The following is a 57,671-nucleotide window of genomic DNA, read 5'->3' on the forward strand; positions in this document are numbered from 1 at the left end:
ACCGAATTTTTCAAGGACCGCACCAATACGCGGTGAAAGAATTTTCCAGTCCACTGGAATAGTTTCTTCTATTAACCAGGTTCCGACATTGGCTCCGTGCGACGTACCAGTTGTCCCTAAATAGTCACCGCTGAAATGAATTCGCGCATCGCTTTTTGGCAATCGCTCGTGTTTACCCTGTATAGCTGTGTTTAAGCGATGTGCATCTGCGTTCAGCCATTTAGGTAAATCAGGATTGCCGGTCTTGGGATCAACCAAAGCCCTGCCAAAAAGCCGGTCAGCGGAAATTTTACCATGGTTGATTTTCAGAATTTCAGCTCCGGCATTAAGCGCGCGCAACTGCTCTTCCAACATGGCCACCGAGTTGGCATCAGCCAGATCAGACTTGGTTATCATTCGTACATCGGCGATGGCCGCCTGGCGTTGGGCAACAATTTCATTGATTAGCGTTTTAGAACCGTTGACGGCATCAACTGTTGTAATGACGCCATCGAGCCGCACAAAGGGCCTAATACGCGGATCAATCATGATTTTGTGAAGCAGGTTCGCCGGATCAGCCAGGCCGGTTGTTTCAATGACAATGCGCGTCGGAATTCGCTCTGCGCGGTGTATCAATTGTAGAAGCGTTATAGCTAACTCATCATCGGCAACACAACACATACACCCATTGGCCAAAAGTTTGATGTCTTCGCTACGGGTTGTTTGGGCGAAAATAGCATCGTCTAGCCCAACCGCGCCAAATTCATTCACAATGATCGCGGTGCCATGCATATCAGGGTGTCGCAGTAGGGCAGAAATTAGCGTTGTTTTCCCACTGCCAAGAAATCCGGTGACAAATGACACCGGAATTCTCTGCGCTCTCGTATCCTCAGAAATTGTAAATCACCCGTTAGCCTCTGAAATCAAAACTCGGAAAGACCTTCTGTATAGGGCCGGACTTCCCACGAACCATCTGTTGGAACACCGGCTCTGGCAAATAAATCATCCCGCGCAGCGTCGACTTTGCTGCGAAATGCACCGATATCCAATCCAACCAGTTTGCCGTTGCGTTTCTTGACTTCGCCGGCCACTAAAATTGTGTCAATGTTGCCAACGTTGGCAAATTCAACCACGGCCGCGATCGGATTGTTGACTGGGAACATGTTAAGGTAATTGGTGCTCACCAAAACGATGTCAGCTTCCTTGCCCAGTGTAAGTGATCCTGTTTTATGGTCCAACCCACAGGCAGCAGCGCCGCGTATCGTAGCAAATTCAAGCGTTTCGCGGCACGAAAGCGGCAACGGATCCACAAGCTTCTTATTTTCAAGGGCAACCATATTCACCATCAATCTGGTTCCGGAAAGTAGATGCCGCATCGCATTAAAAAAATCGCTGGGGCATGTGGTCACCACGTCGCTTGAAAGGCTTGGGCGAATACCGGCGCCGAGCATACGCAGGGCTGGCGGGTTGCCGTGCCCCATTTGCATCTCAATCTCGGGCGAAATTGAAACATGGCCGCCACTGTCACCGATAATTTTGAATTCTTCATCGGCCAAAGTGTTGCAATGCACATAGGTAACATCCTCGCCAAGCAATCCGGCGTTTTTCAGGTCAACAAGTGGTTTGCTCATCCCCCACAGACCGTCGCCAACATGAACGCTGATCCGCAGCCCAAGTTCGCGGGCAAGGTCAAAATCTTTTGTTGTGCCTTCAATGTTGGTAAACTGTGGACCACGCGGAGCGGTTGCCATCGTGACCAATGCATCGTCTGACGACAACACATCGCGGCGAACACGGCGAATATCGTCCCAATCGGAAGGCAAATCGCTGGGAACCGCCCATTCATCGTTAGAGTTTCCATAGCCGAAAACGCCTCTGATCCCAGAGGCGCGCAATCCCTCAATGGCGGCGTCGGCGTGATCTGGTGAGTTGTTGCAATGGGACCAGTCAAACAAAGTGGTGATCCCACCGTCCAAAGAATCCAGTGCGCCCAATTCATTGGCAATCTTGATGTCGTTGGGCGTGTAGATACTGCCCATAACGCCCCGCACGCCGGTGAAGTACTGCGCCAGCGACCAATCAGGACCCGCAGTGCGCAACAGCGACTCCCATGTGTGTCGGTGCGTGTCGATAAAGCCGGGAATGGCGATGCAATTCGTTGCGTCTATCACTTCGGCGTCTTGTGCTTCGAGATTCATACCGATCTCGACGATCTTGGTGCCATCAATCAAGATGTCCCCGCCGATGATGTCACCAATATCGGGATCTACAGAAATGATCGTTGCGTTCTTTATGAGCTTCTTATCCATGCGATCTCTCCAATTTTTGCGGCCGTATGGCCAATATTTCGAGTGAGCTTTTCACCAAGACATCAGTATGCTGGCGGTGTCACAGCCACTAGAAACGTCAATTCTTTGTCGCCGATATTGTCCCAACTGTGAGGTATTTCGCCGGAGAAATAGAGGCTGTCACCTTCCTCCACTACAAACTTTTCGTTACCGATTTCGGCTTCTAATTTACCGCTCAGCACAAACACGCATGCTTCGCCATCATGCTCAAATTTGACGTCACCAGAGCTTGTTCTTGGGTCCGCGTTGACAAGCAATATTTGCATCTGGGAATTGAGATCAGGCGTGATCATCTGGTAGCAGATGTTGGAACGCGGCAGTGATATAGACCGTCGCATGTCTTTTTTGATAAGTTTAGTTCGCCGTTTCGCTTTGCCTGCATTATTGTGTTCAGCGGCCAGGGCATCAAGGTGACCTGTACTTGGTTGCGCTGGAGCACCTTGGCTATTTGATGACGCATTACCGTCAGAATCTTTGCGCAATAATTGCCAAACTGTCATGCCCAACGCTTCGGCAATTTTATCGAGAGCGGATAGTGAAGGGCTGGCTTCGCCTCGTTCGACCTGACTAATATAACTATAGGAAAGGCCGCAGGTTTTGGCTAATTCCTTGAGGGTTATTTTCCTCATTAGTCTTTCGTGTCGGACTTTCTCACTAGATATCATGTTCATCGATAAATCGCCTCTCTCTGAATTGGTCTAAGGTATTGTTTACGTTACCATACTGGTAGGATTGTACAGCTTACTTCTCCAGACGCTCTGTCGTTTGATATTTTTACCGATCGCGTGCTGAGAACAATTCTGCACGTCTTAAGTTTCATTGCCAAGAGCAATATTTTATTTCGTTCAATGTCCACGGTTTGAACCTATCGTTCGCTTCAATATAGGTCCGTATTTTTGCCAACCACGCTCAACCATGCCCGCCAATCCATCTGGTAGCAACACGACGAAAAGTACGATAATTGCGCCTAGTCCCATATTTCGATACTCGGTAAAATCCTTTAACTGCTCGTCTGCATACATTAACAATGCCGCACCCAAAATGGGCCCCCAAAGATTTCCCAAACCGCCTACAATCATCATCGAGACCAGGAACGCGAATAGTGGAAATCCTAGCACCGACGGTCCAATTACCTTAAAATGCGCAGCGTAAATGCCACCTGCAATTCCTGTTACAAATGCGGATATCCCAAATACCAATAACTGGTATTTGAAGCGGTTAATTCCGGCACAGACGGCCACTGATTCATTGTCGCGTAGAGCGCGAAATGCGTATCCAAGCGGGCCCCGAACGACAACTATTGACACCAATGTCGCCAAAGTCAGGGCGCCAAGCGCAACGTAGTAATTTCCAGTAATGTAGTTTCGCCCCAATAATTCCCGGAACCCATAATCGCCGAACTGACTAAGCCCCCTTTGACCACCTGTCAGCGTCTTACAGGTTTGACCAGACCCTGTAAAACAAGAGATGTCAGAGCTGATTAGTGAAAACGCCGCCTGTGCAATGGCGAATGTCAGTAGCGCAACATATATCCCGCGCAATCGCAGACAGGCAGCCCCAATAAGGACTCCCACAAATATGGTCGCCACGCCCCCAAGAAATGTTCCAAGAAAAAGATTAATGCCAAAATACTTTGCAAGCATTGCCGTCGTGTAACCGCCGAACCCAAACAGCACGAGCTGGGCTAGCGAGAAGATTCCAGCAAACCCCATGACGATATTCCATTGGCTGACCACAGTTGCCCAGATCAGGAACAACGTAAGCTGTGACATGGAATATCGGCTGTCGATAAACAGCGGTAAAACCAAACCTATCGCTAAAAGCAAAGTGAATATTACGAGATCGCTTTGTTTCCAGGTGCGTTGTTTTTGACGTGTCAGACGTTGAAGCATTTCTCTCACTTTAGATTAAACTCGGGTTACTGGTTTTTTGCCAAATATTCCGTAGGGGCGCCAAATGAGCGCAAAGATCACAAGTAGTAAAAGTATGGGGAAGGCAAACCGAACGCCCAGCGTGAATTGAATATAGGCTTCCAATAAACCTAGGCCGACAGCCACATAAAACGCACCGTAAACATTTCCAAGCCCAGCAAGGGCCACGATAATGAACGCCTTAATCATCGGGGCGTCCCCCATTGTCGGCGACAGCGTTGTGATTGAACTCAGCATGACACCCGAGATTGCGGCAAGAGCACCAGAAATAATTAATACTTGCGCAAATACCCGCCCAACTGGTACGCCCATCAATAAGGCGGCATCTTTGTTTATGGCAGTGGCGCGAATAGCACGCCCCATTCGAGTTTTGCCCAATATCAGCCCAACTGCCGCGACCAGCACGACGGAGGTGGCCAAAATCGTTAAGTTTTGATGTGGCACGTAGATTTCTCCAATTCGAAATCCACCCTCAAAAGACAGCGGTTGCCTGAAAGGATAGGCGCCAAAAAACTTCAAAATAACGTTCTCGGATAAAATCGCTAGTCCGATAGTTGCGATAATAATATTGGTTTCAAAAGATGGATGGCGGAACATGTGTTTGATAACACATATGTACACCAAAAATCCGATCGCGCCTGTTACGGCCATTGCCAAAGGGATCGCAAGAAAGCTTGGTATGTCCAACTGTGTGATAATTGCGAAACAAATATAGCCACCCAGCGCCAACAACGCACCATGGGCCATGTTAAGCATTCCTAAAGCGCCCCATATCAGTGAAAGCCCGATTGCGCTTAAGGCGTACATGCCCCCGAGCGTCAATCCGCTAAGGATAACGACTGTAGCAGTTTCCATTCAACCGGCCTTTCGAGCGAGTGCAAAATTACACGTTGTGAACATTTTATCCGCCAAGGTAAGTTTCCATCAGTACATCGTTGTTCATGAGATCGCTGGCGTCGCCTTCCCAGACGAAATGCCCATCATCCAACAGGCAAATCTTGTCTGATAGGTCCATCAACCTGCTTGCGTTCTCCTCAACGATCAAAATCGTCCGTCCACTTTCTTTTAGGCTGTGGATCACTTCGTAAATCTGGTCGATAATAATTGGTGCCAATCCCAACGATGGCTCGTCGATAAGCAATACCCGGCTGGTGCTCATCAAAGCTCTTCCAACGCCTAACATACGCCTTTCTCCACCCGACAGGCCGCTAGCGATTTGATTGCGTCTGGCACTGAGTATTGGAAATAGCTCGGAGACAAATTCCAACCGTTCCAGCCGCTCGGAGTACGCCTTTGGAAGATATGCACCCATCAAAAGATTTTCGTGAACGCTCAATTCTGTAAATATCATGTCCCCTTGCGGTATATGAATAATGCCTTTCTCGACAATTTTATCGGCCGACAGGCCGCTTATTATCGATCCATCAAGCAAAATTGTACCTTCAATAATCTTGATAAGACCAGAAATAGCGCGCAGCAGTGTAGATTTGCCGTGACCATTCGGCCCAACCAAACCAACAAGCGAGCCCGAGACGATTTCAAGCGAGACACCTTTGACGATGGCCTGACTGCCGTACCCACAAGTTAGATTGCTTATCTCAAATATTGGATCAGTCATGTGTCAATTTTCGTTTCGCCTTAGCATCCTAGCAGCACTTTCCCCAAGATAGATTTCCACAACTTTCTCATTGGTCAAAATTTCGTTTGGCAACCCTTCAAACAATTTCTTGCCGCGATGTAGGATCATGACAGAGTCACAAAGCTGCATCAGAAATCGCATGACGTGTTCAATCAGGATTATGGTGATTTGCTTTGTATTCGAAATCTGGTCGACCAGCGCAATGATCTTTTCGATCTCGACCGGGATCAGGCCACCGACTGGTTCATCCAGCAGCAGCAACTTGGGATCTGTTGCCAAAGCCGATCCAATCATAAGCAATTTTCTTTGAAATATCGGCAAGTTCTTGACTTGAACATCGGCAAAATCTTGAAGGTCAACAAATTCAAGAATTTCATCTACACTTTCATTTGTATCGCGATCAAAACGAAAGCTCGGTACCTTTCTTCGGGATCTGCCAAAGTACCTGCTGGTCCTGATATTTTCAGCAACAGTTAGCGTATCAAATCCAGAATTCAGTTGAAATGTTCTTGATATTCCGAGATGGCAAATTTTGTCCGGCTGGTAAGCATCAATCCGTGTTCCGTTAAAAGTGATTTCGCCTGATGAACATGGGTTAATGCCAGAAATGGCATCAAATAGTACGGTCTTGCCTGCGCCGTTTGAACCGCCGATACCCAAAACTTGGCCAACTTTCACGTCAAAACCAAGCTTGTTGACAGCTACCAAGGCGCCGAACTTTTTTTCAACGCCCTGGCATTTTAGAAGGAAATCGCGGCGCATATTTTGCGTCCCAACATTCATATTAACTTTTCATCCAAGGTGGAGTTTGGTACGAAGCAGTTTCGTACGGTGATGGCGCAATAATGGCTGCGTCCTTTTTCCAATCCTGGATTTGGGCAAACTGATGCGGCATTCCAAGTGACGGGTCATTTGTTGCATTTGGATAGGGAATAGCAACCTGCAATTCCTGGTCAAATCTGGTTGTACCAAGCACACCACGGTAGATTGACCGTTTTATGTTTGCCGCAATTTTCTTGTTTTGATCAAACTCGCCCGGCGCGCCAGTTCCACCTGCCATTGCGGCGGCTGCCGCATAAATGAACACTGCGTCGTATGGGATTGCACCATTTAATGGGCTGGTTCCTTCGTTGCCATGTTTGGCGCGGTATCGTTCCATGAATGCCAATCCCATTTCATCTTGCAATGATTGCGCCACCGACGAATAGATGACACCTTCCGAAGCCGTTTCGGCAATTTCACGAAATGCTGCGATTGATGGCCCATATTGCATATACACTAAACTGTTCGTTGGGTTTGGTGCAAACTGAACCATAAACTGAGCAAGATCCTGAGGCACCCAATGTGTGAACGCAATTACTCCCGGTGGGTTTTTGCGAATGTTGGAAATTACCGGGCCCCATTCTGACGTGCCGTAGGCTACGGATTCTTCCATGCTGATCTCCCAGCCGTGTTCAGCCGCTGTTTCTTTGATTCCAGCGCCAATAACGATACCGTAGCTGCCCGAGCCCAGCACCAAAGCAATTTTCCTGTTTTCAGGCGCAAATTTACCGGAGTCGACCAATCCATTAAGAAATGTAATCAATCCGGGACCATACCAGGCCTCGGCTGGATCGACCATGAACACAGTGTCATATTTTCTTGGGTTGGCAGCAATTGTGTGATTATGCTGAACATCCGTGTTGGCATGCATATATATAATGCCGTCATCGGCAATAAGGTCGTACTCGGCAGTTGCCGTGCTGCTGTTATAACCATTGATAATGGCGTGAACACCCGCGCGGTCGATCAGGCGCTGGACAGCAGGAACAACATTATCGGGTCCCATAACTTTAGTGTCTTCAAAGTGAAATTCAATTGGCCGGCCCAAGATCCCACCCAGTGCATTCACTTCTTCTGCCGCCAATTCTAGGCCACGCCTATACTCAATTCCGTCTGCCGCAGCCCAGCCAGTTAGTGGCACAGCCGCACCCAGTGGAATGGGTTCACCTGATGCTTGCGCACCGGCATTAGTGGCTGAAAGAACGCCAGCCGCAGAAAGTGCACCGACTCCAGTGACACTTGCAGCGGCTTTGCCCAAAAAATCACGTCGTGTGGTTTCCGTCGGACTATTAGTTTTTTTGTCGGTCATTCTTTCCTCCAAGTTGATGTTATGGTTTGAATTTTTTGTTATGCCCCAGCATTTTGCAATCGTTTCAGCCCTATGATTGTGGCAAGTGCCAGAAATCTTGTTGCATTATAATATAATTGTTATTATAGCACAATTATTGTGATGTCAAACTATAAATTTTGCTATGGACCCAAAAAACCTAACGCAGTATGGCCAATGTCCGCAGCTTGAATTCCTCAAAAAATCGGTAGAAAATCGACTGGGTCGCAGAGTAAAAAAGGTCAGATATCTGAATGATTATTTTTTTGGACTGCTACCTGACATTTAATGTTTTGGATGCCGAACGACAGTCAAATACTGCTTGCCCGGAAATTCGAGTTGGGCCGGATTCGCCTTTGGATGTTGGTGATGGCGATGTCTGCATTGGGATGTCAGTCCTTGATCTTTTCGGTGCAGCCCCACCAAGTGCTGACAGATGCGCAGGCCGCTATATTGCTGAACGCAAAGGACAGGGTGCTCTCGAGCGCCCTTCTTTTTGGCCTGCTCACAGGCATGCGCTCAGGCGAGATCTGCGGGCTCATGGCAAAGGATATCACCCACAAAGGTAACCTTGGACGGTTCATCAAGATCCAGCCAAACGCACTCCGGCAACTCAAGTCGAAATCTGCTGAACGGGAAGTGCTGCCCCTGCACTGTCAGCTGGAAACCCTGCTGGATACGTCCCTGCCACGCTAGGGCAGGCTGTTTGCAAACCTGAGTGTGGATCGGATTGTAAAGGCCTATGCAAGACTAGGCAGAAGCCACCCGGAGCTAAAGGGAACGGTGTTCCACTCCACCCGCAAGTGGTTCATCACCCAGTGTGAGCGCACAGGCACCCCTGAGCACTTCACGGCCTCCCTTGTGGGACATCACTCTGCACGCTCAGCCAATAAGCTGACCTACGGGCTGTACTCAGCAGGTATTAGTGATGCACAAAAGCGGGAGATCGTGGATGCAATCAGGCTGCCGGACCTCGGCAAAGAGTGGGAGGGCAACTCATGAGCCGAACCACGATAGCAGACCCGTCCCTCATCCCTGACATCGAGGCCTTTGAAGAACGAGTGGCCATCCACATCCATGAGGGCGGCATTCCTACTGATCAGGCCAAGGACCTTGCCGCGCAGGCCCAGGGCTTCCGCAGTCAGGCCCACTACTGGGCGTGGCTTAGGGTCTATGCGGAGAGGAAAAGGTTAGGGTAGCGGCCCCCAACCCTAAAAAACTAAGCCAGCCTCCCAAAGCGGGGGCTGGGCATGCTCTTTTTTTTGCAAAGGGGTTTCGGGAAGGTGCATCAACTTCAAGCTAGGCCGTGACGCTGCTCTTGCTAAGTGGCGCTCTCTTGTCGCCTCATAGAATGCACGCTTCCAAGGCTTCTGGTGCTTGAGCTGGTTTGATTGACAGCACCTCAATCCAAGTTCAAAGTGGCCCAGTCATTTTCGCATATTCTGGGTCTTTCTATTGAGCCGCTTTGGAGATAGCCTACTGATCGCTCCTGTTGAGATGGAAGAAAAGAAAAAGGTCTGATGAGAAAAAATATCGATCTGTTTCCTTATATGCTCCTTGTCCCGGCGCTCTTTGTCAAGTTTAAGCAAAATGATATAGTGTAGATTTACTACATTCACGGGTATTAAGTGTCTCTTTTTGCCCATACTAGCAGCGATCTTCCTGAGGTTCACCATGGAAAAACCCAATATCCTCCTAATCACGACCGACCAACAACACTTTTCTACGCTGGGCATGGTAAATGAAAAGATTCAAACACCAAATTTAGATCGACTATGCCGGATGGGTATTCGATTTGATAGGGGCTACTGTGCAAGTCCTGTCTGCACCCCGTCGCGTGCGTCGATACTTACAGGAAAGTTGCCGTCAGAACACCAAGCTTGGACAATTGGGGTGCAGCTACCCGAGAAAACTCGAACTGTTGCAGAGTTACTAAGTAACGATGGCTACCAAACTGGATTGATTGGGAAGGCTCACTTTCAACCTTTGGCGGATAGCCCTACAGAGAAGTCTGTGGAGAAGCATCCGAATGTACGCGATTTGGATTTCTGGAGAAAATTTAAAGGGCCGTGGTACGGCTTTGACCACATTGAAATAACGCGAAATCACGCCGATGAATCAATGGTAGGTCAACACTATGGTGCGTGGATGGAAGACAAGGGGCTGGATAATTGGCGAGATTTCTTCCAACCAGCACCGGGTGAGTTGTCAGAGTTTGCGATTGGTGCAAGTACGGGCCAAAAGTACTGGAAACGATCGCAGTCAAGCTGGCCTTTGCAAGAGGAGTTCCACTATACAACTTGGACGGGCGAAAGATCGCAAAGCTTTATTGAGAAAGCAGTTGAAGAGGAACAGCCATTCTTTCTTTGGGCAAGTTTTCACGACCCTCACCCTCCCTATCTGGTATCAGAACCTTGGGCGTCAATGTACGACGCTGACGATATGGAACCCGGGACGGTGGTTGATAACGAACATGATTGCAATCCGCCTCATTTTCAAAAAACTCAGGAGGAAACCCCCGACTTTGGAAACTGGCATAGTCCTTTTGGGACCCCCGGTTGTCACTCCCATTTGCACAGCAGAACAGAGATAAAAAAAGAACAAGCAGCTTACTACGGAATGGTGAGCTTTTTGGACAAGGAGATCGGCCGGATACTCGATTGCCTTGAGGCTCATCAGCAGCTCAAAAACACTCTTATCGTGTTTACGTCAGATCACGGGCACTTCTTGGGTCAACATGGGTTAATCGCAAAAGGGCCGTTTCATTACGAAGACCTGTTGAGAGTACCGTTCATCGTCTCATGGCCAGACAAATTACCAAAGAATCATGTGAGCACAACTCTGCAGACACTTTTGGATCTGGCGCCAACTTTTCTTGAAGCAGCAGGTAATGATGTACCAAACGATATGCAGGGAAATTCGCGCCTATCCGAATGGACAGGAGAGAGCTCTAAAGCCAGAAAATTTGTCCTATGTGAAAACAGGCACAATCCAGTGATGCCATGTGCCGTGACGATGATCGATAGGCGATATAAGATTACTGTCTACCAAGAAGGTGAATTTGGCGAGCTTTTCGATTTATCTGAGGATCCAGGTGAGATGCGAAATTTGTGGAATGACCCAGACTATTTGGAACTCAAGAATGACCTTCTTCACAAATTTATTCAGGCTCGATTGGCCAGCGAGTTAATGAAGATGCCAAGGGTTGCGCATGCTTGAGGCTTTTTATAATTGATGAAACGGCGAAATAGCTTTGGCACTCAAGACGCAATATGCGAATACCTTTAGTTGAAATGGACTAGAGCAGTTGATATATGCAAAAGAGTTCCCCGAGTTCCAAGAACTCGCGGGCGGAACATTTCAGATGGGTTCAAATAGTTTTTATCCGGATGAAGCCCCCAAACGGGACGTATTTGTTGATCCATTCAGCATCTCGATTGGCGCCACCACAAATTCGCAGTTCTCAGATTTCGTTGAAGATACTGGTTATGTGACGACTGCGGAAGTTCCGGTTGAGTTAGAGAATTTCATCGCAGATTCCAAGGAGCGCTACATCACAGGATCTCTCGTGTTCCAGAAGACAAGTGGGCCGGTTGACCTGCGGGATTTCAGAAATTGGTGGAAGTTTGTTCCTGGTGCGAACTGGCGTATTCCTGAGGGGCCAGGGTCAACAATTATGGGGCGCCTTGACCATCCGGTGGTACATGTCTCGCTTATTGACGCGTTGGCGTATGCAACATGGGCGGGACAAAAATTGCCAACGGAAAGGGAGTGGGAGTTTGCCGCTCGGGATGGAGCCGACACCGAATTTCCGTGGGGAGATGAGCTATGTCCTGGTGAGGAAATTCGAGCAAATACTTGGCATGGTAAATTTCCTTACCAGAATGACCGTGTAAAAAAGGGTCCGCTTACAATGCCATCTCTATCCCTCGCACCGAGTCGTTATGGATTGTTCAATATGATTGGAAACGTCTGGGAGTGGACCACTGACAAATACCGAACGGCGTTAGAAGAAATTCCTTCCTGTTGTTCTGGAGAACGGTCAGAAAGTTCTGACATATATGTTGTTAAGGGGGGGTCATTTCTTTGTGAAGCATCGTACTGCCAACGCTATCGACCTGCAGCCCGTTCTCCGCAAGAGATCAGGTCATCAACAAATCATTTAGGGTTCAGATGTGTCAAGCGGACATAAGGTTCGTTGAGCAGAAATCCACAGTGAGATTTTCTCTCGCCGATCCAGATGTGATGAGTGCCCTAGTCTTGCCTAGCCCTATCTGATTGGAGGTTGTGTTTGAAAGTGATGCAGCGCATGTCACCTAAGCAGTAATTTGACGGCTTCAATATGGCCCCAAATGAAACTGTATTTTCGCCACAGCGTGATCCAACAACTCAGACGCGGGACCCTAACGATATTCTATTTTCTGGGTTCGCTAACGCAGTGTTTGTTGGCGACGGCAGCGCACAGTTTCCGGCGATGCAGCGGACTTCTCAAATGCAGACATCCTAAGCGGGTCAGAAGGACAAATTCCAAACGTTAGCGAGCTGATACCTTAACAACTTGATTGAGAATGCTCAATGCAAGTTAAAAGTGGCCCAGTCATTTTCGCATATTCTGGGTCTTTCTATTGAGCCGCTTTGGAAATAGCCTCCTGATCGGTCCTGTTGAAATGGAAGAAAAGAACAAGGTCTGATGAAAAAAAATATCGATTTCTTTCCTTATATGCTCCTTGTCCCGGCGCTCTTTGTCACGTTGTTGGTTGTTGCTTGGCCGCTTGCAGAGACGGTTCGTCTTTCACTTACAGACGCATCGTTGAAGCCCCAGGAAAACTATATCGGCTTTGCAAATTACGAGAAAATTCTGTCTCGTCGGTTTCCTGAAGTCATTGGCCGAACCTTCTTGTGGATGACTTTGGCCGTAACACTCAAGCTCTTAATCGGGCTGCTTGGGGCAATGCTGCTCAACGCGGCTGTGCCAGGTAGAACGCTGTTCCGTATTCTCACGATGCCACCGTGGATCATTCCAGTTGCGATTGGGATGTTCATCTGGGGTTGGTTATACAACGGTCAATTTGGCATGATTTCTGGGCTTATCCAAAGTATTGGTCTTTCAGACGGGCCAATTGAGTTCCTGGCAACCAAAAACGCAGCCTTTCTGGCCACGGTGATCTCGGACGTCTGGATTGGCGTTCCCATGGTTGCAGTTTATTTGCTGGCATCGATGAAGTCGATTTCTAACGAAATGTATGAGGCTGCATGGGTGGATGGTGCCGGGCGACTGTATAGAATCCGCCGGATTACGGTACCTCTTATCATGAAGCCGTTGATTACGATTGGCATCCTATCGGCAATCTGGACGTTCAACGCTTTCGACGCGATCTGGATCCTGACCGAGGGCGGGCCCCGGAACGGCACGACAACCATGATCATCGATACCTATAAGACAGCAATTAATCGGTTCCGTTACGGAGAAGGTGCCGCGCGAGCAGTCTTGATCGTCATGATCATGATGGGCTTTTCAACAGCTTACTACCTGGTTCTTCGTAAGCTTGGAAATCGGAATTGATGCCATGATTAATAGATATAAATGGTGGGAATACATCGCGATCTACACCGGTATCGCGCTCTTCCTGAGCTTCACTCTGGCACCCTTCGTCGAGGCCTTTGTTGTATCGCTGCGCCCTTTGGATAGCATCTTTTCGATCCCATATCGCTTCCTTTCTGAGGGCATGTCATTCAAAGCTTACTTCAGCATGTGGGAGAGTGTGCCTCTGCTTGGACTGTACATTCTGAACTCATTCTTCATCGCAAGCTCTGTGACTTTGCTCAGTTTGGTTGCGGTTATTCCGGCAGCCTATGCGTTCGCGCGCTTTGAGTTCAAGGGTGACAACATCATGCTAGGTGCTTTTCTTGCCATCAATATGGTGTCGGGAGCGGTTTTGATTATTCCGCTTTATCGCGTGATGATGCAGCTTGGCGTTCTGAACACCTATCTGGCTATGATCGTCCCTGGCACGGCCTTTGTTATACCAACTGGTATTTGGCTACTCCGCTCTTACCTGATGAAGATTCCTCAAGAGCTGGAACAAGCCGCTTGGGTGGATGGTGCGGGTCGTCTTTATACTTTGCGGCGTGTGATCATACCGATCGCTATGCCGGGCATCATCGTCGTGTCGATCACCACTTTTATTACGGCCTATGCGCAGCAGTTCCTGTTCGCAGTGACATTCAACAACAAAAACGAACTGAACCCGCTTCCAACAGGTCTTTATCAGTTCTTCGGACGCACAGAAGTGGTCTGGAACGAGCTAATGGCCGCCTCGCTCATAGGCATCCTGCCGGTCATGATCCTCTACCTCGTGCTTCAGCGATACATCATTGCAGGGCTGACGGCCGGTGCGATCAAACAATAGGAAAAACAATAACAACCATACATCAACAAGGAGAAAACGATGTTTAAACACACAACCATATTAACTGCTTTGGCCCTCGGACTATCGGCGCCCGCCGCCATGGCAGACGACCAACGCCTTCACTTCACAATCTGTGGTGATGAATCCTGGGCTGGTGATGTTACCGCAAAGTACGTTGCAGAATGGGAAGGCAGCAACCCAGGTTACTTCGTGGACATCGAATACATCCCTTGGGGGCAGTGCCAGGAGAAAGCGACGACACTGGCTGCTGCAGGCAACGCACCTGCGCTGTCCTATCTTGGTTCCCGAACACTGGCACAGCTCTCCCAAGCTGACCTGATCAAAAGCTTTGAGCTGACTGACGAAGAGAAGGCAAGCTACGCAGGTCCAGTTCTTGGCACCGTGACCTATGATGGCAAGATTTGGGGTGTACCAAGAGCCTTCTCCAGCCGCGCGATGTACTACAACCGCAGTCTGTTCGCAGAAGCCGGCCTCGACCCGAATTCTCCGCCCGAGACCTGGGAAGAATTCCTGGCGGCTGCCAAAGCGATCTCTGAAAAAACGGATAGCGATGGTGTCGGTATCCCTGGCAATAGCAGCGATACGCCGATGCAGATTTTCCTGGGTATGGTGTACTCAAACGGAGGTGCAGTGCTGGATGACGAAGGCAATGTCGTTCTGGACAGCCCGGAAACACTGGCCACGATGAACATGTGGATCGAAGCTGCAAAATATGCACAACCTGGCATCGCGGCATACGGCGCAAAACAACTGATTCCTTTGTTTGCCGAAGGAAAGCTAGGCATGATTTTTGACGGACCGTGGGTCCGTAATAAGTTGCCGAAGAAAGTTGACTACGCAACGGCGTTCTTCCCACACGGACCTTCTGGCACCCACAGCTCTTTCCTTGTGACTGACAGCTACGCAGTCTTCAAAGGTACCGGGGTTGAAGAGCAGGCAGAAAGCCTCGCAAAGTTACTGACCGCTCCTGAAGCACAGCTGCAATTTGATTTGGGCGCTGGTCTTGTGCCACTGCGCAACATCGCTGGCGTTGAGAAACTCATCGAAGAGGACGCTACTTGGGCACCGTTCATTAACGTGATCCCAACTGGTGGTCCTGAGCCCGTGATCCCTGATCACGCAGGTCTGAACGACATTCTGGTTAGTGCCATCCAAGGTGTTCTGCTAGGTGAAGTTAGCGCAGAAGATGCGATTTCTGAAGCTGTAGAACTGATCGAAGAACTAAACTAAACCAAAGGCTGGATTGGCGCTGTCAATCCAGCCATAATGACTCCCAGAAGAACTAAACTAAACCAAAGGCTGGATTGGCACTGTCAATCCGGCCATTATGAATACCACTGGTAAGTAGGACGCAAATGGCTCAGCTACAACTCAAGAACGTCACTAAGTCTTTTGGTGAAGTTAACGTCATCAAAGACGTCAGCTTTGACTGTAAAGATGGCGAGTTTATCGTATTTGTTGGTCCTTCAGGCTGCGGCAAATCAACCATGCTTAAAATGATTGCTGGGCTTGAAGACACGACATCTGGCGACATCCTGATCGGCAATAAAAACGTCAATAATTTGGCGCCGTCAGATCGCGGTATCGCAATGGTGTTTCAGTCCTACGCGCTGTACCCACATATGACTGTGTTCGAGAACATTGCCTTTCCGTTGCGCGTTCAGAAGTTGGCGAACGAACAGGTTAAAAAGCACGTTCACGAAGCCGCAGCTATTTTGAAACTGGAAGACAGACTACATCATAAACCAGGTGAGCTTTCCGGTGGACAACGTCAGCGTGTGGCGATTGGTCGAGCAATTGTCCGGAAACCTGAAATCTTTCTGTTTGACGAACCCCTGTCAAACCTTGACGCAGCATTGCGCGCGGAAATGCGCGTGGAACTATCCGCTTTGCACTCACAGCTTGGCGCGACGATGGTCTATGTAACTCATGATCAGGTCGAAGCCATGACAATGGCGGAACGTATTCTTGTTCTAGATGGGGGCACAATCAGCCAGATGGGGTCTCCCCTTGAGCTTTACCACAAACCGCGGAACAAATTCGTCGGTGCATTTATCGGCAACCCAAAGATGAACATGATCGAGGTCACAGGCGCGGATCACGACGAAGGTGGCGCGCAGGTCATTTTGCCGAATGGTGAGGTCGTTACGGTTGCCGTCGAATGCACACAAGACATTCAGGGTAAAAAACTGACATTGGGCATACGTCCTGAACATGTGCGTCTGGAAGGCGAGGGTGCGCGGATGAAGATGACGCCGTTCTTGGCAGAGCATCTTGGCATTCACACAGTGTCTTACGCAAATGTGGATGGCTGTGAAGAACGATTTTGCACCGTGTTATCAGGCCGCCCAATTCAAGAGAATATTGAAATTGACATCGTGATCGATGGTGCAAACTGTCATTTGTTCGATGAGAACGACATAGCTTTCGAACGTGTTGTGAATATGATTGATCTTGATCCAACCTATCTGAACCTAGAGACAGACGGCTAATGCAATATGATCACCGGCTATTCTGACCGCCTGTCCGCAAGGCCACGCGAGACCATTCGATTTATGGTGAGCACCAATACCAACTCATTTGAGTTGGTATTGGTGCAATTACATCGTGGCGCGCCTGATTTGCTTGAAACAGCGTTGGGCGGGAACACAATGGTAACCATCCCCGGACGCGAACAACCTCTATGTCCGGGATCCTACGGTCTGGTTGAGGATTGGAATTTTCCCGTTGGCGAAGACAGCCCATTCACAATTAGTGTTTGGGCTTTTCCGACTCTTCTCAAACCTGAACCGCAAGCTATTCTGGCTACAGAAGACGGTCTGGAACTTGGCTTTGTTGATCATGGGGTTGTGTATTTCAGGGTTGGGGACACTGAACTCAGGTTACTAGAGGGCCTGCCCACGCATCGCTGGTATCACATCACCGTACGCCAGAACGAAAGTGGTCTGCAGCTTTGGGTGCGGACCCATGCCACGGACTTAAGCGGCATTGATGTCGATGTTCAGGCGGCGGCAAAGGTCTCTTTGACGAGCCATAAAACAGCTTTGGTAATTGCGAGTTGCGGGGACAAGAAAAACCACTTCAACGGCAAACTCAGCGATCCCTGTATTTTTGACCGCTGGCTAGACGATACCGACTGTGAAAGTTTGGCGAACGATGTGTCCGGAGGCAAAATTCTAAAATCTGCCTTGGCGGCCTGGGATTTCAGCAAGGATCGATCCGGCAAAACGCTGATTAGCATTGGCACAGGTTTCGAAGATGGTATCCTCGTGCAACTCCCGGTGTGTAATGTGACCGGCCCGCATTGGCGTGGCCAATGCAACAATCCGTCAGAGCAACCACGTCTTTACGCGGCGATACATTTTCACGAAGACAGTCTTTCGGATGCAGGTTGGGAACCGAGCTTTGAATGGACCGTACCTGATGATCTTTCCTCCGGCATATACGCTGCAAAGTTAACTGCCGGAGACGAAACAGACTATCTTCCCTTTGCAGTGTTGCCACCGAAGGGAACCAGCACGGCTGAGATTGCAGTTTTAATGCCCACGTTCACATATCAGGCTTACGGCAATGAATTGTGGGACGTAAACGGGCTAAACTGCCTTTATGACCATTATACAGATGGCTCTAGCGTATCTCTTGCATCGCATTTACTTCCCATGCTGAACCTTCTGCCCCGCGAAAGTCTGTACCGGAATACAAACGGTGACGCTTTCAGTCGCCATTTGAACGCCGATTTATCTTTGTTGTATTGGCTGACAAGAATGAATGTTGCGTTTGACGTGCTGTCGGACCACCACCTTCACAACGAAGGTGCCAAACTTTTGTCACCCTACAAGGTCGTTGTTACGGGCTCTCACCCGGAATATGTTTCTGGTCAAATTTTAGACAGTATTGAAGACTTCCTACAAACCTCTGGGAGCCTGATGTATCTGGGCGGAAATGGTTTCTATTGGGTGACCGACATGTCCGACGACGGATCGGTCCTTGAGGTGCGCCGTCCCAATGGTACCCGACCTTCGACATCTGAACCGGGGGAGAGTTTTCAGCAATTGACTGGCGAACTTGGCGGTCTTTGGCAAGATCGTGGTCGCTCGCCTCAGAGGCTTACTGGCGTTGGGTTTATCGCGCAGGGCTGGACTACAGAAGACCGTTGCGGCCTGGCACAGCCCTATACCGTGTCAGACCTTGCCGCAGACCCCTCCTATTCGGATTTGTTTGCTAGTCTGCAGTCCGGAGACTCTATTGGGGCTTTCCCATCTGCTGGACTAGGTTACGGGGCTGCCGGCGACGAAATCGATCGCGTCGATCCCAAACAGGGGTCACCGGCGCAAACGAAGATTCTGGCCATGGCCACCGGATTTGAGAAAGAATACCGGCCTGCGATTGAAACTCAGACCCAAATTGATAACAGATCTCTGGACCTGGATGAAGAGTTGATCCGCGCGGATTTGGCATGGATCGACTTACCGTCTGGCGGCGCTGTCTTTTCCACGGGATCGATCAATTGGATTTCGAGTCTCTGCCACAACGAGTGTGAAAACTCTGTGTCCGCCATAACGCTTAACGCCATCAAGCGCATCACGCGCCCCAAATAGATTTTGCAAGAAACAAAACTGAGACAATCTCATGTACGAAAAACCTTTTGTTTTGTTTGATTTTGACGGGACGCTAATGGATAGCGTTTACGCTGATGTGCTGGCTTGGCAAGAAGCCTATATTGCGCATGGATACAGCGTGCCATCTTGGCGTATTCATCGTTTGAATGGCGCTCAGGGCTCTCTCGTTCGCACTGTTCTGCGACGCGACCTTGGAATTGACACGAGCGATGACGAATTCGCTGCGATTGTTGATCACGCCATCAAAGCCTACCACCGGTTTTCGCATCTGGTACAGCCTGCACCGGGGGCGCAAAAAATATTACACAAGCTCAACGAGTTGGATATTCCTTGGGCAATCGCAACGAGTGGGAACGGTCCGACACTTACTCATTTGTTGGGAAAAATCGGTGTCGACCCGCACACAGCAACCGTTGTGACACGCGATAACACCAAATATGCAAAGCCAAGCCCCGAAATCTTCCTTCAGGCGGCAGATGTGCTGGGCTTTCCTATGCAGCGTGGCTACATCATCGGGGACAGTGTTTGGGATATGCTCGCTGCCAAACGTGCGGGTGGAACTGCGATCGGAGTAAGAACGGGTGGATATGGTGATGAAGAGCTTTTCCAAAAGTCCGCCATCGCGGTTTATGACGACCTTAATGATCTGTGTGCGCACCTGCCCGACGTTGGCATTCTGCCCTGAAACATGAACTAGACGTTAAGTGCGTCCCCTGTCAGCAACAGTCTTCTATGATTTTCCGCAGCGTTTTAACGGCAGCCGGAAACTGGCTGTCTTCAGTGGTGGCATAGCCGATCATAAGGCCCGAAACAGGAAGGGAATCATAAAAATGGATGGACAGAGGGGTAGGGCCAATGCCCTTTTCAAGCGCTCGACGGGCGACCTCTTTATCATCCACCGATACATTGAATTTCCAAACTGTCTGTAGGCCGCTACCATCGTCCAGTTGGGTGACCTTATCGCCCAGCTCGTTTAGGATGATTTCAATCAGCTTCTGACGTTTTTGGTCATAGATACGTTTGGTGGATTTCACATGTCGGGTGAAGTGTCCTTCATGAATGAACCGAGCCACGCCTCTTTGGATGGAAAGCGGTGGGTGCGTCGCAAGCAGGAAACTTGCTTTTCTTAGGTTTTTGACCACCTTTCCTGGGAAAATTACAAAGCCGACGCGCAGATCGGGGATCATCGTTTTGGAAAAGGAGCCGACATAGATTGTGCGCCCTGTTGTGTCGTTTTGCTGCAAGGTCGACAAGCGATTTTTTAAGAAGCTGAATTCGCTGTCAAAGTCGTCTTCGATCACCCAGGCATTTGCATCGCGAGCTTTTTTCAAAAGCGACAGTCTTTGCTCGATCCGCATGATTTGCCCCAAGGGGAACTGGCAAGACGGTGTCACATAGATAAACTTTGGTTTGACGGTTCCAATACCGTCGAGGTCCCAGGATTTGTCGTCCACCTTAAGTGGCTCAATCTGTGCCCCTGCGGCCAGAAATGCTCCACGTGCCCCGGTATATCCTGGATCTTCCATCATGATTTTGTCACCGGGATCGATCAATAGCTGAGACAGAAGATTGAACGCACCTTGTGCCCCGGTTGTAATCATAACTTGTTCGGGTTGGCATTTGAGACCCCGTGAGGCCCGCATATAGTCAGAAACAATTCGTCTCAGGCCGGAGTCGCCACCGTGGCTATGGTAGCCCGACGCTTTTCCAGCTTCTCCAGGCCATTGATGTGACATGGCGCGCCGCCAGTTTGCAGAGGGAAAGTCACGATTGTCAGGCAATCCCGGTTGCAACCTCAGTGGTTGCTCAAAGCCCGTTTGGTGCTCAAGATCGACGAGTGTCTTTCCTCTTTTTGATAAAAAAGAGCTGAGATCAGGAAGAGGCGTTATGCTCTCCGCCTGTTGAAGATCGGGGAGTTCCGCAACCCGTGCTCGTGCCCCTCGGGCAGTTGTCACATAACCTTCAGTTTCCAACTGCCCATAGGCGATCATCACCGTGTTTCGGGCAACGCGAAGGTCCTTTGCCAGAGCCCTGGTGGAGGGCAACGCCATGTTTGCTTGAAGACTCTTGTCGACAATTAGATCTCTGATTTGTTCGTATACTTGTTGGAACAACGGCTTTTCTGACCCGCGGTCTAACACGAGTGTTTCAGCCACTAGATCACTTGCGCGATTGAGAAGACTGGCTCTCTCATTTCCATCCATTCTGGATCTCCCTTGGTAGCCAGTTCAGTAGTACAACATCATCTAAGGAAGTTAAACGCCAATTTCCGGGCACCCAAAAAGCCAACAAAAGTGACGAAAAACATGACACACGGCCTTGATCATTCGATTTTCCCACTCGTTCCTTTGAAGGAAATTCAAGAATCTGGCCCCAATGTTCTGATGTCAGGCGACGGTCTCAATGTGACGGATCATCGTGGTAATACGCTTCTGGACATGATGAGCATCACAACGCGCTCGGGTTCTCTCGGATATGGTAACAAGGAAGTTGCGCAGGCGATGTACGATCAGGCACTGTCGATGCCTTATTCGGGCGCCGGGAAAAACTATAACCAAGCCGCGATTGACCTTGCAGACAAGCTGGCCGAAATTACTCCTGGCACACTGAACAAAGTTGCCTTTACAAGTGGCGGGTCCGAAGCGACTGAAACCGCAATCAAGCTTGCCAAGCATTATCAGGTGCAATCCGGTAAGAAGCCTGCCGCCTACAAGGTGATTTCCCGTTGGAGCGCGTATCACGGAGCCTCGTTAGGTGCCTTGTCCTGCACGGACTGGCTTTCTGTTCGTGACGATCCGGCGGTGCGTGTCCCTGGTCACAGTTTTGTCGCGAATCCAATGTGTTACCGAAACCCATATGATCTGGACGAAAAAACATACACGGAAATCTGTATAAAGCATCTGGAGCGTCAGATTCTTCTTGAAGATCCACAGTTGATCGCGGCCTTTATTGGTGAGCCGTTCCAGCAAGCAAATGGCGTGCAAATTCCAATGCCGCATTATTGGAAAGAGGTCCGCAAGCTGTGCGACAAATACGGTATCGTATTGATCATTGACGAAGTGATCACTGGCTTCGGGCGCACAGGAACTTGGTTTGCAACGGAACAGTTGGGCATTCAGCCTGATATTCTGAATATGGCCAAATCGATGAGTGGCGGATATGCGCCAATCGGCGCCGTCATCACCACCGATGAGATTGCCAATAACATCGATCATTTCCGTCACGTACACACCTATTCTGGCCATGCTGTCTGTTGTGCAGCTGCATTGAAGGTCATCGAAATCAAGAAACGTGAAGGGTTGGTCGAACGTTCCGCCGCGCTTGGAGAAGAATGGCAGGCCGATATGAAGACGCAGCTGCTTGACCTCCCCGGGGTTGGAGACATTCGTGGGCGCGGGTTTTGGCAAGCTATCGATTTTACTTCTGATAAAGCAACCCACGCCAAGCCAGATCTTCAGATGGTCGTAGACATCGAAAGGCATTGCCGCGAGCTGGGCGTGATTGTGGGTCCGATCGGTACCGCGATCGAACTTGCACCTGGTCTGATAGCGACAGCTGAACAATTGCAGCAATGCACAAGTGCCTTGGCTCAGGCAATCTCCGAAGTCGCCCCAAGATACAGCTTGAACTGAGGTCTGACCCAATGATGAATTCTGTAAACTCCTTTACCATGAACTATTCAAATGTCGTAAATCTGCCTTTCGTGGAAAAACTGCGGGCGACGCGGCTGGCAGGTTATTCAACGATGTCTCTCATGCCTGCGGATATTCAGGGAATGGAGCAGACAGGCCGCACTCTTGCTGACATCCGTTCTCAAGCCGCAGATCAGGGCGTGCAAATCAATCGCATGGATCCTCTCAACACATGGTCCCGTCGTTGGGTGTCGGACAATATGCCAGACGCCTACACGCTGAAGACAGCAACCACAGCTTACGAGTTCTTCCGGATCTGTGAAGGACTTGGCTGCACACATGCCTCGTTGAATGCGATGTTCCCACTGGGCAGCATGAGTCATGATGAAATCACTGAAGATTACATTGCAACGTGCAAATTGGGCGCGGAGCATGGCGTAAACATCGATTTGGAGTTTGTGCCTCTGTGGGGTCTACCGTCCTTGGAGATGGGCTGGAATGTTGTGCGAGACGCTGATCAGCACAACGGGTTACTCTGCTATGATATCTGGCACCACGTTCGTAGCAAATCGGATATTGAAACTCTCAGATCCATTCCGGGTCACAAAATCGGTTGCGTGCAGCTTAGTGACGGACCACTCGAGTTGCCGGAAGGCCAGTCTGTTGTCGACAATTGCTATGACCGCAAATGGCCGGGTGACGGAGACTTCCCGAATATCGAGGTTGTTAAAATCCTCTCTGAAAGCAATGCTCTGACCGATGTTGGTGCGGAAATTTTCTCACCTATTCTCGACGGATTGAGCGCCGAAGACGTCGCAGAGAAGAGCCGCAGTACGGTTGACCAGATTCTGCTTCAAGCCGGCGTTCCAGTTTCTGTATCCCAATAAGATTTCCGGTTCCAGCCTCGGGGCCGTACCCACCAAAGATTAACCTGAAGAGCGTGATCAGGCGCTGAAGAAGACTAAGATGACTAAAAGGAGACTTAGATGACTAAGATGACAGGTAGCGAGGTCGTCGCTCAGGCCCTCACGGAATACGGCGTCGAATATATCGCTGGTATCCCAGGCCATGGGAACTGGGCGTTGGCGGATGCGTTCTTGCAAGACGACTGCAAGGTAAAGTTCATCCAAGTGATGCACGAGCAGTCAGCGATCCATATGGCGGATGGTTACTACCGTGCAAGCGGCAAGCCGATGGCCGCAACCACATCTGTGGGTCCTGGTGCGACCAATACCGTGATTGGTCTGGCAACGGCTTATGCCGACTCCACATCTGTTTTCTACATAAATGGTTCGCCGTCGACCCACATGAAGGGTCACGGTGTAATGCAAGAGATCGAGCGTCAGCAAGAGAACGCTTTCCCACGCATTATGGAAGAGGTGACCAAACGGTCTTATTCTGCGATCCGCGTGGAGGAAGTGCCATTCATCATGCACCGCATGTTCAACACAATGACGACCGGCCGTCCGGGTCCTGTACACATGGAACTGCCGATGGACCTGCAGTGTGAAGTGGCAGATGTAAACATCCATGATCTTGCTAAGCGTGTTCCAATGGGTGTTGCACATCCAGATCCAAAAGCGATCACGCGCGCGGTAGAGCTGCTGCTGAACGCAGAACGCCCAGTTATTGTTGCTGGTGGTGGTGCGATCACTGCGAATGCATCCCAGGCGCTAACCAAGCTGGCAGAGCGCGTAGGTGCAGCTGTTTCCTTCACCTGGAACGGCAAAGGCTCTATCAACGAAGAGCACGAGCTCTGCGTGGGCGCCATCGGTCAGACGGGGACATCTTCAGGCAATGAAATCACCGCCGGTGCGGATGTTGTGATTTCCGTTGGCTGCCGTTTCACCGATTGGTCCGCGTCGTCCTATGCGGAGGGTGTGACCTTCTCTTTCCCGCCAGCCAAGTTGATTCATATCGATCTGGACCCCCATGAAATCGGCAAAAACTACCCGACCGAAGTGGGGATCGTTGCGGATGCGAAGGTGACTCTGGAAGCGATGCTGGAACGTATCACTGATCCGCAGTCCATCAACGTTCAGAAGAAACACCAGCCATTCTTGGCGGACGTTCAGACTGCGAAGGACAAATGGGAAGCCATGCTGGCGCCACGCCGCGATTCCACTGAAACACCTTTCACCTCTCAGCACCCGTTGAAGATCCTGCGTGAAGTTCTGGACCGGGACGGCATCGTGACCGTTGGGTCTGGGAACACTCAAGGCGCTGTGAAACAGTCTTTCCCGGTTTATCAGCCACGTACCCACTTGACGTCTGGCTCTTTCTCTCCCATGGGCTGGGCCTATCCGGCGGCTCTGGGGGCAAAACTGGCCTGTCCTGACCAGCAGGTTGTTGCGATCCTGGGCGATGGTGATTTCATGATGTGCGCGCCTGAAATGGGCGTGGCCGTGATGCACAACATCCCGGTTGTGGCGATGGTGCAAAACAACTCGGGCTACATGTCGATCCGCGGTGGTCAGCGCAAATTCATGGGCCGTCATGTTGGCTCTGAATTCAACACTGATGGCGGCAATGGCGAGCCTTACACCGCCGAAATCACCGAAATGGCCAAAAGCTTTGGCATGCATGCTGTGAGGGTAACGGAAAGCAAAAACCTGCGTGCCGCCCTAGAAGAGGCCCTCGCCCTTGGTAAACCGGCTTTGATCGAGGTTATCACTTCGCGCGATGCAGCTGGTCCGTTCACGCCTGGCTGGTGGGACTTCCCATCGCCTGCTTACTACGAAAAAGAGCAGGAAGCCTATGCCGAGATGCGCGCCAAAGAACAACATATGTAACCTCCCCTGAGCTTGATGGTCGCGTAGGTGGGCCTTTCCCTCACCTACGCGGCCTCTTTTTTCTAAGGACTTGCGACGATGGCATGGAAGCTAAAAGAACCTGAAAAATCCGCTGCCCTGGAGGCTGCCAGCGAAGATCTTCGCAAAACAGTGTCCGATATCCTTCTAGATGTTGAGAAACGTGGCGACGCCGCTGTTCGTGAATACTCAGTCAAATTTGATGGTGTGGATCGCGCTTCCTATCGCCTGTCTAATCAGGAAATTCAGGTGGCCATTGACAGCCTGACTGATCAAGAACGTCACGACATTGAATTTGCTAGCGCGCAGGTGGCGAACTTCGCCAAGCTGCAGCGCGGCTCAATGAAAGAGATCGAAGTCGAAACCCTGCCAGGTGTTATGTTGGGCCACAAACACGTTCCGATCGAGAACGTGGGTTGCTATGTGCCGGGCGGTAAATACCCTATGCTGGCCTCTGCCCACATGTCAGTTCTGACAGCGAAAGTGGCAGGCTGTGACCGCGTGATCACCTGCGCACCGCCGTTCAAAGGCGAGCCTGCACGTCTGATCGTGGCAACCCAAGCCCTGAATGGCGCGGATGAAATCTATTCCTTCGGTGGCGTTCAGGCGGTTGCCGCCATGGCACTAGGTACGGAAAGCATCAAACCAACCGACATGATCGTCGGCCCGGGCAACGCATTTGTTGCGGAAGCCAAGCGCCAGCTGTTTGGCCGTGTGGGCATTGACCTTTTTGCTGGCCCAACCGAAACGCTGATCGTCGTTGACGAAACCGTGGACGCGGAAATCTGTGCAACCGACCTTATCGGTCAGGCAGAACACGGCTACAACAGCCCATGCGTGATGATCACAAACTCTGAAAATCTGGGTCGTGAAACCCTGGCAGAGATTGATCGTCTGCTGGAGATTCTGCCATCCGCTGCCATAGCTCGCGCAAGCTGGCGTGACTATGGCGAGATCATCGTCTGTGAAGACCATAAAGAGATGAAGGAAGTCGCTGACTTCGTTGCTTCCGAGCACGTGCAGTTGATGACATCTGACGATGATTACTTCCTGGCGAACATGAAGAACTACGGTGCGTTCTTCATTGGCCCACGCACCAACGTGGCCTTTGGCGACAAGGTCATCGGCACAAACCACACGCTGCCGACCAACAAAGCTGCACGTTACACAGGTGGTCTCTGGGCAGGTAAGTTCATGAAAACATGTACATACCAACGCGTTCTGACAGACGAAGCCTCTGCGTTGATCGGGTCATATGCCTCTCGTCTGTGCTTAATGGAAGGCTTTCCAGGTCACGCGGAACAAGCCAACGTACGCGTTCGCAAATACGGTCGTATCAACGTTCCTTATGCGGAAACGGCCCCGGTTTATCGGCAAACTGAACCAGTGCCGGGTGCTGTATTAGGTGCTCAGCCGACGTCTATAACCACTTTCAAAGGTAAGGCCACTCGTAAGTAATTCTGATCTTTCTTACTCGGTTAGGCGGCGCAGGGCACTGTCAGAATAAACCGCCTTGCTCACAATAGGCGCGGCAATTAACTATTTTGCTATATCTAATCAAGTTTCATTCCGCTATTTCAAGACCAGTTTATGGATCATCCAGCTTGCAGTAATGCTGTATGTGAGATTTCCGCCATCACTGAGGAACGTAGAAGACCTGCTTCATGAACCAGGAGAGGATTTCAGCGATGAATCTGTGCGGTATTGGTGGCACCGGTTTGGCCCTGAGTTAGCAAGAGAGATTAACAACCTCTTTTTTACAGCTAAGGATCGCTCTCGGGACCACTTTTTTCGAAAGGCACCTCATAAAGGTATTGTCTAGCCCCATTTCTCAGTACCACTAATTTTTGTTTTCTCTAATAAGGTGTCTGGGACTTGTGGTTTCATGTTTAGGGCGTGGTGAGGCCTGACACGATTGTACTGCCTAAGCCAAACATTGATTGCGACCTGAGCTTGTCTTGTGGTGTGGAACCATTCCGCGTTGAGCACTTCTTTTCGCAGGGTCCCGTTAAAGCGTTCGTTGTATCCATTTTCCCAAGGAGAGCCCGGATAGACTTGCATCGGTTTGATCCCAACCTTTTTCAGCCACTACTACTAGGCGGATTAGCAACCCCCTCTTCAACGGTGACAGTGGCAAGAGATGATACGCCAAACATAGTACCGTGTTTGGTTGCAGCCTTGGCGACAGCACGTTCTCTATTGTGATGGAAGAGTCGCTGCAGGGCTGTTTGCGCGCAGTAAATTGGCATATCGAGCTTTTGGCCCATGACCTGCACGCTCATGTCGACGTTTTGCACACCGGCAAGCACATTTGGGACAAGGTCAACATCGTCAAAACTACTTGTATTTCTTCGATATGTACCTTCGTCATCGGCGGCGCTGTCGATGTAATGAAAAATTGGCCCAGGTAAGCGGCGTTTGGCTAAAGTTCTAAAATCTTGAAAATTGTGACAATTACTAAGTGACATTACAATTAATCCAAAAAATTGAGGCTCAAAGCCCAGTTAGAAAATGATCGATACTAGCCTGTGCCACTTCTTGGTCTTGCAGTGGTGTCCCTGAACTGATGCCAATGCCACCAACTACTTCACCATCAATAATTACGGGAAGGCCTCCACCTACAACCATCAAACGCCCGCCTATTGCTGAAGAAATACCATATGCCGATTTGCCTGGCTGGCTTACTTCGCCGTATTCGTGCGTTGCCTTTTTGGCGCCTGAGGCGGTGTAAGACTTATCAATTGCAATGATGGTACTTGTGACCTTGCCACCTTCCATGCGTTCAAATGCGATAAGGTTGCCACCCTCATCAGTGACTGCGATGCACATTGGCACACCGATCACGTTTGCACGCTCCGAAGCGCCCTTTATCAAGGTTCGAGCATCTTCAATATCAAGTCTGTTAACGGTTTTCATAGTTCAGGCTCCGTAGAGTTTTTTACTTTGCGTCGATAATAATCTTTTGGTCTCCTGTGGGCTCAAAGCCGCCGTTACCATGTCTCCCATAAGCATCAGTTATAACTTAGTTCTCTAAGACAAGTGCTTGGGTCAAATGCTCCAGTATCACCAAGAGGGAGGAACAGTGTGACGTTTGAGTGATTTGCCATCAGGGGTGAACAAGTGACAATCACCAACGGGCACCCAAATGTCGATTTCTTTGCCTTCTTGAAAATAAATCTGCGTGTGGCTTGCGACAGTGATGTCGGTGTGATTGGCACCTGAACCCGAAATTTGCCCGTAGATATTTGTGACGGCCCCAAGATGTTCCACGACATCAGTTCTGAGACGAAGTTTAATGGTCTCGCCGTCCGGCTCCTTAAGCACAACATGCTCCGGGCGAAATCCAAGCGTTAGATTGCCATTGGCCCATTCCAAGTCCCCGATTGGCAGGGTTGTCTCAGGGGCATCACCAAAGCGAATGATGGTCGTTTTAGCGTCGCTTCTGATAGCAGAGTCGCAGTCAATAAGGTTCATCTGTGGCGCCCCGATGAAGGTGGCGACAAATTGGTTGACGGGTGCAAAGTATAGTTGATGTGGTGTTCCGACCTGCTCGATCTTGCCTTCACGCAACACTACTATGCGGTCTGCCATTGTCATTGCCTCAACTTGATCGTGGGTTACGTAAATAATGGTATTCTCTATTTGCCTGTGCAGTTTCGTGATCTCGACGCGCATCTTGATGCGAAGTTCAGCATCGAGATTCGACAAGGGTTCGTCAAAAAGGAAAACTTTGGGTTCCTTAACAATGGCACGCCCGATTGCTACCCGTTGCCTTTGACCACCGGACAATTCCGCAGGTCTGCGGTCCAGAAGTTCTTCGATATGGAGAAGTTTGCCTACCTCATTAACCATACGCTCACGGTCCTGCAAAGGCAGTCCTTCTGACTTCAGTGGAAACTCAAGGTTTGCGCGGCAGGTCATGTGGGGGAAAAGGGCGTAGTTCTGGAACACCATGGACAGACCACGATCTGCGGGATCGACATCAGAGACGTCCTCTCCAGCGATCCTGACAGATCCGCTAGCAATTGGTTCCAGACCTGCAATGCAGCGAAGCAGCGTTGATTTACCCGATCCAGAGGGGCCAACAAATACGATGAATTCGCCATCTTCAATTTCGAGATCAATTCCATGCAGCGCTGTAAACGCGCCATATTTTTTAACCAACCTCGATGTACTTACCTCTGCCATCTATGTTTCCTTCACTTCGTTCGGCGCCATAATTGGAATGGAGGCCAGAGTTTCGATGTCAAAATCGGGTGTAATCGGGAAAGGGCCCTTTTCAGCAACACCCGTGCGGACCAAAATCGTAGGCAAACCAGCGGCATGTCCTGCGACAATGTCGGTCATTACCTGGTCACCCAGCATGTAAGTAGATTTTGGTTCCGTTCCGAGTATAGATAACGCCATTGATATTAGATTAGGTTGTGGCTTCCCAATTATTACTGGCGGCACCCCAGAGGCTGTCTCAATGGCCTTCAGGATCGAACCGGCCCCTGGCTCAAACCCATCACCATGAGGCAGCATGTGATCAGGGTTGGTGCCAATGAAATGTGCCCCGCCCATCAAAGCGGTCTGCGCCTTAGTCAGTTTTTCAAAACTGAATTCTCGATCCAAACCGGCAATAACAGCTGAGACGTTTTCATCTGCAATTTCAAATCCACGTTTCTCGACAGCTCGCAAGAGTGCGGGTGCTCCAATAACCATGACCCGGGCTTTCGGCTCAAGCAATGTCTCAAGGCGTTCAGCAGAGACAGCTGATGTTGTAATAATCCGCTCAGGCGTTGCGGGTATCCCCATTCCATTCAGCTTTTCTGCAAACTCCTCAGCAGATTTAGTAGAATTATTCGTTACGAATGCATAAGGGAGTCCGACGCTGTGCCAGGACTGAAAGGCCTCTACGGCACTATCGATTGGATCGTCGCCACGATAGGTAACGCCATCCAAATCACTTATAATACCTGATATTTTTTTCCATCCTGTCATATCTAGTTCAATCGCTCATAATCATGCCACCGTTGACATGAAGAACCTGTCCAGTGATATAGTTTGCGGATTTTGAAGCCAGAAATACTGCAGCGCCGACGATGTCCGTTGGCTGACCTATGCGTCCAAGTGGGATACGACCGGCGTGCCGTGCCTCGGTTTCGTCCGCAGGTCTACCATGCATCGGTGTATGCACAATACCTGGAGCGATGGCGTTGACAGTGACGCCTTCTGGCGCTGCCTCATAAGCAATCAATCGGGTAAGATCGTGCACGATCGCCTTAGAGTAACAATAGTCCGCACCACCAGCCTGGTAGTTGAATACAGCCCCGCGCGATGAAATTGATGATCCGATATTGATGACACACCCACCCCTGCCTTTGAGAGAATCTTCAAAAACAAGGCGCGTCAGGTTCAGCACCGCATCTACGTTGATCGCAAGCGTGCGCTGGATTTCGCTCCGATCACCGTCGATCAAACGTTCGGCCGACTTAATGCCCGCGTTGTTGACAAGCACGTCAATCGGCCCAAACCAATCGCGCGTTTTAGAAAGGACCTCACGGATACCATCAAGATCCGAGACATCCAAAGAGATTGGCATAACGCGTTCATTGCCAGAAAACGCATCTTCGACGGCCGAGGGGTTCAGGTCTATGGCAACGACTTTACCTCCAGCCTCTAAAAATCCTTGGACCAATGCCAGTCCTATTCCACCGGACGCGCCGGTGACAAGGACCGTCATTCCTGTCAGATCAAACATGCTCATTTATTTACCTCCTTGTTCTGCCAGAAACTGCCTGACTTCTGCCTCTCTTGGCATAGATTTTTGAGCGCCTTTGCGGGTAACACTCAAACTAGCAGTTGCCACGGAGAAACTCAGGGCGTCCTCGATGTCACACCCCTTGGCAATCTGTGCTGCAAGGGCCCCGTTGAAGGCATCCCCTGCCGCAGTCGTATCAATGGCGTCGACAGGATAGGCACTTTGATGAATTTGGCGTTCACCATCTAGATAGACAACACCGTTCCGACCCAAAGTGATCGCCGTAGCAGCCACTCCGCGATTGTAGAGCCGTTTTGCAGCCTCAAACGCCTGATCCACGGAGTTAACCTTGAGGCCTGTCAGTTGTTCGGCCTCTGTCTCATTAGGCGTTATGATGTCGATGGAGCGGCACTCCGCCTTGCTGAGCTGTGCGCGTACCGGTGCAGGGTTGAAAATCAGAAACCTATCGCCCTTGGATTCGAACGCTGCGCGGCAGGCCTCGAGGGGCAAGCCCATTTCAACTACCATGACGGCATCCTGCGGAACGTCAGACAGGGCTGTTTTCACGTCAGTTGCGTTGAATGCCTCGTTTGCGCCTGCGTCAATCCCAATCATGTTGGTGCCGTCCGAACCGACGAAGATCAGCGCCTTGCCAGACTTGAACCCCGGCTTTCTCATGATTTTGCTAGTGTTCACACCGGCATCGCATAGGCCTTTCGTCATAATGTCGGCGGCATCGTCTTCACCAAAAATCGTCGCAAAAAAGGGGTTGCCGCCAAGCTGCGCTGCGGCAACGACCTGATTTGCGCCCTTGCCACCGCCAAATTCCTCTATGGTCCCAATCAAGCTTTGACCGGGAACAGGAAGCTCCTCGGAATAGAAAACGATGTCCAGATTGGTTGTACCAATAAAAATCAGAGGTCGCGTCATTTTAATGCTCCGAATGTCAAACCACGCTCCAGATGCCGTTGTCCGAGAAGGATTAGACAGATTGGCACAATCATCGAAACCACCAGGCCCGCCGACACCACAGGATAGAAGTTGACCCCCGGGTTGAGGAGCTTGAGTAGCGCAACGGTAACAGGTGTATTCTTGGCTGTGAGTATCAAACCGAGTGCAAAATTATGCCACGCAAGAAGAAAGACCAGCAAAGATGCTCCAACCAGGCCGGGCCGCAGCAATGGCAACACTATCTTTAATATGATTTGCGCACGTTTTGCTCCGCATATGGCAGCAGCTTCTTCGATTTCCAATGGGATATCTTCAACATACGAGCGACTGAGCCAGATGATCATGGGAAGCGTTATCAGCTGATAGACCCAAATCATTCCAAGGTAGCTGTCATAAAGGCCAACCGCCTGAAAGAACTGGAACATCGGAATGATCACAAGCAAAACTGGCGCAAACCGAAAGCCAAGAATAAAAAAGGCGAGATCTTCCTTGCCTCGGAAATTGTAACGCGCCAGCGCATAGCCAGCAGGAACACCCGCGATGAGCGATAACAATACCGCCCCGACTGAAATAATGACACTGCTGGTTACGGGCTTAAAGAACTGGATCTTAAGTGTGCCATAGCTTGTTGCATCCGCTTCAGCGACGTCAAAGAGAACCTTGTAGTTCTCCAATGTCGGCTCAAAAAAGAAGACAGGCGGATAGGCATTCACATCCGCGGCCTCTTTGAAGGAATTCATGACTATCCATACAATCGGAAAAGCCAACACAAAGACCACTACCATAATAAGAGCGTTCAAAAGCAGCGATATGAAACGGCTTTGCATATCAGCTAACCCTCTTGCGCGTGTATTGCCAAAGCTTGACCACTACCATTGCTGTGAGCAAAACCATTAACCAATTAACGATCATGATGGCTGCGCCCCTGCCAAAATATAGGTTCTGAAAGGCCGTAAAATAGGCTGAAACGGAGAGCACATCCGTGGCATTGCCGGGTCCGCCTTGCGTTGTGCCAAAGATGATATCGAACTGGTTCAAAGAGTCGATGATCCTGAACAATGCGGCAAGCAAAATATAGGGCAATACCATCGGTAATTCGACGCGCCAGAATATCCCCCAGGCCTTGGCACCATTCATGCGGGCACCTTCGATAATGTCGGGTGTGATGCCTCGAAGCCCAGCAAATATGATAAGGGCAAAAAAGGGTGTAAAGGTCCAAACGTCGATGAAAACTATCGCGAACATCGCCGTTTCGGCTTTGGCCGTCCACGTAAAGTTTTCGATCCCGATAAAACTAAGAAAATAGTTCATGACCCCGGTCTCAGGATTCATCATTGTCGTCCACATCAGGGCGACCGATAGTGGAGGCAATACGAGCGGCAATAGAATTGCCGGCCTTAGCCATTTGGCGAGCAGTGCTTTTGTGTTGAACAGTTTGGCAATAGCGAGACCAAGGATTGCTTCGCAAATGACAGCTGAGAATGCGTAGATTGCTGTGGCTGAAACGGAATCCCAAAAGCGGCTTCGGCCAAACAGACGTGCATAGTTTTCTATGCCTTCAAAATCAACACGTGAGCGACCAAATCTCATGTCCGTCAGCGACTGATAGAAGCCCCAGAAGAACAGCAGGATAAAACCTCCAAGGATGAGCATCGCCGGTAGCAATGTAATCAACAGAAACATGTTCCCGGATTTTATCCTATTGCGTGCCATAAGAAGTACCTAAGCATTTGAGTTCAAAAAAACCGGCAACGCTAGGCCGCCGGTAATTTTAGTTATAGTCTTAGTGGGAGTACTATTTAAAGTTCGTCGCGAATTTCTTTCGCAAGATTTGATAAACTTTCTTCCACATCTGCGCCGCCAACCATTTCTTGCATTGCAACTGCCCACGCGTTCATCGCGGTACCAAAACCATAACGCGGCGTAAACAATAGAGATGTCTTTTCCTGCACAGTATTGAAAGTGTCATAGAAGTTGTTGAACTCCGGTTGGTTCGCGTATTCGATCCATTCCTGTGCCTGCCAGGCAGATGACCGTGGTGGATTCACGAGCTTACCATCTGTCGCACCGCGCACGTTCATCTCTTTGGATGTGGCCCACTGCATGAAATACCATGCTGCGCCTTTCTTTTCTGATGCACCATTGATCGCGAGCGACCATATCCAGATGTTGGATGCGAACTCATCATTGTCTGGAGCAGTTAAAGGCGGCGCAAAAGCGATTTTACCAGACGCATCTGATGCACCTTCAATATTGTTCCAGAAACCAAACATGTTGGCATCTACGGCCATTGCAGTAGTACCAGTTGAAAGCCCGTCAACAACTTGATACCAGTTGTCGTTAGCCCAACTATCCGGTGCACATGTCTGGATCATGGCCACATAATCCTTGTGGAAACGAATCGATTCGGCCGAGTCTAGAGCGGTATCCATATCTTCACCACTTCCGACAAAGTCCCTCACCCCATAGGATTGGGCAATGGAAATTGGTGCAGTATGAATTGATGACCAGAAGCGAACACCACGAACAGCCATTGGAGTCATGTTGGGATCGGCAGCCCTGATTTGCTCGCAGGCTACGGTCAGTTCGGGAAGTGTACTTGGCGGCTCAACACCCAGGCGCTCAAGAATATCAGTTCGGTACATCAACTGCATATTTTCAAATGCATGAGGAATGCCCCAAATCTCTCCATCAGGATTAGAGATGATTTTTTCTTCCGCCACATCCCAAGTCCAAGCAGCTCGTAGTGCCGGGAAAAAGTCCTCGTAGTCATAGGAGGGGCTGGTCATGTGCGGGTCTTCGATCAGCCCACGCAATCCTGCCAATTGTCCCGCCGGCGTCACATCCCACGCTGGCTGAATGCCGGTACCCACAACGTCCCAATCTGGAGAACCGGTTGAAAGCTGGATGTTCAGTTTTCCCCAATACGTATCATCTGGGTAAAGCTCTGCGTTGACCTTAATGCCAGTAAGTTCTTCGAATTCATCGAGATAAGCGACAACGGCATCCGCATAGGGGTGGATGTCATAGGCCCAAGTGATCTCAGTCCCTTCGAATTGACGCCAATTAAAGTCTTCGGCATACGCCGTCGTCCCCATCAGTGCCACGATGGCAGAAGCCACAGTCAGTTTGGTTGTTGGTTTCATTCTTTTCTCCCTGTTCACGTTGCGAATTTCCAAATTTGCGGCGCGGTTCTCGCGTCTCTTTACTGAGTATACATTAATTACTGGACGGCCAACGCGGACCATAATATTGATGATAGCGGGTAAATTTGGGAAAGTTATAGCAATTGGTGCGAAAAAATAACAGGTTTCGGGTTGGTGCGGCGGTCGGGTCGGGAATGGCCGCGCACGCGGCAGAATCCGCAGGCGCGGATTTTATTCTCGCCTTGGGGGCAGGAAAAATGCGGTCTATGGGCATCCCGTCGCCAGCATCCCTGCTGCCCATCTACGATGCCGTTGACCTGACGCTGGACTTTGCCGCCAAGGAGTTGGTGCCACGTGTCAATCTTCCTGTTTATGTCGGCCTGCCACTTTTTGATCCACGCCTTGAAGTGGAGACCCTTTTGGAACGGCTGGATACTCTTAAATTAAGCGGGGTGACTAATTTTCCTGCAGTTTTCCACTTTGGAGAACGCGCGGAAATTCTTGAAGCTCACGGTTTGGGATATAGCCGCGAGATCAATTTTCTGGCCGCGGCTAAAGCCAAAGGACTGCAAACAATCGGATATGTCCGTAGCCGCGACGAGGCCAATAGAATGGCTGCAGCCGGAATAACTACGCTATGCATCAATTTTGGCCTCAACCCGCACAGTCGTGATACATCGATAAAGGATGAAACTTTGGACCGCCTCGCGGTAGCAGCCAAAGAAATTGTAGACAGTGTCCGCAAACCCAAGAAAAATCTGAAGATTTATCTTGGCGGTGGGCCGGTCACAGGTGGAGCTGATCTAGATAAACTGTGCCGAAAGGCGGGTATCGACGGGTTCATTGGCGGCTCTGCACTAGATCGCGCACCTCTTGAGAAATCCTTGGTGAATTCTGTTGCCTCTTTTCGTGAAATCGAAGTTCTGCAGAATAGGGTTGATCGTCTGGAACGTCGATTGCGACAGTACGGGAAACGATATGACATTGTTTGCCTTGCGGATGCCATGGACCGAATGCTGGATCAGGTTGAAGTGGTGATCTCTGAAGGAAGCCATTTAATTTTGAAAGGCGAAACCGCAACGGACCGGCACAAGGTTGCCAAAATGGCAGTGGTTCGGTCAATCCAAAAGACGAATGGCAAACGTTGGAAACTCGACTTTTTTAAGCCACAAATATCTTCAGATTATTTTTTCGGAAAATCACGCAGCCTCGGAGTCCATCGTCGGGTTGGCGTGCTCGAACTTGCCGGTGAATTAGATATTTTAAAGATCCAAGGGGTAGAACATCTCCAAGAGGAGGATCAGAACCGCCTGGCCGAGGTCATCCTAAGTGGAAAATATTGCTGTAATGGTAGCGATGTAACACGGCATTGTGCTGCGCGCTTCGTCCTGATCTTGGGGAACGAAAATGTCCTAGAAAAGCGTTTGGCGCTCAATTTTCGCAACATCGTTTGGGAAAAAGCGATTGAAGTCCCCCCCCTGCGCGATCGCATTGAAGACATCCCCATGCTGGTAAAGAACATGATCTCTGAAATGACTGACAGCCCCAAGGAGCTGCCACCGTCCATAATCCGTATTCTTGTTCGCCATAATTGGCCTGGAAACCTGAAGGAACTCCAACAAGCTGTCAAATGGCTTGTTGAACAAAAAGATGCGTCTTTCAGCGACTCCAAACTGATCCGGCATCTTGGTGCCGGCACGCGGGCAGTGGGGTCAATGACAATCTCCCAAAGAGACCGTGTTGTTCAGGCGCTGCTTTTGAACAATCTCAGCCGCACGAAAACTGCTGAATATCTTGGAATTACCCGCAAAACTCTTTATAACCAAATCAAGAAATACAATATCTTGACTTGACAATACTAAGGCCATCAGGCGGATGACTTTTCGCGCTTACTGGTAGCGTGCTCTACGGCGAGAAAGGCCGATACAATTGCCGGACCTATAGTAATACCAGCTCCAGGGTAAATACCTGCCATAATCGATGTAGCATCATTGCCGCAGGCATAGAGCCCTTCGACCGCGCTGCCATCCTCCCTAAGAACACGAGCCTGTGCATCCGTTTTCAAACCTGCAGCTGTGCCAAGTGTTCCTGGTACAATCCGAAGCGCGATGAAAGGACCGTTCTTGATGGGGCCAAGGTTCGGATTCTTAAGACCTAATGTGGCATCGCCTAACGCTTTGTTAAAGGTCGATTCACCTCGCCCAAATTCAGAGTCAACACCTGTCTCAGCGTTCTTATTGTGCTCCTCCACCGTCGTGGCCAGTGCTTCTGGCTCGATTTCGATCTGAGTTGCAAGTTCGTCCAGCGTCCTACCGCGCTGAATATATCCTCGGCGGATGTAGCTTTTCAAACTAGGCGTCCAAGGCCAGGGAAGAATATCGCCCATCCCGCGCTTCTTCACGAAGGCTTCCTCGCATATAAAAAAGAAGCGATCTTCGTCTGGATATCCATTTTCAAAAAGCCCGATACATACGTCATGGTACGAGTTCGATTCATTGACAAATCGTTTTCCATCTGGACCCACAGCGATCACTCCCGGACGTCCCCGATCAAGCCACCCATAAGGTACAATGGCGGTTGAACCATCTTTATTCTTCAATCGCGACACTGGCGTCCAAAAACCTGGGCTTGCCACATTTAGATCAATCCCTCCACCGACTTGGCTTGCGGCATTGATTCCATCACCCTGCACTTCAGGTGCACACAACGTAACGTCATGGCGATGCTTTGCCCCAATTTCGGCACGCAAATCCTCGTTGGCGGCAAACCCACCAGTAGCAAGGATTACTCCGCCCGTCGCTAAGACCCGCATTTCAGTGCCACCTGTCGCCACCGTTGCCCCAATGGCCCGCCCATTTTCAACAATTAGCCCTTGCATGGGGCTATTATTCCGCAGATCTACTCCACTTTTTCGCAGGCTATTTAGCGCTGCAGCAAGCAGTGCATTTCCACCACTGAATTCTGTACCGCGTGAATATTTCAGACGATCTTTGGCAAATCGGCCGATCCTGCGCATGACATGGCTCAGCGAGGTTGTCGATTTGAAGGGATTTAGGAAATGTTTGATCTCGCTTGAGGTGATCATCATTCCGCCCAGAACTACGCGAATTGGATCTCCGATCAGGTCGAAATCCTCACCAAGTTTGCGCCCATCATATGGTACTGGGCTGAGTGCGCGGCCTTTGTCCACACCACCCTCGCGCGAGGAATGGTAATCCGGCGCGCCGGCAAGAACAAACTTGATCTCCGATACATTTTCGATCGTGCGAACCGCTTCAGGACCACGTTCCAGATAGGTATCAATTTTTATATCATCATAGTAATTACCCAACTCTCCCCGCAGATATATACGAGCATTGTCAAGCGTGTCATCGATACCAGCCTTTTTGGCATGGTCGGAACAGGGCACCCAGATCATGGCATTGGAAAGCGCCGTAGTGCCGCCAATTTTAGCAGCCTTTTCACAAAGCATTACCGATTTTCCCTGTGAAGCTGCATAAAGCGCGGCACAGACGCCCGCGGCGCCACTGCCAATAATTAAGAAGTCAACAGTCTTTTCGGTGCTCATTATATTTGCTCTTTAGTAAATGGGATGGATTTGAAGTCTTCAGTAATCGATTTGACAGCGCGCTCTATTGGAATGCGTTCGATGGAAGAGGCCCCAACAAACCCAACGCATTGCGTCTCTTCGTAAACACGACGCGTATCTAAGGGTTCAGCAATTTTGCCGCCGTGACAAAGAAATATTGGGCTTGGACCTACTGCGCAAACTGCATCGATCATCTGAGATATCTTGAATATCTCATTGTCCAACTTGCTAGCTGTCTCATGTCCGACCAAACCGCCACCGGTGGCGCCTACATGAGGAACAAGACAATCAACCCCTTTGCTTGTCATATCAAGCGCGTCCTGAACCGTTGCCACGTAGGCCATTGTAAAGATATTGCAGGCAGCCGCCCGCTCAATCAATTCAACTTCACGTTCCCAGCCGAGCCCGACCTTGCTGCGCCGCTCGCGCCAAGTCTCGCCCATGGTCGAAATTGTCGGATAATTGATTATGCCTGAAAATCCTGCTGCCTGAAAATCGTCAAGCAAACTGTCTAGGTCCATACGGGTTGGATCCCACGCCTCGATACCTCCTATGACTGGCGTAGCAGAGACGACATTACGGATTTCACCAGCCATTTCGATGGTGTTCGCGTTGGAATCTCCAATTCGGCTTGTCGGAAGCCCCATCAGCCTTGATCTGCCAGTACTATAAACAATGAGCAAGTCCGCACCACCAAGTGCCGCGCATTTTGCAATTAGACCACAACTTGTACCTGCGCCCAAAATCGGACGGTTTGCCGCTGTTTCGGCATGCAAACGGTCAAGGATTTCTTGTCGTGAGAAATTCTTCATGTTCTCGTCTCCAATTGCGTAATCATCCAATCTGAACATAGTGAAGCGAAATCTGGATGGTTGATGTGATGGTCGGTTTCAATAAGTCTCACCTTTGTGTTCAGTGAACGCTTCATTTCAAGTAACCAAGCCGTATTGGCATCGGGGTCGTAAAAGTCCTGACCGGGGCTATCATAGTCAGACACGCCTCCCCCAGGCCAGAAAACCGCTACAGCACTCGAGGACAAGTTTAGCCTTTCCGAAGTCATTTTTGCGATCTGCACTGTCTCGGCAGGTGTTGTTCGCACCAGCGTAGTCAAAGGAGTGTGCTGAAACTTAATCCGGTCGGAAAACCTGTCAGGCACCGTTTCAGGTGGCCCAAAGTTAACCATATCAGTAGCTCCCGGTGCGATTACCTGAGGAATACCGATGGCACCGGCGGCTGTTAGTCGCTCCTCGCCTGCACTGGCTGTACCACCGAGCAATAGGTCAGCCATTTCTGTCGTGGTCAAATCAACGACGCCGTCAAAGGCACCCCTCGCAATCAATGCTTCCATCGTGCGCCCCCCGGCACCATTTGCGGGAAAAACGACAACGGCTATACCCGCTTGCTCAAGGCTGGACTTGACTGACCGAACGGCCGGCGTAGTGACGCCAAAGGCGGTTACTGCAACGGTTTTGACAGGTGTTTCCTTTTCAGCAATCCAGTTAAGACCAGACAACATTGCAGCGACATTGTCCAACACCGCCCGAGTGAACTTATTGACGCCAAACAGATCGACAAGGGTGGGGAACAGGATTGTATCGGTTGTCATGGCAATTTCTGCCAGCATCGCTGGGCGCGCACTAGTCACCAACAATTTAGGAAAGCCATAGGGCAAGCCCATGGTTGCGCGATGAAAAACACTCGCACCCTTGCCGCCGCCTATGCCTACAATGGCCGAAATATTATCACGATCAAACAAGTCCCGCAGAATAACCTCTAGGCCTAAGGACATAGCGTCCAGTTCCGCTGCTGCACCAACGGATTGCGTTGTTACATTTGTCGTATCCCTTACGGTTTGCCTGGTTATGTCAGCACCGAACGCTGGCGTACCTGATGTTCCCACATCAATCACGCAGACACTGCGCCCGGCTTTTTCAACACGGTTTTTTAGGTATGCGGTCTCTTCACCCTTTGTATCCAAAGTACTAACTAGGATGATTTTCTGATCACACGTACTCATATTTTTTGTATGGACCTTTCTTGAGACTTTCAAATCTTTACATACTAATCGTGTGCAGAATATACCAATTACTTGTAACAGTGGGAATTTTTGGGTAACATAAAATCATGTTAAAGAGTACGGCTCGATTTTCGGTAGAACTTAAAACTATCCTCGGGCATGGAGATAAGGATCATATTTTTGCACCTGCTCTGGCACTCTTCCCGAGTGCTTTGGCGAGAGACATAACAACATTTCCGCTTTGCAACCCCAATCAAATTACTATGGAGTATCTGAAGGCCAATAGAGATTGCGCGCCAAAGAACTGCTATTGTGCTGTATTTGCTCTGGACCCCTTCATTGACTGGGAAGAGTTTTCGGCGCTACTGCACGCGGCTGAATTTAATGGAATATGCAACTTTCCGACGTTTCCAGGTTTTGATGAGGTAGAAACCAATGCGCTTGCTGCTTCGGATTACAGTTATGAAACCGAATTACAGCGAATTCAAGGTTTTGCTGGTGATCAGTTCAAAATGCTTATTCTTTATTCATCTCGCGATCAGTTAGAACTCTGTAAGAAAATAATTGAGGAAGAAAAGGTTCACCACTGCCATGTCGATAGGATTGCTGACTTCTCGCCCTTTTTAGACACCAAACAATGCCAGTAAGACTGTTAGAAAGCGCTTTTTCTTACAGTGTCGACGAATCTTTTTATGGTGTCCGAATTTCCCGACTTGCGAAAGGCGACATATAGGTCGATTAGGTTTTCGCATGGTTCAAAAGGGACCAAAGAAACACCAGGTGGAGCAATATTCTTTACCCAGGCTGGTGCCAACGCTATTCCGAGCCCATGGGCGACGAACTGCAACAGAGTGGACTTGTCAATGACCTCGCAGACAATGTTTGGTTGGGCGCCAATTTGCCGGAAGCTGCTCCACAATGCCTTGTGCAGGATTGGTCGAGCGTGCTTGGGATAACCCACGATCGGTTGATCGACTATATCAGATGTGGAAAGGGACCTAGAGCTTGAAAGTGGGTCGGTATCGGCAAGAACAACTACAATGGGCTGACTATGCAAAAGTTTGCTGATAATGAATTCGTCTTCCTGAGGCGTCCTTACGAAGGCCACATCTGTCCGATGGGCGATCAATTCCTGGGAATGCTGTTCCGAGGAGGAAATTTCCAAAATCTGCACATGGACCTTTGGATCGGTCTGGCGAAATGCAAGTAGAGCCCGAGGTAGCAACAGCGAAATTGCCTCGTCGACGCCGCTCACTCGGATGTGGTGTAGGTCGGATTCGGCGGTGTGGCGAACATTGGAGACCGACCGGTCAATATCGCCAAGGATCCTTTTGGCATCCTGGACAAACTCAGAGCCGGCTTGGGTCAGGCTGACTTGCCGTGTCGTTCGGAAAAACAGCCGGGCGCCGATTTCATGCTCCAGTGCAGAGACCCGTTCAGAGAGAGCGGACTGGCTCAGACCCAGGCGATGGCTTGCTTTTCGAAAGTGAAGTTCTTCGGCGACGGCGACGAAGCACTGCAGTTGTCTGATGTCCAATCCGTTACCCTTTGTTAGTTTATTTGATAACGCTTACCCGCATCCTGTCATTCAATCCAGACTCGAAATTGCGGATAGCACCAGCATATTCCAGCGAGGCCAGCGTATCATCACGACCTCGGATCAGCGACATTCGTGTGGCATCGTCCATCTCGAAAGGCACCGAATTCTCACCGGCTGCTATCGTTCGGCTATCAAGGTCAATCGATATCTCAACGCCGCTGGGATTGCTAGAAAATTGCAAAAGTGCATCCCGCACCTCGGGTGAAACTATCGGCAGTGCAAGACCATTTTTGCGAGCGTTGTCATAAAATATCCCGGCAAAACCTGTCCCGATGCAGGCATCAATCTTCAGCTGGCGCATACCCCATACGGCATGCTCCCGACTTGAGCCACACCCAAAATTGTCACCGACAACTAAAATTGTGGCCTGTGTCCAAGGCGCCTTGTTCAAGATGAAGTCCGGGTGCTGTTGGCCAGCGGCGTCAAAGCGTAGATCCGCAAATGTGCCATCGGCCAACCCCTCACGGGTGATCGTGATCAGAAACCGCTTAGGCATAATCACATCGGTATCGACATTGGCCAGTGGCAAGGGGGCGGCGATCCCATTGATAGTTTTTGTCATTTGCTTGTCTTTCACTTAAATTCTCGTACGTCAGCCAGGTGTCCGGAGACGGCAGCCGCAGCGACCATTGCTGGTGACATTAGATGGGTGCGTGCGCCGCGTCCCTGACGTCCTTCAAAATTTCGATTGGTCGATGAAGCGACCCGTTCACCATCCATAGCAATGTCGTCGTTCATCGCCAGACACATCGAACAGCCTGCTTCAGGGCGCCATTCAAATCCGGCGGTCTCGAAAATAGCGCGAAGGCCTTCGGCTTCCGCAGTGATGCGTGTCATGGCAGAACCTGGCACAACGATTGCTTCGATGCCTTCGGCTACTTGTCGGCCTTTCAGTATTTTGGCTGCCTCGCGTAGATCTTCTATACGACTATTGGTACATGAGCCGATAAATGCTGTGTCGATTTTGATCGACTGGGCCGATTGCCCTTCGTTCAACCCCATGTACTGCAATGCGCGCTCCAGCGCCGCTTTGTCCTTGGGAGAGACATAATCCAGTGCAGAAGGTACATTCGCAGTGATTGGCACTGATTGATCCGGGCTGGTGCCCCAAGTGATCAAAGGTTCGATATCGGCCCCTGAAATAGAAAACTCTTTATCAAATGCGACGTCGGGATCGCTAACCCAGCTTTCACCTTCGAATGCAAACTGACCGGTGTGGGGGTGGCCCTTCAACGCCGCTTCGGTGATTTCATCCGCTGCGATCAAAGCCGCGCGGGCGCCCAGCTCAACCGCCATATTGCAGACGGTCATACGTCCGGCCATATCGAGGCCGCGAATAGCAGAGCCAGCAAACTCTACCGCAAATCCATTGGCTCCGCCTGCCCCAACTACTTGTACGATCTTCATTATGATATCCTTTGCCGTCACGCCGGGAGCAGTGTCTCCCTCGATAATGACGCGCATGGTTTTCATGCGTTTATAGCGCAGTGTTTGGGTTGCCAATACATGTTCCACTTCCGAGGTGCCGATACCAAAGCCCAACGAGCCAAAGGCTCCATAGGTAGTGGTATGGCTGTCACCGCACGCGATTAGCATGCCTGGCACAACCAGCCCCTGTTCCGGGACAACCACGTGTTCGATGCCCTGTCGCTGGTCGCCAAGACCGTAAAACGCGATACCGTGTTTTACGCAGTTTGCCTTTAAATTGTCTATCAGCAGCTTTGAGGCAGCATCATGCGGCTCTTTGCTGCGGGTAGCGTTCACATGATCGACCACCGAAAGATGTGCCTCCGGTCGCCAGACCTTTAATCCTTTGCTTTCCAGACCAGAAAACGCCTGCGGGCTTGTGTATTCGTTCATGATGTGGAAGTCGACATAGATGAGCATATCGCCATCGGGCAGATCGCAAACCTTATGGCTATCCACCAGTTTGTCATAGAGCGTGCGGGTCATTGAGCAGGTTCCTTCGTCTGCATTGTATTGCGAGAAAAGAAGTCGGACATGCGCGCCGCAACTTCCTTAGGGCTCTCTTCGGCCATGTAATGTGTGGTGTCGAGAGCTTCACCCTCAACCTTTTCGGCTCGCTGACGCCAGAGTCTAAGCGCGTCAAAGCATGTTTCGATTACTCCGCGTTTTGCCCAGAGCGCCAGGATGGGCATGTCCAGTTTCCGGCCTAAATCTGCGTCATCATGTTCAATATCGATGCTCGCGGCAGCTCGGTAGTCTTCGCAGCTTGCATGTATCGCGTCCGGATCCGCGAAGGCCTTGAGATATTCAGCTAGAGCCTCAGGTGAAAACGGAGTTTTGTCCTTTGCCTGATTAAAGCATTTTAGCTTCCAAAATACTTCGGGATCAGCACCGATCATTTTTTCGGGCAGCGGACTTGGCTGCGTCAGGAAAAACCAGTGCCAGTAAGCCTGCGCGAATTCAAAGCTGGTATTAGCATACATTTCGCGGGTAGGCGCGATATCGAGCAAAATCATGGCTGCAACGCGATCAGGATGATCCAGACCCATCCTATGTGCCACCCGCGCGCCCCGATCATGGGCACCAACCAGAAACCGTTCATGTCCCAAACGCTGCATAACCGCGACGATGTCATTTGCCATAACGCGTTTTGAATAGGGCTGATGCGATGTGTTTGACGCTGGTTTATCTGATTGACCATATCCGCGCAAATCCGGGCAGACAACCTGATACGAGCCTGCCAGAATTGGCGCCACACCGTGCCACATAGCAGATGTCTGCGGATAACCATGAAGAAGTACAATCGGCGGCGCGCCTCGACGTCCAGCCCGACGGACAAATAAAGTCGCACCATGTCCTTCGATACGCTCGCTCACGAATTCCTGAAACATGTTGAACTCCCAAGGGATATTAGAATTAATCCAATATCCCAGATTAATTCACAATATTTATTCGTAAAAACTGAATAGTTTTACCGACCAATTCTTGCGTCAAACCCCTGCGGTCTTCATCGGTTAGGTCATCTGCTTTTTGTTAAAAATCCATCCCAATTTGTTGAAAGTTTATTTTATGGTCTCTAAATGAAAAAGCCTTTCGACCTTGTCCAAATGAAATTTCCCGCGTGGCAAGAATTTGTGTATGAAGATCTATCGAAAGCTCAATATCGCTAACCTTTAGCATGGGGCAGTCCAATGTTTTTATTTTCACTCCGCCTAAAAAGGCTCAACCGTAAACGCTATTCCTAATAAATATCATCTCTTTCTTGGTCTTAAAGTTTATGAAATACAGTCGTTGAGCATCTTTCGTTTATCTTCGGGCTGGGCATGCAAATAAAAAAACGCACTTTTACCTTATTGCTTGGCATACTTGTCACTGCCGTACTCACAAGCTCATTGATCTGGCAGTTAAGTTACCGCCAGGGGATTAAACTGGCTGCGTCAACAGGTGCAGGTGATCTAAACCTTGCAACAGATAGACTGCAATTCCAACTCAGACGGTACCGGGAACTCGCTGTTCTGATCGTGGATCATCCAAAATTATCAGCTTTGCTAGAGGCGCCAAGAGCGACTAATTTAAGTCTAGAAGCACAAGAAATATTGATGCGTTCGGCCGATAAAACTGGCGCGACCAACTTAGCCTATTACGACGTGAGTGGTAAGCTGCTCAGCAGTGCTCATCAAGTTATCGTTCAAGGCTCAGTACTTTCACAACTTTTGAATCGGGCAGTGGATGGGGCTTTGGGATCGTCAAGCGGTTACAATTTGAATGGCAAACGTCAATACTATTTTGCATCACCTCATTTTGCTAAAAGCGGGAAAGTTAAGGCAGTTTTATTGGTGGTAGTCGATGTTGATCGATTGGAGTTTGAATGGCGAGGCACAGTTCCAACAGTCTTCTTCATGGATGGAAAAGAAAAGATCTTTATCTCTAATCGTTCTGAACTCATCGGCTGGACAAGAGAACCGAATGACATTGGTCTACATCCGCCAACAGGCGATTTCCCAAAATTTGAGTCCACTACAATAAGTGGCAAAGAGATATGGACTACGAACTGGGGTCCTTACGTACCTAAAACCTCATTACATCTTACCAAAGATCTAGCTGTTATTGGCATGCGTGCCGAGATCCTTGTCGATTTGGGGCCAGCGGCCAAGATTGCGAATTTACAGGCTGCGATTGCTGCAGTTCTCGTTCTTTTCTTAGGGACACTTATCCTAGTTACAGTCCAAAGGAGACGCGTTTTAGCTGATACCAATACACAGCTAGAATTGAAAGTTGCTGAAAAAACTGCGGACTTGCGCGCAGCGCAAACTGAACTTGTAAAAGCAGGAAAGCTATCGGCCCTTGGTAAGATGTCTGCGGGTATCAGCCATGAATTGAATCAACCGCTCATGGCTATTCAACAGTACTCTGAAAATGCAGGGCGTTTTCTACAAATTAACGATACTGAAAACGCGCATAATAATCTATCGGAAATACAAAAATTGTCTCAACGTATGGCACGCATTATAAAGAACTTGCGTGCCTTCGCACGGAATGAACACGAGCCAATGAGCCGCGTGGATGTGGTCGATGTGATCAAGGCCGCGCTTTCCCTAACTCGGACGCGGATTGACCAAACACAAACTGAATTAATTACTGATCTGCCCTCTGCACCAGTTTATGTAAATGCTGGCGAAGTTCGTCTATCTCAAGTTGTTGTGAATTTGATTTCGAATGCACTGGATGCGATGGAAGAAAGTAAAGAGCGAAAGCTCTCAATAAGGGTCTCTGTTAGAACCCAAGTCGAAATACACGTCACGGATACTGGACCTGGTATTGACGACCCAGAAAAGATGTTTGACCCATTCTATACAACAAAATCTGTAGATAAAGGTGAGGGACTTGGACTTGGACTTTCGATATCTTATGGCTTAGTTCAAAGCTTTGGTGGCGATATTAAAGGAAAGAATTCATCAACTGGTGCACATATGGTCGTCACTTTGGATAAACGGAATAACGATGAACATTAACCTTATTTTGTTGGTGGATGATGATTCTGCTGTGCGTTCTGCCATATCTCAAACCCTTCGTTTAGAGAATTATGAGGTTATCGCCTGTGCATCCTTTATAGAAGCCAAAGACCACATATCTGAGGAATTTGAGGGCGTTGTTTTAACTGATATCCGAATGCCAGGGCGAGATGGTTTTCACCTGAACGAGTACTGTCGAGATATCGATGCCGATTTACCAGTTATATTTTTGACAGGCGAAGGAGACATTCCAATGGCTGTGCAAGCAATGTCTGCAGGAGCCTTCGATTTTTTGGAAAAACCATGTTCATCAGAAAGCCTATTACCGGTACTCTCAAGAGCTCTGAAAATACGTGGGCTCGTTATTGAGAATAGGAACCTGAAAAAGCAAGCGATTATGGGTGACCTATCTGCACGGATGATATTTGGACGCTCGGCGCAAGTAGAACAATTGCGTAATGCAGTCAGAGTTGCAGGCAAGACTAAATCTGATGTCATTGTGACGGGCGCACCTGGGACAGGAATTTCCAAAATTGCAGAAGTAATACACCTGTCCAGCGAACGAGCCGCTGGACCTTTGGAAAAAAGATCTGCGATAAAACTCAGTCGACAAGAATTACTGGAAATCGTTTATGAATGCGACAGCGGAACTCTGTTCCTTGATGCAATCGATCAATGTCCCGCTGATACACAGCTCGCACTTATCGACTTTCTTGAAAAAGAACACAATACCCGGGTCATCGCGGGAACACATTTAGAGATAGCCGAACTAGAACACCAAGAAACGTTCATTTCTGATTTGTTTTATCGACTGGCAACCCTCACGGTTCGCATCCCGGCGATAAGCGAGCGTCGCGAAGATATACCTGTATTGTATCAACATTATGTAAGGCAAGCAGCCGAACAATCTGGTTTGCCTGAACCCGAGATTACAGATCAAAAAATATCGGAGCTGTTGTCCCGCGATTGGAGCGGTAACACGCGCGCGCTTATGCATGACGCAATGCGCTTTGTTCTTGGCGTAAACACTGAAGCCTCTCTGCAATTTGTTGAAGGCACAGAGGGCCTTGGCAAACAGTTATCTGATTTTGAAAAATCAATTCTCGAAAAAACTCTGTTGCAGCATAAAGGGCGTGCAACACAAGCAGCCAATGCGCTTAAATTACCTCGCAAGACGTTTTATGATAAACTGTCGAAATATGGGCTTAGGGCCGAAAACTTTCGAAAATAAACCGTGCAAAAACCCGCACAGAAGCCTTTTATAATTGTGCGAAAAACCGCACGTTTGATAGCCAATATCTATAATGATAATCGAAAGTAACAATGTAACCCATTATTTTATCTATGTTTACTTGAATTTTTGAGATTTTTTATATTCCTTATTGAACAAAATTTGCCTGCAGAAATATTATTCTCCACCAAATTAAGGTCTGGGAGGACAGATATGAAACTAATCACCACAACAATAACTGCACTTGCACTGACTATATCAGCCAATGCAGTAAGCGCCGCCTGCGATGCGGGCGAAACCGTTATCAAATTCAGTCATGTGACCAACACTGACAAGCATCCTAAAGGAATAGCGGCTACACTGCTGAGCGAGCGTGTCAATGAGGAGATGAATGGCAAAGCCTGTATGGAGGTTTTTCCAAACTCGACCCTTTATGATGATAACAAGGTGCTTGAGGCGCTGCTTCAAGGCGATGTACAGTTGGCAGCACCATCGCTGTCCAAGTTTGAGAAATTCACAAAGCAGTTCAGAATCTTCGACTTGCCTTTCATGTTCGAGGACATTGAAGCCGTCGATGCGTTCCAAGCCTCAGATGCAGGTCAGGCCTTGCTAGATAGCATGCAGCGCCGCGGCCTTCAGGGTTTGACGTTTTGGCACAATGGCATGAAACAAATGTCGGCCAATGTACCCTTGATGTCACCCTCAGACGCCAATGGCCTCAAATTCCGTGTGATGTCATCGGACGTTCTGGTGGCTCAGATGGAAGCAATCGGAGGAGCTCCGCAAAAGATGGCCTTCTCAGAAGTCTATGGAGGGCTGCAGCAAGGCGTCGTCGATGGGCAAGAAAACACGTGGTCAAACATTTATGGTAAGAAGTTTTTCGAAGTGCAGGACGGTATCACTGAGACCAACCACGGCATTATTGACTATCTGGTCGTGACCAGTGTCGATTGGCTCGAGAACCTAGATGCGGATGTCCGCGACCAGTTCCTGACTATCCTGGGCGAGGTCACTGAGCTTCGGAATGCCCAGTCTTTTGCTGTAAACCAGACGAACCGGCAAGCTATTATCGATGCTGGCGCTACGGTGCGGACGCTGACCGCTGAAGAGCGTCAGGCTTGGGTTGATGTCATGAAACCAGTCTGGGACCAGTTTGCTGATGATGTTGGTCAGGACATGATCGACGCAGCACAGGCCCTCAATTAAGAAAACTAAATTCAACTTGTGTCCGGAGGCGTATAAGACGCCTCCGGACATGCTTGGAAAGTTAAATATGGATCATTCAAAATCGTTCATCGACCGCCTTGAAGAGATGTTGATTGCGGGCATTCTTGGCATGATGGCACTGATCACATTTGCCAATGTTGTGGCGCGGTACGGCTTCAATAATAACATCCTTTGGGCTCTGGAACTCACAGTCTTCCTATTCGGTTGGCTCGTGCTTCTTGGGGCATCTTATGCGGTGAAGAAGGGCTCCCACCTTGGTGTTGACATCATCGTCAACATTCTAGCTCCGGAAGCACGACGCGTCTTGGGGCTGGTCGCTGTGGCTATATGCGTCGCTTTCAGTTTCCTGATGCTGAAGGGGGCATGGGACTATTGGGCTAATTTTGCCAATCTCCCCGGCACAGAGGGCCGTTGGTTCCCACTCGGCTTTGAGGAGAAGTACCGCGGCAAGGGGTGGTACGAGGTCAACGATATCCCGCATCCTGCCATATTGGGATGGATGGAGACCGTGTTCAACGAGGGCGAAGAATATGAGAAAATCCCGCGCTTGTTGCCATATTTTATTCTGCCATTGTCTATGGCCCTCATGCTCTTCCGTTTCCTGCAAGCTGGATGGGCACTCTGGATTGGCAAAATCGACCGTGTGGTGGCTAGCCATGAAGTTGAAGACGAAATCCAAGAAGCACATGAGCAGTTAAGAGAGAAAAACTGATGGAAGTTGTACTACTTTTTACCCTGGTCATTGGCCTGCTGGTCATTGGTGTGCCGATCGCGGTTGCACTTGGCATGTCCTCAGTGCTGTTTCTGCTGGCATTTTCTGACAGTTCACTGGCGTCGGTTGCCCAAACGCTGTTCAGCGCTTTCGAGGGCCACTATACGCTTCTCGCCATCCCATTTTTCATTCTGGCAGCATCGTTCATGACGACGGGTGGTGTTGCACAACGGATCATCCGGTTCTCAATTGCCTGCGTCGGGCATCTGCCTGGCGGGTTGGCTATTGCGGGTGTTTTTGCATGCATGCTGTTCGCAGCGCTGTCTGGCTCTTCGCCAGCAACGGTCGTAGCAATTGGAACAATTGTCATCGGAGGCATGATTCAGGTTGGTTATTCAAAGGAGTTTGCTGCCGGTGTTATCTGCAACGCAGGCACGTTGGGGATCCTTATCCCGCCGTCTATTGTGATGGTTGTTTATGCAGCTTCAGTGGAAGTTTCTGTTGGGCGGATGTTCCTCGCTGGTGTCATTCCGGGACTTCTGGCCGGGTTTATGCTTATGACCGCTATCTATGTCATGGCAAAGGTAAAGAACTTACCCAAGGGTGAATGGCAGGGTTGGGGAGAAATCTTTGAATCTGGACTCGAAGCTGGGTGGGGCCTTTTCCTGATAGTGATTATTCTAGGCGGTATTTATGGCGGGATATTCACTCCGACCGAAGCGGCCGCAGTTGCCGCGGTCTATGCTTTCTTCATTGCCAACTTCATCTACAAAGACATGGGACCTCTTGCCGAGAAAGGCCCACGCCACCTTTCAGCTGCGCATGTAGAGGGGCCCACGAGAACTACCCCTTTATGGCGCCAACCCTCGGCGCTGGTGACGGCATTTTTTCATAGGGACACGCAGCAAACCCTGTTGGACGCGGGCAAGCTGACTGTTACGCTATTGTTCGTAATCGCAAACGCGCTCATCTTGAAGCATGTTCTTACGGACGAGCAAGTTCCGCAAACTGTGGCAAATGCAATGTTGTCCGCAGGCTTTGGACCAGTGATGTTCCTTATCGTCGTAAACATCATTCTGCTGCTTGGTGGACAGTTCATGGAGCCTTCAGGATTGCTTGTGATTGTCGCACCATTGGTTTTTCCAATTGCCATAGAACTGGGCATCGATCCCATCCATTTAGGAATTATTATGGTCGTAAACATGGAAATCGGTATGATCACTCCGCCGGTTGGGTTGAACCTGTTTGTGACCTCTGGGGTTGCCGGTATGCCAATGATGTCGGTTGTACGAGCTGCCCTTCCATTTCTTGGCGTTCTATTCGTTTTCTTGATCTTGGTAACCTACGTGCCATGGATTTCGACATTCCTGCCTAATTTGATCATGGGACCAGAAATTATTGTGAAATAGGTGTAGTGGTCAAAAAAGATTGGCAGCACCTTTCTGGGGGCTGCCATTTATTTTTGCATAACTAAAATGCTTGCAATTTGAGTTTTAGTCGCAGAGGTTTGGTAGACCAATATGCTCTGTTCGCTCCCCGAAAACTCTCCTACATGCTTATCCCGCCTGTTAGAGCAACCCTCAGCATGTCTTACGTCAGCGGCACTTCAGGGACCACGCCAAGGTTGGCATGGTTCAGATCAACCTTCCAACAGCAGGTATGGATCTACATGCGCTGTTCACCTGTAAAAAGGGATCTTCCTATGGTCCGCCAGACAAAGGTGGTTATGCCCGCGAGTTTTTCACTGCAGCCAAGGTTGTGCACGAGGCCCGCGGGTAATGAAGCAGGCACCGCTTAAGGGCATGCGCATTCTTGATTCGATTAATGGGTTGGCCGATTTTGGCTATAACGATGCCCAGTTCTCAGACCGATAGAAAGTAGGCGCGATTTGGGGGTAACATCATGATGCATGGACGCCGAAGATTGGGGGCAGGCCGCCCATATCTGGATGAAGCCCAATGAAATTGATGATCGTGACTGCCCGCTTGACGAGTTGATCTGCACCATCGATTTTGTGGATATGATGAGGATTTTGCCATAGTTTCCACTAAACACAAATTATGTCTGCCAAGCAAAATTTATAGAGGAGGGATTCGGTGTGCCTCAAGAAATTGACGTACTGGTGAGTGAAGTCGGACCACGGGACGGGCTACAGAGCATTGACCGCACGATGCCGACAGAGGCCAAACTCCATTGGATCAAAGCGCTGGCGGCCTCTGGGCTTCGGGAGATCGAAGTGGGATCTTTCGTATCTCCGCGCCTACTACCACAGATGGCCGATTGCGCCACGCTCGTAAGAGAAGCGAACAAACTTGAAGGTCTTTCGGTTCTGGCGTTGGTCCCAAACCTTAAAGGTGCAAAACACGCGATGGCAGCTGGTGCGCGCAAGTTGACCATGCCGCCTTCAGCTTCGCGGGCGCACAGCCTCAATAATATTGGCAAGACCCCTGAAGATGCGATTGAAGAGGTCCGCAGCGTTTGCGCTTTTCGCGACTCTCTGCCCGTCGAGCAGCGTCCGGATGTCGAGGTAGGCATCTCAACAGCGTTTGGCTGCACACTCGAGGGTAAGGTATCGGAGGACTGGGTGATCGAGATGGCCGGCCTATTGGCAAAGGCGGGTGCAGATAGCATCGGTCTCTCGGATACGACTGGCTATGCCAACCCGGCCCAGATCAAACGCATGTTCCGCCGCCTTCGTAGTGAGATCGGTACGGAGAAAATGGCAGGTGCTCATCTGCACAACACGCTGGGTCAAGGCCTCGCCAACGTCGTGGCCGCCCTCGAGGTTGACGTGACCACCTTCGATTCCTCGCTTGGCGGACTTGGCGGCTGCCCCTATGCACCGGGAGCAACTGGCAATATTGTGACTGAAGATCTTGTATTTATGCTAGAAGCGATGGGTCTGCGCACAGGCATTAATTTAGATGCGTTGATCACCGCACGTGAGGTGCTGCTACGCGGACTGCCAGGTGAGGACATCTATGGCAACGTCCCTGAGGCTGGCTTGCCTAAGGGCTTTACCTACGCCAATGAAAGGAGTGCAACATGACAAGCGTGCCACGCCCATTAGAGGGTATCAGGGTCGTCGAATTCAGCCACATGGTGATGGGTCCTACCTGTGGGCTAATCCTTGCTGACCTCGGTGCCGATGTTGTTAAAGTCGAACCTGCTCCGGAGGGCGATAAGACCCGCCGTCTGCCTGGCTCAGGCGCTGGCTATTTTGGAACCTATAACCGCAACAAGCGGAGCGTCTCCGTGAATTTGAAGTCCGTTCAGGGTCTCGAGTTTGCTACCGACCTTGTGTGTGCGTCCGACGTTCTGCTTGAGAACTTCGGTGCAGGAGTTCTGGATCGTCTCGGCCTTGGCTATGATGCAATGCAAGAGATCCACCCTAGCTTGGTGTATTGCGCGCTGAAGGGCTTTCTCAGCGGCCCTTACGAGCAGTGCGCCGCTCTCGATGAAGTGGTGCAGATGATGGGTGGACTGGCTTATATGACGGGGCCCGAAGGGCACCCGTTACGTGCCGGTGCTTCGGTTAATGACGTGATGGGCGGGCTATTCGGAGTAATTGCTATTCAGGCCGCGCTATGGGAACGAAAGCGCACCGGCAAGGGCACCTTCGTCCGCTCTGGGCTATTTGAGAACAATATGTTTCTTGTCGCGCAGCATATGGTCCAGTACCGTCAAACTGGAGTTCCCGCGGCGCCGATGCCTGATCGTGTATCTGCGTGGGCGGTCTACGACGTATTCGAGACGGCCGGTGGTGAGAAGATTTTTGTCGGCGTGGTCAGCGACAAGCAGTGGGTTGAATTCTGCAACGCCTTCGGCCTAGACGATCTGCTTGAGGATGCAGAACTTCAGACCAACGCGCAACGGGTGGCGCACCGAGACGCGTTCATGCCACGCCTGAGCGAAATGTTTGGAAGGCAAGACCTGTCAGAAGCCACAACGATCTGCAAACGTGTTGGCCTTCCCTTTGCACCGATCCTGCGACCGGATCAGCTTTTTGACGACCCTCATGTGAACCACACTGGTGCGACGGTTGAAGTATGGACCTGTCGCGGAATTGTGCCGCTCCTTTAACCGCATATTATGCACTAAAGGAGAATACACATGGGAAACAAACCAACAGCAGAATTTAGACAGGAAGTTGTGCGCGTAGCATTAACAAGTGGGCTTAGCCGTAAGCAGGTCGCATCGGACTTTGGGATTGGTTTTTCGACACTGAGCCGCTGGATCAAAGAAGAACGCGATACAGTTTCTACGCCTGAGCCACAAATTGATTTGATTCACGAAAACGAACGGCTGCGAAAAGAAGTCCGCATGCTTCGTGAGGAGAGGGAAATATTAAAAAAGGCAACACAGTTCTTCGCGAAGCAAAAACCGTGAGGTTTAAGTTTATCGAAGAACACCGTGGCACGCTTCCAATCAATCGTCTGTGTCATATTATGAATGTCAGTGCACGTGGTTACCGCGCCTATCGCACACGACCAATCAACCAAAGTCAGAGAACGGATATGGTTTTATTGGCTCATATTCGGGATCAATTCGCCCTAAGTCACAATAGTTATGGGCGCGTCAGAATGACCGAAGAGCTGAAAGAGTTAGGTCTGCAGGTCGGCCACCGCCGTGTAGGAAGATTGATGCGCCAGAACGCCATATCCGTTATCAGAACCCGTAAACATAAGGTCACAACGGATAGTAATCACAAGTTTAATATTGCGCCAAATCTGCTGGATCGTGATTTTACTACCGATAAGCCTAATCAAAAATGGGTGGTTGATATTAGCTATATATGGACACGTGAAGGATGGCTATACTTGGCTGCTGTACTTGATTTACATTCAAGGCGCATCATCGGTTGGTCGGTCAGTAATCGGATGAAGAAGGATCTGGCAATACGTGCGTTAGACATGGCGGTTGCTTTGCGGCGTCCTCCTAAGGATTGCATCCATCACAGTGATCGTGGAAGCCAATATTGCTCACATGAATACCAGGCTCGGCTTCGCAAACACGGATTTAAAATATCAATGTCAGGAAAGGGTAATTGCTATGACAATGCAGCAATGGAAACATTCTTCAAAACTATCAAGGCTGAACTGATATGGCGAAATACTTGGCACACACGCCGTGCTGCTGAACTGGCTATCTTCAAATATATCAATGGCGTTTATAACCCACGCCGCAGACATTCTGCATTAGGCTGGAAAAGCCCCTTGGCTTTCGAACGGATAGCCGCTTAAGTGAGAACTCGGAGCGGCACTAAAGCGGGACAGGTCCAGAAACCCTGAGTAATGGTGTGCGGACGCAGGTTCCAACGCTGCCGTTTGAATACGGCGGCACCCGGCTTGGCCTCTATCGGGACCTACCACAAGTTGGCGAGCACAACGAGGCTGTCGCGCGCGAGTTGGGGTACTCGGATGAAGCGTTGGAGCGTTTGCGTCCCTTGCTAGGTAGCGCTGCGACCTCAGACAAGTGAGGAGTGTGTTAAATACCACTGAGCGAGATCGATCGAACATCTCCTCGATTGGATGGCTTGGATCGGTGGATCGCACAGAATGCCTTTGTGACCGGAAATATCACGCCTTGCCATTGGGGTGAAGTTTCGTTCGTTAGGATCGTTCGCGGTAGCAACGAACCAATCGAAATTAGTAATTTCAGCAACATTTAAGAAGGGGCTGTGCTGCATTTTGATCTTGGATATTCGCAGCTTATCGGAGTTGGTATTACAATTGCACATGTTGCTGCGCGTCAACGGTGCCAGATCGGCACAAAAATTCTCATTGGTATGGCTGCCACGGTAGAAACAGACATGGCGCAGCAGTAACAGTGGACCGATTTTCAGACCCCTTTTCCAAAACGCAGCCTCAGTAAGTTATTGATAATAATAAACCTTTATGATTTTCAGTTGCTTGACCGGTGCGCCATTTTCCCCATTTCTCGAATAAATTAAATGATACCAGTGGGTTAGGTCATTTTTCAAGCGTATGGTAGCTTTACTTGGAGCGAGTGACTTCAGAAGCCGTACCATAGTTTGGTTCATCAACTGTGCTCAAGCCATGGGCCGCCAATAAAGTGTCTCGAACATATGCAATCTGTGCCGTTTCTTCGATGATTTCTGCCAGATATTGCGCTTTGATCAGGCTTGATCCAACACCTATTGTGCCATGGTTCGCCAAAACAGCGGCCACAATTTTTTCATCCCGAAATACTGGGCTAATTTCACGGCTGGTCTGAGGGCCACCTTGAGGACAGAGTGGAATAAGAGGCATGCGGCCGATTTTTTCAATCGTCTGCACCGTTAGGCAGGGAATTTCCAGCCCCGCACTGGCGTAGCCGGTTGCCCAAGGAGAGTGGCAATGAACAACTGCACGAATATCTTTTCGAATCCGGTAAAGATCGAGATGGAAACCTAGGTCTTTTGAAGGCTTAAATTCCGATGGCTCGATGGTGCCATCAAGATGCACGACTTGAAGGTTATCGTGGGTACATTCGTTAAACCCCACACCAGAAGGCTTTATTAATATAGCCTCTCGGTCCTCAAGTCGCACCGATAGGTTTCCGCCTGCGTTTGTTTGCAGACGTAGGTTGAAGCAGCGTTTTGCGGTCGCAATGAGCGCGTCTTTTTTGTCCCTTAGTTCAGACATTTGAATCCCTTCGAATAGATGGAAGTGCGGCAAGAATAGCATCTGTCACCTCAGGTTCACCAATGTGCTGAGGTAACACTCGCAACTTTATTTTCTCGTGTAGATTTTTACCTACCGTATCCAAAAAAACCGTTCTTAGGCATTTATCTTCTATGCTGCCGCCTGGTCGGTCTTGATGAGAAAACCCCCCCATTGGAACAATGAGAGTCACGTCGCCTTTATGTTGGTTTAGGCTTTTGTACAAAAGTTCAGCAACGATCTGCATTTCCGCGCTGGTCAGTTTGGCATGGG

The 57,671-nt window shown here is 49.8% G+C and carries 50 protein-coding genes and 5 pseudogenes (2 of these 55 only partly in view); 27 read left to right on the forward strand and 28 right to left on the reverse strand.

All coding sequences use genetic code 11. The features are described 5' to 3' along the window. From GN278_03480 to GN278_03515, 8 genes are all read right to left on the reverse strand, one after another. On the reverse strand, positions 1-843 hold the 5' portion of the coding sequence (locus GN278_03480; GenBank protein ID XAT59958.1) for a GTP-binding protein. It extends 225 nt beyond the left edge of the window; the window shows 843 of its 1,068 coding nt (coding positions 1-843); its start codon is at positions 841-843; its stop codon lies beyond the left edge, outside the window. A 59-nt stretch (positions 844-902) separates the two neighbouring features. Further along, complete coding sequence (locus GN278_03485; protein ID XAT59959.1) at positions 903-2,288, reverse strand: amidohydrolase family protein; 1,386 nt, start codon at positions 2,286-2,288, stop codon at positions 903-905. Positions 2,289-2,350: 62 nt separating this feature from the next. Further along, positions 2,351-2,998, reverse strand: a complete 648-nt coding sequence (locus GN278_03490; GenBank protein ID XAT59960.1) for a helix-turn-helix domain-containing protein — start codon at positions 2,996-2,998, stop codon at positions 2,351-2,353. Between the two features lie 174 nt (positions 2,999-3,172). After that, positions 3,173-4,219 carry a branched-chain amino acid ABC transporter permease gene (locus GN278_03495; GenBank protein ID XAT59961.1) on the reverse strand — a complete coding sequence of 349 codons (1,047 nt, stop codon included), beginning with the start codon at positions 4,217-4,219 and terminating at the stop codon, positions 3,173-3,175. A 15-nt stretch (positions 4,220-4,234) separates the two neighbouring features. Further along, on the reverse strand, positions 4,235-5,113 hold the full coding sequence (locus tag GN278_03500; protein XAT59962.1) for a branched-chain amino acid ABC transporter permease: 879 nt from the start codon (positions 5,111-5,113) through the stop codon (positions 4,235-4,237). A gap of 46 nt (positions 5,114-5,159) precedes the next feature. Continuing rightward, positions 5,160-5,876 carry an ATP-binding cassette domain-containing protein gene (locus GN278_03505; GenBank protein XAT59963.1) on the reverse strand — a complete coding sequence of 239 codons (717 nt, stop codon included), beginning with the start codon at positions 5,874-5,876 and terminating at the stop codon, positions 5,160-5,162. 3 nt (positions 5,877-5,879) lie between these two features. Next, positions 5,880-6,659 carry an ATP-binding cassette domain-containing protein gene (locus GN278_03510; GenBank protein ID XAT59964.1) on the reverse strand — a complete coding sequence of 260 codons (780 nt, stop codon included), beginning with the start codon at positions 6,657-6,659 and terminating at the stop codon, positions 5,880-5,882. A gap of 22 nt (positions 6,660-6,681) precedes the next feature. Then, positions 6,682-8,028, reverse strand: coding sequence for an ABC transporter substrate-binding protein (locus GN278_03515; protein ID XAT59965.1), 1,347 nt, complete (start codon positions 8,026-8,028; stop codon positions 6,682-6,684). 429 nt (positions 8,029-8,457) lie between these two features. Here GN278_03515 and GN278_03520 point away from each other — a divergent pair. From GN278_03520 to GN278_03565, 10 genes and pseudogenes are all read left to right on the forward strand, one after another. Next, a pseudogene (locus GN278_03520) lies at positions 8,458-9,048 on the forward strand (tyrosine-type recombinase/integrase). Further along, positions 9,045-9,245, forward strand: a complete 201-nt coding sequence (locus GN278_03525) for a hypothetical protein (protein ID XAT59966.1) — start codon at positions 9,045-9,047, stop codon at positions 9,243-9,245. Before GN278_03520 ends, GN278_03525 begins: the two are co-directional and overlap by 4 nt. Positions 9,246-9,720: 475 nt before the next feature. Continuing rightward, positions 9,721-11,265 carry a sulfatase-like hydrolase/transferase gene (locus GN278_03530; protein ID XAT59967.1) on the forward strand — a complete coding sequence of 515 codons (1,545 nt, stop codon included), beginning with the start codon at positions 9,721-9,723 and terminating at the stop codon, positions 11,263-11,265. Positions 11,266-11,410: 145 nt separating this feature from the next. Beyond that, a complete protein-coding gene (locus tag GN278_03535) occupies positions 11,411-12,238 on the forward strand; it encodes an SUMF1/EgtB/PvdO family nonheme iron enzyme (protein XAT62528.1) in 828 nt (275 codons plus the stop codon). A gap of 498 nt (positions 12,239-12,736) precedes the next feature. Beyond that, positions 12,737-13,609: an ABC transporter permease subunit gene (locus GN278_03540; protein XAT59968.1), complete on the forward strand. Its 873-nt coding sequence runs from the start codon at positions 12,737-12,739 to the stop codon at positions 13,607-13,609. A 4-nt stretch (positions 13,610-13,613) separates the two neighbouring features. Further along, on the forward strand, positions 13,614-14,456 hold the full coding sequence (locus GN278_03545; GenBank protein ID XAT62529.1) for an ABC transporter permease subunit: 843 nt from the start codon (positions 13,614-13,616) through the stop codon (positions 14,454-14,456). Positions 14,457-14,495: 39 nt separating this feature from the next. After that, positions 14,496-15,707: an extracellular solute-binding protein gene (locus GN278_03550; GenBank protein ID XAT59969.1), complete on the forward strand. Its 1,212-nt coding sequence runs from the start codon at positions 14,496-14,498 to the stop codon at positions 15,705-15,707. Between the two features lie 125 nt (positions 15,708-15,832). Then, a complete protein-coding gene (gene ugpC / locus GN278_03555) occupies positions 15,833-16,969 on the forward strand; it encodes a sn-glycerol-3-phosphate ABC transporter ATP-binding protein UgpC (protein ID XAT59970.1) in 1,137 nt (378 codons plus the stop codon). A gap of 6 nt (positions 16,970-16,975) precedes the next feature. Then, a complete protein-coding gene (locus GN278_03560; protein XAT59971.1) occupies positions 16,976-19,075 on the forward strand; it encodes a hypothetical protein in 2,100 nt (699 codons plus the stop codon). Positions 19,076-19,106: 31 nt separating this feature from the next. Further along, on the forward strand, positions 19,107-19,781 hold the full coding sequence (locus GN278_03565; protein ID XAT59972.1) for an HAD-IA family hydrolase: 675 nt from the start codon (positions 19,107-19,109) through the stop codon (positions 19,779-19,781). 31 nt (positions 19,782-19,812) lie between these two features. On the opposite strand, the gene GN278_03570 is transcribed toward GN278_03565, so the two are convergent. Further along, positions 19,813-21,300, reverse strand: coding sequence for an aminotransferase class I/II-fold pyridoxal phosphate-dependent enzyme (locus GN278_03570; GenBank protein ID XAT59973.1), 1,488 nt, complete (start codon positions 21,298-21,300; stop codon positions 19,813-19,815). A 90-nt stretch (positions 21,301-21,390) separates the two neighbouring features. On the opposite strand from GN278_03570, the gene GN278_03575 reads away from it, so the two are divergent. The 4 genes from GN278_03575 (at position 21,391) to hisD (ending at position 26,996) form a co-directional block, all read left to right on the forward strand. After that, positions 21,391-22,728, forward strand: coding sequence for an aminotransferase class III-fold pyridoxal phosphate-dependent enzyme (locus GN278_03575; GenBank protein ID XAT59974.1), 1,338 nt, complete (start codon positions 21,391-21,393; stop codon positions 22,726-22,728). A gap of 11 nt (positions 22,729-22,739) precedes the next feature. Further along, positions 22,740-23,615 carry a sugar phosphate isomerase/epimerase gene (locus tag GN278_03580; protein ID XAT59975.1) on the forward strand — a complete coding sequence of 292 codons (876 nt, stop codon included), beginning with the start codon at positions 22,740-22,742 and terminating at the stop codon, positions 23,613-23,615. A gap of 99 nt (positions 23,616-23,714) precedes the next feature. After that, positions 23,715-25,520 (forward strand): thiamine pyrophosphate-binding protein, encoded by a 1,806-nt coding sequence (locus GN278_03585; GenBank protein XAT59976.1) that lies wholly within the window; start codon positions 23,715-23,717, stop codon positions 25,518-25,520. Between the two features lie 78 nt (positions 25,521-25,598). Further along, on the forward strand, positions 25,599-26,996 hold the full coding sequence (hisD, locus tag GN278_03590; GenBank protein XAT59977.1) for a histidinol dehydrogenase: 1,398 nt from the start codon (positions 25,599-25,601) through the stop codon (positions 26,994-26,996). Between the two features lie 360 nt (positions 26,997-27,356). On the opposite strand, the gene GN278_03595 is transcribed toward hisD, so the two are convergent. From GN278_03595 to GN278_03640, 10 genes and pseudogenes are all read right to left on the reverse strand, one after another. Continuing rightward, positions 27,357-27,599, reverse strand: coding sequence for a transposase (locus GN278_03595; protein ID XAT59978.1), 243 nt, complete (start codon positions 27,597-27,599; stop codon positions 27,357-27,359). A 35-nt stretch (positions 27,600-27,634) separates the two neighbouring features. Continuing rightward, positions 27,635-28,006 (reverse strand): annotated as a pseudogene (locus GN278_03600) (alpha-hydroxy-acid oxidizing protein). A 25-nt stretch (positions 28,007-28,031) separates the two neighbouring features. Further along, the gene (locus GN278_03605; GenBank protein ID XAT59979.1) at positions 28,032-28,454 is read right to left on the reverse strand and encodes a heme-binding protein; all 423 of its coding nucleotides are present in this window, start codon (positions 28,452-28,454) and stop codon (positions 28,032-28,034) included. A 147-nt stretch (positions 28,455-28,601) separates the two neighbouring features. Further along, the gene (gene ugpC / locus GN278_03610; GenBank protein XAT59980.1) at positions 28,602-29,726 is read right to left on the reverse strand and encodes a sn-glycerol-3-phosphate ABC transporter ATP-binding protein UgpC; all 1,125 of its coding nucleotides are present in this window, start codon (positions 29,724-29,726) and stop codon (positions 28,602-28,604) included. Then, positions 29,727-30,521, reverse strand: a complete 795-nt coding sequence (locus GN278_03615) for an HAD-IIA family hydrolase (GenBank protein XAT59981.1) — start codon at positions 30,519-30,521, stop codon at positions 29,727-29,729. It lies immediately after the preceding gene. 7 nt (positions 30,522-30,528) lie between these two features. Next, positions 30,529-31,287, reverse strand: coding sequence for an SDR family oxidoreductase (locus GN278_03620; GenBank protein XAT59982.1), 759 nt, complete (start codon positions 31,285-31,287; stop codon positions 30,529-30,531). Continuing rightward, on the reverse strand, positions 31,288-32,211 hold the full coding sequence (locus GN278_03625; GenBank protein XAT59983.1) for a ribokinase: 924 nt from the start codon (positions 32,209-32,211) through the stop codon (positions 31,288-31,290). It abuts the gene before it with no gap. Then, on the reverse strand, positions 32,208-33,059 hold the full coding sequence (locus GN278_03630; GenBank protein XAT59984.1) for an ABC transporter permease subunit: 852 nt from the start codon (positions 33,057-33,059) through the stop codon (positions 32,208-32,210). The genes GN278_03625 and GN278_03630 overlap by 4 nt, the downstream gene beginning before the upstream one ends. A gap of 1 nt (position 33,060) precedes the next feature. Beyond that, a complete protein-coding gene (locus GN278_03635; GenBank protein ID XAT59985.1) occupies positions 33,061-33,945 on the reverse strand; it encodes an ABC transporter permease subunit in 885 nt (294 codons plus the stop codon). An 86-nt stretch (positions 33,946-34,031) separates the two neighbouring features. Continuing rightward, the gene (locus GN278_03640; protein ID XAT59986.1) at positions 34,032-35,378 is read right to left on the reverse strand and encodes an extracellular solute-binding protein; all 1,347 of its coding nucleotides are present in this window, start codon (positions 35,376-35,378) and stop codon (positions 34,032-34,034) included. Positions 35,379-35,524: 146 nt separating this feature from the next. On the opposite strand from GN278_03640, the gene GN278_03645 reads away from it, so the two are divergent. Then, entirely contained in the window at positions 35,525-37,231 is a 1,707-nt protein-coding gene (locus GN278_03645; GenBank protein ID XAT59987.1) for a hypothetical protein, read from the forward strand. Positions 37,232-37,245: 14 nt separating this feature from the next. On the opposite strand, the gene GN278_03650 is transcribed toward GN278_03645, so the two are convergent. The 3 genes from GN278_03650 to GN278_03660 are packed head-to-tail and all read right to left on the reverse strand — an operon-like array spanning position 37,246 to position 40,984. Next, positions 37,246-38,946 (reverse strand): FAD-dependent oxidoreductase, encoded by a 1,701-nt coding sequence (locus tag GN278_03650; GenBank protein ID XAT59988.1) that lies wholly within the window; start codon positions 38,944-38,946, stop codon positions 37,246-37,248. Next, entirely contained in the window at positions 38,946-39,779 is an 834-nt protein-coding gene (locus GN278_03655; protein XAT59989.1) for a phosphoenolpyruvate hydrolase family protein, read from the reverse strand. The genes GN278_03650 and GN278_03655 overlap by 1 nt, the downstream gene beginning before the upstream one ends. Then, a complete protein-coding gene (locus GN278_03660) occupies positions 39,776-40,984 on the reverse strand; it encodes a hypothetical protein (protein ID XAT59990.1) in 1,209 nt (402 codons plus the stop codon). The genes GN278_03655 and GN278_03660 overlap by 4 nt, the downstream gene beginning before the upstream one ends. A gap of 107 nt (positions 40,985-41,091) precedes the next feature. Here GN278_03660 and GN278_03665 point away from each other — a divergent pair, with 107 nt between their 5' ends. Continuing rightward, entirely contained in the window at positions 41,092-41,631 is a 540-nt protein-coding gene (locus tag GN278_03665; protein XAT59991.1) for a hypothetical protein, read from the forward strand. A 5-nt stretch (positions 41,632-41,636) separates the two neighbouring features. Here GN278_03665 and GN278_03670 read toward each other — a convergent pair whose 3' ends face one another. Genes GN278_03670 through GN278_03685 form a run of 4 tightly spaced genes read right to left on the reverse strand, consistent with a single transcriptional unit; the run spans position 41,637 to position 45,442 of the window. After that, entirely contained in the window at positions 41,637-42,521 is an 885-nt protein-coding gene (locus GN278_03670) for a LysR family transcriptional regulator (GenBank protein ID XAT59992.1), read from the reverse strand. Between the two features lie 19 nt (positions 42,522-42,540). Then, the gene (leuD, locus tag GN278_03675; GenBank protein ID XAT59993.1) at positions 42,541-43,161 is read right to left on the reverse strand and encodes a 3-isopropylmalate dehydratase small subunit; all 621 of its coding nucleotides are present in this window, start codon (positions 43,159-43,161) and stop codon (positions 42,541-42,543) included. Then, positions 43,158-44,537, reverse strand: coding sequence for a 3-isopropylmalate dehydratase large subunit (gene leuC, locus GN278_03680; GenBank protein XAT59994.1), 1,380 nt, complete (start codon positions 44,535-44,537; stop codon positions 43,158-43,160). The genes leuD and leuC overlap by 4 nt, the downstream gene beginning before the upstream one ends. After that, positions 44,534-45,442: an alpha/beta fold hydrolase gene (locus tag GN278_03685; GenBank protein XAT59995.1), complete on the reverse strand. Its 909-nt coding sequence runs from the start codon at positions 45,440-45,442 to the stop codon at positions 44,534-44,536. The genes leuC and GN278_03685 overlap by 4 nt, the downstream gene beginning before the upstream one ends. Before the next feature lie 432 nt (positions 45,443-45,874). Here GN278_03685 and GN278_03690 point away from each other — a divergent pair, with 432 nt between their 5' ends. From GN278_03690 to GN278_03740, 11 genes and pseudogenes are all read left to right on the forward strand, one after another. Beyond that, positions 45,875-47,563: a sensor histidine kinase gene (locus GN278_03690; protein XAT59996.1), complete on the forward strand. Its 1,689-nt coding sequence runs from the start codon at positions 45,875-45,877 to the stop codon at positions 47,561-47,563. Next, positions 47,553-48,794, forward strand: coding sequence for a response regulator (locus GN278_03695; protein ID XAT62530.1), 1,242 nt, complete (start codon positions 47,553-47,555; stop codon positions 48,792-48,794). The genes GN278_03690 and GN278_03695 overlap by 11 nt, the downstream gene beginning before the upstream one ends. Positions 48,795-49,007: 213 nt before the next feature. Continuing rightward, the gene (locus GN278_03700; GenBank protein XAT59997.1) at positions 49,008-50,000 is read left to right on the forward strand and encodes a DctP family TRAP transporter solute-binding subunit; all 993 of its coding nucleotides are present in this window, start codon (positions 49,008-49,010) and stop codon (positions 49,998-50,000) included. A gap of 67 nt (positions 50,001-50,067) precedes the next feature. Next, on the forward strand, positions 50,068-50,733 hold the full coding sequence (locus GN278_03705) for a TRAP transporter small permease subunit (protein ID XAT59998.1): 666 nt from the start codon (positions 50,068-50,070) through the stop codon (positions 50,731-50,733). After that, on the forward strand, positions 50,733-52,142 hold the full coding sequence (locus GN278_03710; protein ID XAT59999.1) for a TRAP transporter large permease subunit: 1,410 nt from the start codon (positions 50,733-50,735) through the stop codon (positions 52,140-52,142). The genes GN278_03705 and GN278_03710 overlap by 1 nt, the downstream gene beginning before the upstream one ends. Positions 52,143-52,335: 193 nt before the next feature. Continuing rightward, positions 52,336-52,512, forward strand: a pseudogene (locus GN278_03715) (aldehyde dehydrogenase family protein). A 391-nt stretch (positions 52,513-52,903) separates the two neighbouring features. Further along, complete coding sequence (locus GN278_03720; protein ID XAT62531.1) at positions 52,904-53,782, forward strand: hydroxymethylglutaryl-CoA lyase; 879 nt, start codon at positions 52,904-52,906, stop codon at positions 53,780-53,782. Further along, positions 53,779-54,783, forward strand: a pseudogene (locus GN278_03725) (CoA transferase). The gene GN278_03720 and the pseudogene GN278_03725 overlap by 4 nt, the downstream one beginning before the upstream one ends. Before the next feature lie 63 nt (positions 54,784-54,846). Continuing rightward, positions 54,847-55,976 (forward strand): IS3 family transposase gene (locus GN278_03730; GenBank protein XAT60000.1). Its coding sequence is split into 2 segments (ribosomal slippage): positions 54,847-55,081 and positions 55,081-55,976, totalling 1,131 coding nucleotides; the frame shifts between segments, so codons are not numbered across the junction. A gap of 41 nt (positions 55,977-56,017) precedes the next feature. Next, a pseudogene (locus tag GN278_03735) lies at positions 56,018-56,212 on the forward strand (CoA transferase). 201 nt (positions 56,213-56,413) lie between these two features. Then, the gene (locus GN278_03740) at positions 56,414-56,560 is read left to right on the forward strand and encodes a hypothetical protein (protein ID XAT60001.1); all 147 of its coding nucleotides are present in this window, start codon (positions 56,414-56,416) and stop codon (positions 56,558-56,560) included. A gap of 169 nt (positions 56,561-56,729) precedes the next feature. On the opposite strand, the gene GN278_03745 is transcribed toward GN278_03740, so the two are convergent. Together GN278_03745 and GN278_03750 are read right to left on the reverse strand one after the other, a co-directional pair. Continuing rightward, positions 56,730-57,380, reverse strand: coding sequence for a class II aldolase/adducin family protein (locus GN278_03745; protein ID XAT60002.1), 651 nt, complete (start codon positions 57,378-57,380; stop codon positions 56,730-56,732). Continuing rightward, positions 57,373-57,671 carry the 3' portion of a hypothetical protein gene (locus GN278_03750; GenBank protein ID XAT60003.1) on the reverse strand. It continues 856 nt past the right edge of the window, so the window shows 299 of its 1,155 coding nt (coding positions 857-1,155); its start codon lies off the right edge, out of view; it ends in the stop codon at positions 57,373-57,375. Before GN278_03750 ends, GN278_03745 begins: the two co-directional genes overlap by 8 nt.

It is taken from the genome of Rhodobacteraceae bacterium Araon29, assembly GCA_039640505.1.
Classification (GTDB): domain Bacteria; phylum Pseudomonadota; class Alphaproteobacteria; order Rhodobacterales; family Rhodobacteraceae; genus CABZJG01.

Coding starts and splice junctions, on each gene's coding strand:
- GN278_03485 (XAT59959.1), bottom strand. CDS start 2,288: ATGGATAAGAAGCTCATAAAGAACGCAACGATCATTTCTGTAGATCCC.
- GN278_03490 (XAT59960.1), bottom strand. CDS start 2,998: ATGAACATGATATCTAGTGAGAAAGTCCGACACGAAAGACTAATGAGG.
- GN278_03495 (XAT59961.1), bottom strand. CDS start 4,219: ATGCTTCAACGTCTGACACGTCAAAAACAACGCACCTGGAAACAAAGC.
- GN278_03500 (XAT59962.1), bottom strand. CDS start 5,113: ATGGAAACTGCTACAGTCGTTATCCTTAGCGGATTGACGCTCGGGGGC.
- GN278_03505 (XAT59963.1), bottom strand. CDS start 5,876: ATGACTGATCCAATATTTGAGATAAGCAATCTAACTTGTGGGTACGGC.
- GN278_03510 (XAT59964.1), bottom strand. CDS start 6,659: ATGCGCCGCGATTTCCTTCTAAAATGCCAGGGCGTTGAAAAAAAGTTC.
- GN278_03515 (XAT59965.1), bottom strand. CDS start 8,028: ATGACCGACAAAAAAACTAATAGTCCGACGGAAACCACACGACGTGAT.
- GN278_03525 (XAT59966.1), top strand. CDS start 9,045: ATGAGCCGAACCACGATAGCAGACCCGTCCCTCATCCCTGACATCGAG.
- GN278_03530 (XAT59967.1), top strand. CDS start 9,721: ATGGAAAAACCCAATATCCTCCTAATCACGACCGACCAACAACACTTT.
- GN278_03535 (XAT62528.1), top strand. CDS start 11,411: ATGGGTTCAAATAGTTTTTATCCGGATGAAGCCCCCAAACGGGACGTA.
- GN278_03540 (XAT59968.1), top strand. CDS start 12,737: ATGAAAAAAAATATCGATTTCTTTCCTTATATGCTCCTTGTCCCGGCG.
- GN278_03545 (XAT62529.1), top strand. CDS start 13,614: ATGATTAATAGATATAAATGGTGGGAATACATCGCGATCTACACCGGT.
- GN278_03550 (XAT59969.1), top strand. CDS start 14,496: ATGTTTAAACACACAACCATATTAACTGCTTTGGCCCTCGGACTATCG.
- ugpC (XAT59970.1), top strand. CDS start 15,833: ATGGCTCAGCTACAACTCAAGAACGTCACTAAGTCTTTTGGTGAAGTT.
- GN278_03560 (XAT59971.1), top strand. CDS start 16,976: ATGATCACCGGCTATTCTGACCGCCTGTCCGCAAGGCCACGCGAGACC.
- GN278_03565 (XAT59972.1), top strand. CDS start 19,107: ATGTACGAAAAACCTTTTGTTTTGTTTGATTTTGACGGGACGCTAATG.
- GN278_03570 (XAT59973.1), bottom strand. CDS start 21,300: ATGGATGGAAATGAGAGAGCCAGTCTTCTCAATCGCGCAAGTGATCTA.
- GN278_03580 (XAT59975.1), top strand. CDS start 22,740: ATGATGAATTCTGTAAACTCCTTTACCATGAACTATTCAAATGTCGTA.
- GN278_03585 (XAT59976.1), top strand. CDS start 23,715: ATGACTAAGATGACAGGTAGCGAGGTCGTCGCTCAGGCCCTCACGGAA.
- hisD (XAT59977.1), top strand. CDS start 25,599: ATGGCATGGAAGCTAAAAGAACCTGAAAAATCCGCTGCCCTGGAGGCT.
- GN278_03595 (XAT59978.1), bottom strand. CDS start 27,599: ATGCAAGTCTATCCGGGCTCTCCTTGGGAAAATGGATACAACGAACGC.
- GN278_03605 (XAT59979.1), bottom strand. CDS start 28,454: ATGAAAACCGTTAACAGACTTGATATTGAAGATGCTCGAACCTTGATA.
- ugpC (XAT59980.1), bottom strand. CDS start 29,726: ATGGCAGAGGTAAGTACATCGAGGTTGGTTAAAAAATATGGCGCGTTT.
- GN278_03615 (XAT59981.1), bottom strand. CDS start 30,521: ATGACAGGATGGAAAAAAATATCAGGTATTATAAGTGATTTGGATGGC.
- GN278_03620 (XAT59982.1), bottom strand. CDS start 31,287: ATGAGCATGTTTGATCTGACAGGAATGACGGTCCTTGTCACCGGCGCG.
- GN278_03625 (XAT59983.1), bottom strand. CDS start 32,211: ATGACGCGACCTCTGATTTTTATTGGTACAACCAATCTGGACATCGTT.
- GN278_03630 (XAT59984.1), bottom strand. CDS start 33,059: ATGCAAAGCCGTTTCATATCGCTGCTTTTGAACGCTCTTATTATGGTA.
- GN278_03635 (XAT59985.1), bottom strand. CDS start 33,945: ATGGCACGCAATAGGATAAAATCCGGGAACATGTTTCTGTTGATTACA.
- GN278_03640 (XAT59986.1), bottom strand. CDS start 35,378: ATGAAACCAACAACCAAACTGACTGTGGCTTCTGCCATCGTGGCACTG.
- GN278_03650 (XAT59988.1), bottom strand. CDS start 38,946: ATGAGCACCGAAAAGACTGTTGACTTCTTAATTATTGGCAGTGGCGCC.
- GN278_03655 (XAT59989.1), bottom strand. CDS start 39,779: ATGAAGAATTTCTCACGACAAGAAATCCTTGACCGTTTGCATGCCGAA.
- GN278_03660 (XAT59990.1), bottom strand. CDS start 40,984: ATGAGTACGTGTGATCAGAAAATCATCCTAGTTAGTACTTTGGATACA.
- GN278_03665 (XAT59991.1), top strand. CDS start 41,092: ATGTTAAAGAGTACGGCTCGATTTTCGGTAGAACTTAAAACTATCCTC.
- leuC (XAT59994.1), bottom strand. CDS start 44,537: ATGACCCGCACGCTCTATGACAAACTGGTGGATAGCCATAAGGTTTGC.
- GN278_03685 (XAT59995.1), bottom strand. CDS start 45,442: ATGTTTCAGGAATTCGTGAGCGAGCGTATCGAAGGACATGGTGCGACT.
- GN278_03690 (XAT59996.1), top strand. CDS start 45,875: ATGCAAATAAAAAAACGCACTTTTACCTTATTGCTTGGCATACTTGTC.
- GN278_03695 (XAT62530.1), top strand. CDS start 47,553: ATGAACATTAACCTTATTTTGTTGGTGGATGATGATTCTGCTGTGCGT.
- GN278_03700 (XAT59997.1), top strand. CDS start 49,008: ATGAAACTAATCACCACAACAATAACTGCACTTGCACTGACTATATCA.
- GN278_03705 (XAT59998.1), top strand. CDS start 50,068: ATGGATCATTCAAAATCGTTCATCGACCGCCTTGAAGAGATGTTGATT.
- GN278_03710 (XAT59999.1), top strand. CDS start 50,733: ATGGAAGTTGTACTACTTTTTACCCTGGTCATTGGCCTGCTGGTCATT.
- GN278_03720 (XAT62531.1), top strand. CDS start 52,904: ATGCCGACAGAGGCCAAACTCCATTGGATCAAAGCGCTGGCGGCCTCT.
- GN278_03745 (XAT60002.1), bottom strand. CDS start 57,380: ATGTCTGAACTAAGGGACAAAAAAGACGCGCTCATTGCGACCGCAAAA.